Consider the following 56722-nt stretch of genomic DNA (forward strand, 5'->3'; position numbering starts at 1 on the left):
TGCGGAGCCGTCCACGGTTACCGTGTCGAAGGACGCGGCCGGACGCTGGTTCGTGTCCATCCTGGTGGAGGAGATGATCTCCCCGCTGCCCCCGGTCGCACAGGTGGTGGGAGTGGATGCGGGGATCACCGCTCTGGTCACGTTGTCGACCGGGGAGAAGATCGTCAACCCCCGCCATGAACGGGCCGACCGTCGCAGGCTGGCTCGCGCTCAGCGAGCGCTGGCCCGAAAGGAGAAGGGCTCGGCCAACCGGGCCAAGGCCCGGCTGCAGGTGGCCCGCGTGCACGCGCGGATCGCCGACCGCAGACGCGACTTCCTGCACAAGGTCACGACACGGCTTGTTCGCGAAACTCAAGTGATCGCCGTGGAAGACCTGACCGTCCGCAACATGGTCAAGAATCACCGGCTGGCGCGCGCCATCTCGGATGCGTCCTGGCGGGAGTTGCGCGGCATGCTGGAGTACAAGAGCCGCTGGTACGGGCGGCGGCTTGTCGTGGTGGATCGCTGGTTCCCGTCTTCCAGGCTGTGCTCTGTGTGCGGGACTCTCCAGCCGTCCATGCCGCTGAACGTCCGGACCTGGGTGTGCGCCTGCGGCGCACACCACGACCGCGACATCAACGCGGCCAGAAACATCCTCGCCGCCGGGCCGGCGGAGAGCCGAAACGCCTGCGGAGCCGGCGTAAGACCTCAAGGGAAGTCCTCCTTCCTGGCGGGCGACCGGCGGTGAAACAGGAACCCTCACGGGCGACCGTGGGAATCCCCCTCGTTCACGAGGGGGACGAGGTCAATGTGTTATGAGTTCGACTCCTTGTGGAAGCGTGCCTTCCTGACCCGCCTCGATGACGAAGGCCAGAAGTGTCGCCCGGAACGCCTGAGCGGCTCTGGTGGGCTCCACGTCGCGGCGATGGGCCAGCGCGATCGTCCGGGTGAGCCCGGGAGGCGCCAGCGGGACGCCCCTCAGCCCCGGCCGCCCGTCGAGCACCATCGACGGCACCACGGCCACGCCCAGCCCGGCCTCGACGAACCTGAGCACCGCGTCCATCTCACCGCCCTCCACGGCCAGCCTCGGCTCGAACCCGGCCTGGCGGCACGCGGCCAGTGTCGCCTCACGTAGGTCGTAGCCGCGCCTGAACATCACCATCGGCTTGCCCCGCAGGTCGGCGATGCGCTGATACGGCCTGCGGGTGGGCTCGTGCGAGGGCATGGCCACGACGAGATTCTCCCGCAGGACGTCCTCGGTCACCAGAGAGGGGTCGTCGCTCTGCAGCGGCATGATGATCAGTGACAGGTCGAGCTGGCCACGGGCCAGCGCCCTGACGAGGTCGCGCGAGCCGCTCTCCTCGACCAGCAGCTCGATGCCGGGATAGTCGCGGTGGAAGCGGGCCAGCGCGTCGGCCAGCAGCCCGGCGCACAGCGACGGCGTCGCGCCCAGCCGCACCCGGCCCCGGCGCAGCCCGGCCAGCTCGGCCACCTCCTGCCGGGCGGTGTCGGCGTCGGCCAGCATCCGGCGGGCGAGGGGGAGCAGCGCCTCGCCGGCCGGGGTCAGCGTGACGTTGCCGCGCGCCCGGGAGAACAGCGGCGCGCCGAGCTCGGCCTCAAGGGCCTTGATCTGCTTGCTGAGCGACGGCTGGGCGACCCGCATCCGCTCGGCCGCCTGGGTGAAGTGCCTGGTCTCCGTCACGGCCACGAAGTAGGCGAGCTGCTGCAACTGCATGTGATATTCCTCGCACCGGGGGTGCGGATTCGCGACCGCAATCGCCGTACAAACCAGACATCATAGCCGAAGGCTATGAAAACGAGGCCCGTGATGACTTGGACGGGCCATCGCGGGATACCTAGCGTCAGAAGACGTGACTGCCACGATAGAGCGCGGCGCCGCCACCGCGCCTGTGTCCTCCCCCAAGTCCGGCCGGCCCGCGAAGAGACCAACGGCTCGCAGGCCCGGAGGGTTCCTGGGCTCCTCGAACGGCAAGAAAGCCGTCATGGCCGTCACGGGCGCCGTGATGGTGATCTTCCTCCTCGCTCACATGCTGGGCAATGTCAAGATCTTCTTCGGCAGGGAGTCGTTCAACGCGTACGCGCACGGGCTGCGCACGCTGCTGGAGCCCATGGCGCCGTACCGGCTGCTGCTGACGGTCCTGGAGATCGTGCTCGTCGTCTCGGTGGTGGCGCACATGTGGGCCGCGATCTCGCTGGCGCGGCGCGCCCGCAAGGCCCGGCCGGTGAAGTACGTGGCGAAGAAGTCGCAGGCCGGGGGCTACACCACGCACATCATGCGGTTCGGTGGCGTCACGATCGTGCTGTTCGTCGTCTGGCACCTGCTCGACCTGACCTTCGGCGTGGTCAACCCCAAGGGCTTCGACTCCACGCCCGCCGACCGCATGATCGCCGGGTTCGACGCGTCGCGCTGGTGGGTGACGCTGCTCTACGTGGTGGCCGTCGTCATGATCGGGCTGCACCTGCGGCACGGCATCTGGAGCGCCTTCCAGACACTCGGCCTGGCCAACCGCGCCCGCTACCGGGCGCTGAAGGCGGTCGCCGCGCTGGTCTCGGCCGCCCTGGTCATCGGGTTCCTCGCCCCGCCGCTCGCCATCACGTTCGGAGTGATCAAGTGAACTACGTCGAAGGGGCGCCGATCCGCGACACGAAGGCTCCCGCCGGGCCCATCGAGGAGCGGTGGGAGAAGCGGAAGTTCGGCGCGAAGCTCGTCAACCCGGCCAACAAGCGCAAGCTCAACGTCATCGTGGTCGGCACCGGTCTGGCGGGCGGGTCGGCCGCCGCCACCCTGGGCGAGCTGGGCTACCGCGTCAAGTCGTTCTGCTACCAGGACACGCCGCGGCGCGCGCACTCCATCGCCGCGCAGGGCGGGATCAACGCCGCGAAGAACTACCGCGGCGACGGCGACTCCATCTACCGGCTGTTCTACGACACCGTGAAGGGCGGCGACTTCCGCGCCCGCGAGTCTAACGTCTACCGGCTGGCGCAGGTCTCGGTGAACATCATCGACCAGGCCGTGGCCCAGGGCGTGCCGTTCGCCCGCGAGTACGGCGGCCTGCTCGACACGCGCTCGTTCGGCGGCGCGCAGGTGTCGCGCACCTTCTACGCCCGCGGCCAGACGGGACAGCAGCTGCTGCTCGGCGCCTACCAGGCGCTGGAGCGGCAGATCGCGGCCGGGACCGTGGAGATGTTCACCCGGCACGAGATGCTCGACCTGATCGTCGCCGACGGCCGGGCCAGGGGCGTCATCGTCCGCGACATGGTGACCGGTGAGATCGAGCGGCACGTGGCCGACGCGGTCGTGCTGGCCACCGGTGGCTACGGCAACGTGTTCTTCCTGTCCACGAACGCCAAGGGCTGCAACACCACGGCCATCTGGCGGGCGCACGAGCGGGGCGCGTACTTCGCCAACCCCTGCTACACGCAGATCCACCCGACCTGCATCCCGGTGTCGGGCGAGTACCAGTCGAAGCTGACGCTGATGTCGGAGTCGCTGCGCAACGACGGCCGCGTGTGGGTGCCGCTGCGCAAGGGCGACGGCCGCGCGCCCGGGGACATTCCCGAGGACGAGCGCGACTACTACCTGGAGCGCATCTACCCGGCGTTCGGCAACCTCGTCCCCCGCGACATCGCCTCGCGCGCGGCGAAGAACGTCTGCGACGAGGGCCGCGGCGTCGGTCCCGGCGGTCTCGGCGTCTACCTCGACTTCCGCGACGCGATCGGCCGGCTCGGCCGGGACGCCGTGGAGAAGAAGTACGGCAACCTCTTCGAGATGTACGAGCGCATCACCGGCGAGAACCCCTACGACGTGCCGATGCGCATCTACCCGGCGGTCCACTACACGATGGGCGGCCTGTGGGTCGACTACGACCTGCAGTCCACGATCCCCGGGCTGTTCGTGATCGGCGAGGCCAACTTCTCCGACCACGGGGCCAACCGCCTCGGCGCGTCGGCCCTGATGCAGGGCCTGGCCGACGGCTACTTCGTGCTGCCGACCACCATCGGCGACTACCTGGCGGCCGGGCCGTTCGGCGAGGTCGACGAGGAGGCCGTGGCGGCCGCCGAGATCAAGGTGCGCTCCAGGATCGACCGGCTGCTCGCGGTCAACGGCACGCGCACGCCCGACTCCTTCCACCGCGAGCTGGGCAAGCTCATGTGGGAATACTGCGGCATGGAGCGTACCGAGCAGTCGTTGCGCAAGGCCCTGGAGCGCATCCCCGAGCTGCGCGAGGAGTTCTGGCGCGACGTCAAGGTCTCCGGCACCGCCGAGGAGCTGAACCAGGTGCTGGAGAAGGCCGGCCGTGTCGCCGACTTCTTCGACCTGGCCGAGCTCATGTGCCTGGACGCCCTCGTCCGCACCGAGTCGTGCGGCGGCCACTTCCGGGCCGAGTCGCAGGACGCCGACGGTGAGGCGCTGCGCGACGACGAGACCTTCGCTCACGTCTCGGCCTGGGAGTACTCGCCCGAGGGCGAGCCGGTGCTGCACAAGGAACCGCTCGAGTACGAGTACGTCAAGATGACCCAGCGGAGCTACAAGTGAACCTGACCCTGAAGGTCTGGCGGCAGAGCGGCCCCTCCGACGCCGGACGGATGGTGACCTACCGGGTCGAGGACGTCTCGCCGGACATGTCCTTCCTGGAGATGCTGGACGTGCTCAACGAGCGGCTCATCCTCGAAGGCGACGACCCGGTGGCCTTCGACCACGACTGCCGCGAAGGCATCTGCGGCATGTGCGGCATGGTCATCAACGGTGTCGCGCACGGCGAGCAGCGCGCCACCACCACCTGCCAGCTGCACATGCGCCACTTCGAGGACGGCGCCACCATCACCATCGAGCCCTGGCGGGCCGCGCCGTTCCCGGTGGTGAAGGACCTGGTCGTCGACCGCTCGGCGTTCGACCGCGTCATCCAGGCGGGCGGCTTCGTCTCGGTGCCGGCCGGCTCCGCTCCCGACGCGCACAGCATCCCGGTGCGCAAGGAGGACGCCGACGACGCCTTCGACGCCGCCACCTGCATCGGCTGCGGCGCCTGCGTGGCGGCCTGCCCCAACGGCTCGGCCTCCCTCTTCACCGCCGCCAAGATCACCCACCTGAGCCTGCTGCCCCAGGGGCAGCCGGAGCGGCTCTCACGCGCCAAGGCGATGGTGGACCAGATGGACGCCGAGGGCTTCGGCGGCTGCACCAACACCGGCGAGTGCACCGCGGTCTGCCCCAAGGGCATCCCGCTGGACACGATCGCCCAGATGAACAGCGACTACCTCAAGGCCAACGCCAAGTAGCGCGCGAAACGGGTCCGGCCTCCCGCCCAGGGGACGGGAGGCCGGGGTCAACGGGTCAGGAGTGCGGGCAGGTGTCGCGGTACTCCTCGATGTCGCTGCGCCGGGGCGCCGGGCAGAGGAACCGCTCGTAGCGGGTGTCGTCGTCCACGAACCTCTTCAGCCAGGCGACCATGTACTTGCCGGTCGGGGTGTTGGTCGTCTGCGGGAAGAAGTGGCTGGCGCCGTTGAGCTCCATGTACGCCTTCTCCGACGAGGCGGGGATGCTCTCGTAGAACGGCTGGGAGTGGGTGGTCACGGAGGCGACCGAGTCGTTCTCGCCACCGATGATCATGGTCGGGACCCGTACACCTGACCAGCTCTTGGTCAGGTTCCACGGGGCCAGCGGGACCGCGGCCTGCAGGCTGGGCCGATCGTTGGCGGCCTCCAGGGAGCCGCCGCCGCCCATGGAGTGGCCCGCCACGGCGAGCCGGGAGGCGTCGATGCGGCTGCGGACCGCCGTCGGGCTGTCCTCGACCAGGTAGTCCAGGGCGGCCAGGAGCTGGCGGCCGCGGCTGGCGGGCTGGTCGTAGCGGGTGTTGGTCTCGATGCCGATCACCACGAAGCCGTGCGAGGCGATGCGGGGGCCGAGCCAGGAGATGCTCGACCACGAGGCGGTGTAGCCGGGGGAGATGGCGATCGCCCCGAACGTGCCCTGACTGGTGTCGTTCGGGTAGTAGATCTGGCCGCCGCCGAACCCGCTCACGCTGAGCGAGGAGACGGACTGCTGGGAGGTGGCGAACGGGCCGCGGCTCGCCTCCAGGACGGAGTCGGTGGGGTCGGGACCGCGCTCGTACGGGCCGGCGGCGTGGGCGGCGGGGGTGAGGGCGAGGGTGCCGCACGCCAGGGTCACGGCCATGGCGAGCTTCGTGAGGGTTCGCGCGGTGGGGAGAGACACGTCGGGAACTCCATGTTCGCTGGGGGTTCGCTGGGGAACCTGGTGGGGGGAATCCGGGAACCGGTGTCCGCCGACATTGTTGAGCCCGCCTGTCAGCACCCGCATCGCGTGAATCGCCGGTCTCAGGAGAGGCGGCACGCCGGTTTCGCGGGACTTGCGTCGCCGGCCTCAGGAGACGTGGCACGCCGGTTTCGGAGGACGTGCGTCGCCGGTCTCAGGAGAGCAGCCGCGCCAGTTCCACCCGCGAGCGCACGCCCAGTCTGACGAAGACGTTCCTGAGGTGGTGGTCGATCGTGCGCGGGCTCAGGAAGAGCCGCTCGGCGACCTCCCTGTTGGTCGCGCCCTCCGCGACCAGCCGGGCGATCCGCAGTTGCTGCGCGGTGAGCAGCCGCTCCGGGTCTCCGGCGGGTGAGACGTGGACGACGGCCTCGCCGGAGGCACGCAGCTCCGCCCGGGCCCGCTCGCTCCACAGCACCGCGCCCAGCCGCTCGAACGTCTCCAGCGCGCCGTGCAGGTGCTCCCGCGCGGCGCCGGGCCGCCGCTCCCTGCGCAGGGCTCCGCCGTACAGCAGTTGGGTGCGGGCGGTCTCGAACCGGCAGGCGCCCTGGCGGTGCAGCTCCAGAGCCTCGCAGAACAGCTCGCCCGCCTCGCCCGGCGCGGCGAGCAGCGCCCGGCAGCGCGCCACGAGCGCGAGCCGGTCCGGGCTGCCGGTGCTGGCCGCCCAGCGCTCCAGCACCCGCAGGGCCGCCGCGGCCCGCCTCCTGTCACCGGTACGGGTCGCCGCCTCGATGAAGTGCGGGCTGGCCATGACCCGGATGACGACGTGGTCGTTGCCGTGCCGGCCGCGCAGCCGGGCGGCCGCCTCCGCCGGACGCCCGATGGACAGGTCGAGATGGGCCAGCGCCCAGTTGCCGAGCGTGGTGGCGATGCCCAGGCCATGGGACTCGGCCAGCTCGATCGCGGCGTGGGCCCGGTCGCGGCAGCTCTCCGCGTCGCCCTGGACGGCGGCGGCGTGCGCCAGCCAGGCCAGGTGCTGGGCCGCGGCGTTGAGCTGGCCCGACTCCTGGGCCAGCCGCAGCCCCTCGGTGGCGTGGGCCGCGACGGAGGAGTAGCGGCCCAGCCAGAACTGCGCCTGGATCATCGACTCCAGCAGCTGCGGCACGACGCTGACCGCGCCGCGCCGCCTCGCCGTGTCGACGGCCCGGGCCGACAGCTCGATCGCCGTGGCGTCCTCGCCGAGCAGCAGGCTCGCCACGCACGCCCAGACCAGCGTCACCGGGCTGCTCACCGCCGAGGCCAGCTCCACGACCCGGCGCAGCGGCCCGGCGGCGGCCCGGTGCCGGCCGCTGAACGTGGCCGCTATCCCCTCCAGGTACTCGAACATGAGCTGCGCGGTCACGCAGTCGTCGCCGCGGCGCAGCACCGCGGCCTGCCCGGCGATGGCGTGCAGGGCGCGGATGTCGCCGGCCAGATAGCTGGCCTCGGCCGCCTGCAGCAGCGCCTTCACCCCGACCAGCCGGTCGTGTTCGACCAGCCAGCCGGCCGCGGCCAGCAGCTTGTCGCGGGCACTGTCGGCGTTGCCGCTCAGCAGCTCCAGCCGGCCGTACATCAGCTCGGCCTGACCGCGCGAGGAGTCGGACGCCACGGGGCGGCGCAGCCAGGACAGCAGCGACCTGGCGCGCGGGAAGTCGCCGGACACCCACGCGTGGCGGGCGGCCGCGGCCAGCCATTCGGCCCTGCTGGCGTCGTGGCCGGTCAGCCGGGCGGCGCGTTCGTAGGCCAGGGAGGGGCCGGGATGGCCGTGACGCGTGGCGGTCGAGGCGGCGGCGGCCAACTCGGCGGCGAGCCGTTCGGGCGGGCCGTCCAGCGCGACCGCTCGGTGCCAGGCCCGGGCCAGCCGACGGCTCTGCCCGTCGAGGAGGTCGCCGAGCAGCCGGTGCGCGGCCCGCCGCCGGGCGAGCGGGGCCTCGGCGTAGGCGACGGCGCGGACCGTCTCGTCGGTGTAGACGTACCGCTCGCCCTCGGCGCGGATCACCCCGGCGTTCTCGGCGGGTGCCAGCAGGGACAGCGGGTCGGCCGGTTCGGCGGCCAGGATCAACGTCGCCGTGTCGAGACCCGGATCGGCCGCGAGGAGCAGCAGCAGGAACCGGGTGTCCTCGGGCAGGCCCGCCAGCCGGTCGGCGTGCGCGCGGTGCAGCCGCCCATGGACGGGCAGGCTGTCGGGCGCCGGCGCGAGCCCGGCCAGCTGCTCGGCGCTGAGCGACTCCACCAGCTCGCGCAGGGCGAGCGGGTTGCCCCGAGAGAGCCGCTCCAGGCTGCCGCGCAGGTCGTCGGAGAGGTTGCCCGGCAGCAGCTCCGCCGCCAGGGCGCGCGTCGCGGCCTGGTCCAGCGGCTCCAGCGTCCGCACCGGGACGTCGCCCGGCAGCTCGCCCGGCGGCCCGGCCGCGTCCCACGCCGTGAACAGCAGCGCGATCCGCTCCCCGGCCACCCTCCTGGCCGCGAACGTCAGCGCCTCCCGGCTGGCCGCGTCGAGCAGGTGCAGGTCGTCGACGCAGACCAGCACCGGTTCCGGGCCGGCCAGCTCGCGCAGGAACTCCAGCAGCGCGGCGGGCAGCGCGACCCCGCCGTCGCTGCGGCCCAGCCGGAGCGCCCAGGTCAGCACGTGTGACCGGATCAGGCCCGCCACCGGGTGCAGCAGCGCGTGCAGGCCGGACAGCGGCAGGTGCGTCTCCTGGCGGATCCCCCGGACGCGCAGCACGGCGAAATCGCCCGCCAGGGTGCCGGCGAGGTCGAGCACGGCGGTTTTGCCGATGCCCGGCGAACCCAGCAGGGCCAGCGCGCCGCCGGCTCCCTGACGTGCCCGGTCGAGCAGCAGCCGGACGGCGGCCTCCTCGGCGGCGCGTCCGTGCAGGACGCTCTGGCGCGTGACAGCGGCTGACGACATGACCAGAGTGTTACTCGCGGGTGTCAACCGATAAAGGGGGGCGGTGTAAAGACATCCGGGACCGGCGAAATCGCCGATGCGCGGTCAGCGGGCGGTCCAGGCGGCGGTGGTCTCCAGGTGGTGGCGCCACAGCTTCTCGCCCTCGCCGCCCGGCTCCCGGCGCGCCGCGAAGTCGAGCAGGTCGCGGCAGCGGGCGAGCATGGCCGCGTGCCGCCGCTCCCACGGCGGCACCGGGCCGTCGTAGGCGTCGAAGAAGGAGGCCAGAGACGGCACGTGCGCGGGATGGTGGGTGCGGACGATCCATTCGCACCAGGCGAGGTCCTCGAGCGGCACGCCCTGGTGCGCCCACTCCCAGTCGAGGATCGCGGCCGTCTCGAACGTCTCGGGGTCGAACAGCAGGTTCTGCGGGCCGAAGTCGCCGTGGACGATCCCCAGTCGGTGGATGCGGGTGAGCGTGCGCCCGCAGCCGGCCAGCACCTCGGCCGCCCGGCCGTCGTCCAGCAGGTCCTCGCCGTGGACGCCGTCGACGAACCGGATGGTCAGGCTCGTCGCGGTGATCTGGTGGACGGCGGGCACCGGCAGCCGCCCCTTCAGTCTGCGCAGGAACCTGCTCTCGGTGCGCAGCCGCGTGGCCGCGCCCGGCCCCTGGTAGCACTTGACCACCAGGGCGCCGTCGCCGACCGTGCTGTTGGTGTAGCCGTGCCTCACAGGCAACGATTCTGGCCTACCGGCGGCCCGGACATCACCCGGCGCGCCAGGCGCATTTGGCATACCCCGCATCACTACCGTATGTGACGACATGTTACAGATGGTGTATGGCAGAACTGCGCAGCGGTCAGACGCACAACCTGGTCCTCGCGACCTCGGCGTTCGCCCTCACGTTCTGGGCGTGGAACCTGATCGGGCCGCTGAGCAGCAGCTACACCAAGAGCCTGCACCTGGCGCCGACGCAGACCTCGCTGCTGGTCGCGATCCCGGTGCTGGTCGGCTCGCTGGGACGGATCCCCGTCGGCGTGCTGGCCGACCGGTTCGGCGGGCGGCGGATGTTCGCGGTCATCTGCTTCCTGTCGATCGTGCCCGTCCTGCTCGTCGGCTGGTCCGACTCGTACGGATGGCTGCTGTTCTGGGGGTTCCTGCTGGGGATTCCCGGCACCTCCTTCGCGGTCGGCATCCCCTTCGTGAACGCCTGGTACGAAGCTCCGCGGCGCGGCTTCGCCACCGGGGTGTTCGGGGCCGGGATGGGGGGCACGGCCCTGTCGGCGTTCTGCACGCCCCGGCTGGTCGAGGCGCTCGGGCGCGGGGCCACGCACGTGCTGATGGCGGTGGCGCTGGCGGCGATGGGCCTGATCATGCTGGCGTTCAGCCGCGACTCGCCCGCGTGGCGGCCCGCGACCCAGCCGGCGCTGCCCCGGATCCGCGAGGCGCTGAAGGTCAAGGCGACCTGGCAGTGCTCGTTCCTGTACGCGGTGACGTTCGGGGGGTTCGTCGCCTTCTCCACCTACCTGCCCACGCTGCTGGAGAACGTGTACGCGTACGTCCAGACCGACGCCGGGCTGCGCACCGCCGGATTCTCCATCGCGGCCGTGCTCGCCAGGCCGTTGGGCGGCATCCTCTCCGACCGGATCGGGCCGGTCCGGGTGCTGCTCATCTCGTTCGCCGGGGTCGTGGTCATGGCGGTCGTGCTGTGCTTCCGGCCGCCGCCGGAGCTACCCGCCGGGGTCACTTTCGTGTTGATGGCGCTCCTGCTCGGTCTCGGCACCGGAGGCGTGTTCGCGCTGGTCGCCAAGGTGGTCGAGGCGTCACGGGTGGGCACCGTCACCGGTCTGGTGGGGGCGGCCGGAGGGCTCGGCGGCTACTTCCCGCCCCTGGTCATGGGCGTCGTCTACAGTGCCACGGCGGCGTACACGCTGGGTTATCTGCTGCTGGCCCTGACCGCGCTGGTGGCGCTCGTCTACACGTTCAGGGCGTTCAGGGCGCTGCCCTCCTGACGCGAAAACCGTTTGCCTGGTCAACCCGCGCCTTGCCAATCTTGACAGGCTATGCGCTCCCTTCCTCAAGCCGATCCCGGCGTGCCCGACATCCGCGGTCCACTGCGCTACCTGTGGTGGAACGCACGCTCCCAGTTGCCCTCCCTCCTGGCCGGCATCGCGTTCGCGATCGTCTGGTGGCTGGTGCAGGCGCTGGTGCCCGCCGTGCTGGGCAAGGGCATCGACGCCGTCACGGCCAAGGACACCGGGGCGCTGCTGACCTGGTCGGCGATCATGCTCGGGCTCGGCCTGGTGCAGGCGGGCTCCGGCATCATGCGGCACCGGATGGCCGTCTACAACTGGCTGGCCGCCGCCTACCGCACCGTCCAGGTGACCGCCAGGCAGGCCGCCCGCCTCGGGGCCACGCTGCCCAAGCGGCTGTCGACCGGAGAGGTGGTCAGCGTCGGCAACTCCGACATCGCCCACATCGGCACCGCGATGGACATCCTGCTGCGCGGCACCGGCGCGGTCGTGGCGATCGTCACGGTCACCGTGATCCTGCTCTCCACCTCGCTGCCCCTGGGCCTCATGGTGCTCATCGGCGTGCCCGTCATGGCCGTCGCCGTCGGGCCGCTGCTCAAGCCGCTGCACCGGCGCCAGAACCTCCAGCGCGACCTGACCGGCGACCTGTCCACCCGCTCGGCCGACATCGTGGCCGGGCTGCGGGTGCTGCGCGGCATCGGCGGCGAGCAGGTGTTCGCCGAGCGCTACCGCGAGGAGTCGCAGCGGGTCCGTCACGCGGGAGTCGGCGTCGCCAGGGTCGATTCGCTGCTGGAGGGCGCGCAGATCCTGCTCCCCGGCATCCTCATCGCCACCGTCACCGGCGTCGGCGCGTCGTTCGCGGTCGGCGGTGAGATCACGGTCGGCCAGCTGGTCGCCTTCTACGGCTACGCCGTCTTCCTGATCGGCCCGATGCGCACCCTCACCGAAGCCGCCGACAAGCTGACCAAGGGCCACGTGGCCGCCCGCCGGGTGGTGCGGATCCTGTCCATCGAGCCCGAGGTGTCGGGCGGCACCGGCGCCAGCAAGGGCGGCGTGCTCCGCGACTCCTACAGCGGCGTGACCGTGCGGCCGGGCGTGCTGACCGCCGTCGCGGCCGCCACGCCCGAGGAGGCGATCACGATCGCCGACCGGCTGGGCCGCTACGCCGACGGCGACGTCACCTTCGGCGAGGCCGACCTCGCGACGCTGCCGATCGCCGAGATCCGCTCGCGCATCCTGGTCGCCGACAACGGCGCCCGGCTGTTCACGGGCAGGCTCCGCGACGAGCTCGACGTCCGTGGCGGCGCCTCCGACGAGCAGGTACGGCAGGCGCTGCACACGGCGTGCGCCGAGGACATCGTCGAAGCCCTGCCCGAAGGGCTCGACGCCGAGGTGGCCGAGGCCGGGCGGGAGTTCTCCGGTGGTCAGCAGCAGCGGCTCCGGCTGGCCAGGGCGCTGCTCTTCGACCCCGAGGTGCTCGTCCTGGTCGAGCCGACCAGCGCGGTCGACGCCCACAGCGAGGCGCGCATCGCCGACCGGCTGGCCAAGGCCCGCGCCGGCCGGACCACGCTGATCTGCACGACCAGCCCGCTGGTGCTCGATCGCACCGACCATGTGATCTACGTCGAGGACGGCAGGATGGTCGCCGAGGGCGCGCACCGCGACCTGCTGGTCTCCTCACCGAGATACGCCGCGACCGTGACCAGAGGGGAGGACTGACGATGGCCCGCGAGATCCTGCCCGTCGCCGACGAGAGACAGGTGCGCGCCTACGCCAGGCGGCTGACGCTGAGATATCCGCGTCAGCTCACCGTCGCCCTGGTCCTGCACGGGCTCGCGGCGGTCGCCGGGCTGGCCGTGCCCTGGCAGCTCGGCGCGCTGGTGCAGACCGTACGCGACGGCGGCGAGGTGAGCGTCGGCCTCGTGGTCCTCGGCATCGGCGGGTTCCTGCTGCTGCAGAGCGTTCTCATCCGCTACGCGGTGCTGGCCTCGGCCCGGCTCGGTGAGAAGGTCCTCGCCGAGCTGCGCGAGGAGTTCGTCGACCGGGTGCTCGGCCTGCCGCTGTCGACGGTCGAGCGGGCCGGGGCGGGCGACCTGATCACCAGGACGACGCGCGACGTCGACTCGCTGTCCAGGACCGTTCGCCACGCCGTGCCCGAGACACTGATCGCGGTGGTCACCTTCGCGATCACCATCGGGGCGATCGTGCTGGTCAGTCCGTTGCTCATGCTGCCGATGCTGATCGCGGGCCCCATCCTGTGGTGCGCGACGCGGTGGTACCTCAACCGGGCCCGCGACGGCTACCTGCGCGAGAACGCGGCCTACGCCGACATGACCGAGGGGCTGGCCGAGACCGTCGACGGCGCGCGGGCGATCGAGGCGCTCGGCCTGCACCGGCGGCGCGAGCAGCGCACCGACGACGACATCCGCGGGTCGTTCGGCGCCGAGCGCTACACCCTGCGTCTGCGCACGATCTGGTTTCCCGCCGTGGAGCTGGGCTACGTCCTCCCGGTCTGCGCCACGCTGTTCGTCGGCGGGCTCTTCTACACCAACGGCTGGGTGTCGCTGGCCCAGGTCACCGCGGCCACCCTCTACGCTCAGCAGCTGATCGACCCGCTCGACCGGTTCCTCATGTGGATCGACGAGCTGCAGGTCGGCGGCGCGGCCCTGGCGCGGCTGCTCGGCGTGGCCAACGTGCCCGACGACCGGGCGCCCTCCGCCACCCGCCCCACCGGCGAGCTGATGGAGGCCGACGATGTCCGCTACGCCTACCGCGAGGGCCGCGACGTGCTCCACGGTGTCTCCCTGACCGTCAGGCCGGGCGAACGGCTGGCCATGGTCGGCCCCTCGGGCGCGGGCAAGTCGACCCTCGGCAGGCTGTTGGCCGGCATCCACGGCCCCCGCACCGGCGCCGTGTCGGTCGGCGGGGTGCCCCTCGTCGACCTGCCGCTCGACGAGCTGCGCGGCCACGTCGCGCTGGTCACCCAGGAGCACCACGTGTTCAAGGGCACGCTCCGCGACAACCTGCTGATCGCCCGGCCGGGGGCCGACGACACGGCGGTCCGCGCGGCGCTCGACGCGGTCGACTCGCTCGACTGGGTGCTCGGCCTGCCCGACGGCCTCGACACGGTCGTCGGCTCGGGCGGCCTGGCCGTCTCGCCCGCCCAGGCCCAGCAGCTGGCACTGGCCCGTCTGGTGCTGGCCGACCCGCACACGCTGGTGCTGGACGAGGCGACCTCGCTGATCGACCCGCGCGTCGCCCGGCACCTGGAGCGGTCGCTGGCCGCGGTGCTGGAGGGGCGGACGGTCATCGCCATCGCGCACCGCCTCTACACGGCCCACGACGCCGACCGGGTCGCGGTGGTGGAGGACGGCCGGATCAGCGAGCTCGGGTCACACGACGAGCTGGTGGCGGCGGGCGGCTCGTACGCGGCGCTGTGGAGCAGCTGGCACGGCGCGCCCACCCGCCCCCCGCACGAACCGGTGCGCTGACGCCGCTCGCCCGGCCGGTCCAGGGCGGTCACGTTGCTCGGCCGGTCCGGCGGTCACGTTGCTCGGCCGGTCCAGGGCATCACGTTGCTCGCGTGACGCCCTGGACCGAGGCGACAGGTCAGCGGGACGTCACTCGCCCAGCGACTTCTTCAGGAAGTCGACCTGGAGCAGCAGCAGGTTCTCCGCCACGACCTCCTGCGGCGTCATGTGCGTGACACCCGACAGCGGGAGGACGTGGTGCTGGCGGCCGGCCGCGAGGAGCGCGGACGACAGGCGGAGCGTGTGGGCGGCCACCACGTTGTCGTCGGCCAGGCCGTGGATGAGCAGCAGGGGGCGGTCCAGCTTGGCGGCGTCCCCGAAAAGCGAGGAGTTGTCGTAGACCTCGGGCTGCTCGTCCGGGTGGCCCAGATAGCGCTCGGTGTAGCAGGTGTCGTACAACCGCCAGTCGGTCACCGGGGCCCCGGCCACCGCGGCGTGGAACACGTCGGGCCGGCGCAGCACCGCCAGCGCCGCCAGGAAGCCGCCGAACGACCAGCCGCGGATGGCCACCCTCGTCAGGTCGAGATCGTCGGGATACTGCTCGGCCACGCCCTGCAGGGCGTCGACCTGGTCCTCCAGCGCCGGAGTCGCCAGGTCGCCCAGCACCGCACGCTCGAACCCCGGGCCCCGGCCGGGAGTGCCCCGCCCGTCGGCCACGATGACGGCGAAGCCCTGCTCGGCGAACCACTGGCTCTCCAGGTAGCCGCCGCGCCGGTTGAGCACCCGCTGCGCGTGCGGCCCGCCGTACGGGTCCATGAGGACCGGCAGCCTGCGCGAGCCCTGCTCGTGCCAGGAGGGCAGCACCACGGCGGTGGCCAGCTCGCGACGGCCGGAACGGCCGAGCGAGACCCGCAGGTCGAGACCGGGACGCTCGGCCACGGACGGGATCGGGATCGCCACGCCGTCGCGGCGCACGACCGTGGTGGAGACGCCCTCGGCGTCGAGCGTCTGCTCGCTGAGCACACCGACGCCGCTCGCCATCCGGCCGGAGAACACGCCGGAACGGGTCGAGACCGGCAGCAGCGAGTGGCCGTCCCAGGTCCACAGCTGGATCTCGGTGGGGTCGCCGCTGGCGGTGAACAGCACGCTGTCGTGGTCGACGTCGAGCACCGCGCGCACCTGCAGCGTCGGCGGGGTGACCGCGCGGTCGCCGACGAACAGCCGGTTGCCGCCGTCGGCCTGGGCCACCCAGACCAGCGACCCGTCGTCGAGGTGGGCGGGCACACCGGTGAAGATGTCGACCCAGGCCGGGTCGGTGTCCTCGCGGACCAGCGTGGAGCGGCCGGTGGCCGGGTCGACCGCGAACAGCCGCAGTGCCTTCTGGTCGCGTGGCATCGTCACGATCGACAGCGCGTGGGAATCCCAGGCGGCTGTCGTAAGGTACTCGTCGTCGTACGGCACCGCCACGCGCGACCCGTCGAGGCCCAGCACGAACAGCTCGGTGACGGCGTTGGGCGTGCCGGCGGCCGGGTAGCGCTGGGTCACCGCCGGGCGGTCGGGATTGGCCGGGTCGGCGATGTACCAGCTGCGCACCGGCGCCTCGTCGGCCCGCTCGACCAGGAGCGCGTCGCTCGACGGAGACCACCAGTGGCCGCGCATCCGGTTCATCTCCTCGGCGGCGACGAACTCGGCCAGGCCGTAGGTGACCGTCGGCGACTCGGGCGTGGCCAGCGCCCGGTCGTCGCCGGAGGCCAGGTCCTGGACGCGCAGGGCGCCGCCGGTGACATAGGCGACCAGGCGGCCGTCAGGGGAGACGCGCGGGTCGATGGCCGAGCCGGGGATGTCGAGCCGCCGCGTCCCTCCGCTCGGCAGGTCGGTGACGTAGAGGCCGCCCGACAGGGCGAAGACGGCCGTGGTGACCGCGGTGTCGGTCGTGTAGGCGACCACTCCGCCCGCCTGCTCGCGGCTGCGCTCGCGCCTGGCCCGCTCCTCGGGCGGCAGGTCGTCGTCGGCGTCGAGCGTGCGCGGGTCGACGACCAGTCGCTCGATGTGCGTCTCGGTGTCGAGCTCCCACAGGCAGGTCACGGGGTCGGTGCCGGACCTGGTGCGCAGGAACACGACCCGGGCGCCGTCGGGGGAGATGGTGAAGCCCCTGGGCACCCCGAGGGTGAACCGGCGGGTCCTGGCCGAAAGTCGCGGGAAGCTCTCACTCATGGTGCCAATCCTGCCAGCAGAAGGGGTTGGTCAGGCTCGGACGGATGACGGATTCTGCCAGCAGCAGGGGTTGGTTAGGCTCTGACGCATGACGGAGAGCGAGGCGCCGGCCGGCGAGCGAGTCCACGGGCGTGATCGGCGGCTGCTGCTCGTGCACGCCCATCCCGACGACGAGTCGATCGGCACCGGCGCGACCATGGCCCGCTACGCCGCCGAGGGCGCCCACGTCACGCTGGTGACCTGCACGCTCGGTGAGGAGGGCGAGATCATCCCGGCCGACCTCGCCCATCTGGCCGCCGACCGCGACGACGTGCTCGGCCCCTACCGGGCCGGCGAGCTCGCCGGCGCGTGCCGGGCACTCGGCGTCGAGGACCACCGTTTCCTCGGCGGCGCGGGGCGCTGGCGCGACTCGGGCATGATGGGCCTCGCCTCCAACGAGCGGCCCGAGGCGTTCTGGCAGGCCGACCTCGACGAGGCCGCGGGCGAGCTGGTCAAGGTCATCCGCGAGGTGCGGCCGCAGGTCCTCGTCACCTACGACGCCAACGGCTTCTACGGCCATCCCGACCACATCCAGGCGCACCGTGTCTCCCTGCGCGCCGTCGAGCTCGCGGCCGACCCGGAGTTCGGCGAGGGCGAGCCGTGGCGCATCGCGAAGGTCTACCACACGGCCATGGCCGTCTCGGTCATGCGGCGCTCGGCCGACGCGCTGCGCGCGGCCACCGACGTGTCGTTCGTCGCCGAGGACGTCGACAAGGCGCCGTTCGGCAGTCCCGACGAGGTGATCACCACCGAGATCGACGCGCGGCCGTGGGTGGGCCGCAAGCTCGACGCGATGCGCGCCCACGCCACGCAGATCAGCGTGCGCGACCCGTGGTTCGCGCTGTCCAACGGCATCGGTCAGCTGGCGGTCGGCGTGGAGCACTTCATCCTGGCCGAGGGAACAGCCGGCCCCGACGTGCCCGGGCTGCCGGTCGAGGCGGGCGGGCTTGGCGAGCCGGGCCACCGCGAGAACGATCTGTTCGCCGGCATCCACTAACCTCGGTCGGCATGGAGCAACGCAGCCAGGCCGAGTCGGCGCTGGGCGGGGCGGCCTACGGCATGCTGTTCGTGCTTGGGCTCGTCATGGGGGTCGTGGGCGGGTTCACGCAGGACGCGTGGAATCTGGGGCCCTTCCCTGCCGCGGCGGTCGCGTGGGTGGTGGGGCTCTTCGGTGTCTGCGTGGGGGCGGGCAGGCTGATGCGCGCCCGGATGGGGGCGGCGGTGACGGCGGCCGGGTGGCTGCTGGTGTCGATGCCGTTCTCGCTGCAGTTGTCGCAGGGGGATCTGGTCATCGCGGGGGGCGCTGCCGGATATAGCTACCTATATGGGGGGATGTTGGCGTTGGTGGCGGCCTTCTTCCTGTCCCCTTCCACCTCCCCACCCGGCTCCTGGCTCCTCCGCGGCCACCCCTGACTTGTCGACCATTTTTATCCGCCCCTTTATTACGGCGAAGCACGGCAAGACCCACCCGCCGCTCGTGGCCGACCCCCGTCCAGGGGCACGCTCCTCCGGTTCCCCGGCTTGCCGCCGTGACGTGCGCCCCCTGGGCCCCGGCCGTGGTGCACGCCTGACCGGGGCCCAGATGACGCCTGCCTGGCCGGGACCCGGGTGAGCCGGGCTCACGGGATGCGCTTGGCCGGGGTCCTACGGGGTGCCTGCCGGGGTGGGGACCGCCTGGCCGGGTCCCGCGGGATGTGTGCGGGCCCGGCGGTCAGGGGTTCTACTGGGCCGGGGGTTCCGGGAGTGGGGGCTCCGTCGGCGCGTCGGTCGGCTCGTCCGTTGGTGTGTCCGTAGGCGCGTCGGTGGCCGTGGGGCAGATCGGGATCGGGTCCACCGGGGGCGGCGTGTCCGTCGGGACTCCGGTCGGTTCCTCGGTGATCGTGAGGGAGGGCGTCGGGGTCGGTTCCGGCACCGTCGGCAGCGATGGAGTCGGTTCGGGGGTGATCGGGAGTGATGGAGTCGGTTCCGGGGTGGTCGGGAGCGACGGGGGAACCGTGGGCGTCTCCGAGGGCGGGATCACCGGGATCTCCGGCCGGCAGGTCTGGGTGACCGTCGCCGTAACCGTCACCGGAGGCGCCGTGACCGTCTGGGTGACCGTGGTCGTGACCTCCTGCGTCGCCGTCTCCGTCACGGTCGCCGTGACCGTCTCGGCCGGCGCGGTCTCCGTGACCGTGGCCGTCGGCGTGGCCGTCACCGTGCGGGTCGGCCAGGGCAGTACCTTGACCTTGACCTTCGGCTTGCCTCTCAGCTTGTACGCGCCCTTGCCGAGCTTCTTGCTGGCCTTGCCCGCGCCCGTGGTCACGGGGAGTTCGGCGGCGGTCGTACGGCAGGACTTGCCCTTGCAGACGCGCTGGCGGATCGTGAACCTGGCGGCGCCGTCGTACTTGACGGCCACGTCCAGGTAGGAGGTGCCTTTTTTCTTGACGACCTTGGTCGTGGCGGTGTACTTACCGATCTTGGGGGTGGGCGTCGACGACGCGATCACGACGCGGAGCGGGGCCTCGGATGACCCCAGGGGGTCGCTTGCCGAGGTTTGAGTGATCGCGATTCCGCCGGCGCCGGCCAGAGCCATGGCGCCGACCAGCGCGCCCAGAGTGGAAAATCTCATGATCCTGCTCTTTAGGGAGATTTCAGGACGTCGATCATTATTCCGGGTTGTCAAGATTGGTCAAGACTGAGATGAGACGCATGAACAGGCGACACAGGTTCCGCCGGGTGGTGAACTATTTGAATCTGGCCACCCCGCTAGGTTTGCTGATCTCCGTCATCGGCGGCGCCACCCGGCAGCCCGGTCCCGACGGGCTCGTGCTCGCCTTCGGCTACCGCTACCGCTTCCCCATCGCGGGGGCGTTCACCGTGGGCAACGTCGTGCTGACCAGGCGAGACTCGCTCGACGACCGGCTCATCCTGCACGAGAGCAGGCACGCCACCCAGTGGGCGTGGTGCGTGGGCCTGCCCATGCTCCCGCTCTATCTGCTGTCCATGCTGTTCTCGGTGCTGCTCTGCGGCCACCAGGCGTCGTACAACGTGTTCGAGCGGCTGGCCGGCCTCGACGACGGCGGCTACCCGCGCGCGGCCCTGTGGTGGCGACGGCGCGCGGGAGAGCGGCAAGGCGGGTGAGTCCTGTGCGGATGAGTCCAGTGCGGATGAGTCAGTGTGAGTGAGTCCGGTTCGAGTGCGTCAGTGTGGGTGAATCAGAGCGATTGAGTCAGGGTGTGAGCCGCAGCGTGTGCACCGCCGCCTCGCGCACCGACTCCTTCCGCGAGTACATCGGCAGCAGCCCGCCCTCGGCCCAGAGCGTCGCCTGGTCCCAGTAGTTGTCGTGGAAGGCGTGGCCGGACGCGCCGGTCAGGTTGATCCAGCGTGACTTGTCCAGGTCGCCCAGGTCGACGACCATCCGCATCGACGGCACGGCGGTGACGGCGTAGCCCTTCTGCACGTTCCAGCCGGTCGCGTTGACCGCGTCCTTGTTGCCGGGCACCGGCAGCGGGCCCCGGTTGAACAGGGCCTCGATCGGCCCGATGCCCGACGTGCCGAGCGAGCCATGGGTCAGCGACAGCTGGTGCAGGTCGCCCCAGCGCCAGGAGCCGACGTCGTCGCCGAGCAGCCCGGACACCTCCTGGTAGGCGTCGGCCAGCGCCTGGCGGAGGATGTCGTCGCGGGTCTCGGTGACCTGCTCGGTCGTGGTGTCGTCCCAGAACAGGTCGTCGGGGGCGGCGAGCAGCCGTCTGACCACCTCGTACCAGCGGTCGCCGCCGCTCGGCCGGGCGGCTTCCGGCAGGTCGTCGTCGAAGGTCAGCTTGAGCAGGTGTCGCCAGACCGCGTTGAAGTAGGCGGCGGGGGCCGAGTCGAGGCCCTGCGAGCCGTCCCAGCCCTTCAGCAGCCCCCTGGCCCGCGCGCTCGGGCCGGCCAGCTCCACCTCCATGAGCGCGGGGACCAGCGTCGTGGCCAGGCCGTTGTTGCTGTCCTGCTGGATCCTGGACATGGTCGCCGCGTCGACCTGGCCCTTGTCGATCTCCTGCTTGAGCCGGTCGGTGATGCGCTGCGAGCGGTAGCCGTAGGACCAGTCCTTGGTCAGCAGCGGCTGGTAGCGGCGAGGGTCGATGACCGCGTTGTTGGCGGTGACGATGTAGCCCTCGGCGGGGTTCTCGACCGAGGGGAGCTGGTCGTAGGGGATCGGCGCGGTCTTCCAGTCGTACTCGCCGGTCCAGCCGGGCACCGGCCAGGTGCCGTCACCCTTCTCGCGCACCGGGATCCAGCCGGGCGCCTGGTAGCCGATGCCGCCCTCGGTGTCGGCGTAGACGAGGTTCTGGGCGGGCACGTCGAACAGCGCCGCCGCGGCCCTGAACTCGTGCCAGTCGGCGGCCTCGTTCAGCGCGAAGATCGCGTCGGCGGTCCGGCCGGGCATCAGCGCGGTCCACTGCAGGGCCACCGCGTTGGCCCCGTCGCCCGGCTTGACGTCGTCCATCACCTCGTTGATCAGCGGCCCGTGCCGGGTGCTTCTGACGTCGATCGTGACGGTGGCGCCACCCGCCACCTTGATCTCCTCACGCCTGGTCTCCAGCTTGACCTGCTCGCCCTTGTACAGGTACGTGTCGCCGGTGACCTGCTCCATGAACAGGTCGGCCACGTCGGGCGCCAGGTTGGTGAAGCCCCAGGCGATCTTGTCGGTGTGCCCGATGACGACGCCGGGCAGGCCGGCGAAGGTGAATCCGGTGACGTCGAAGCCGCACTGCTCCGTGATCTCCCTGCAGTGCAGCCCCGCCTGGTACCAGACCGACGGGAGCTGGGCCGACAGGTGGGGGTCGTTGGCGAGCAGCGGCTTGCCGCTGGCCGTGTGGCGGCCGGAGACCACCCACGAGTTGGAGCCGATGCCCTCGTGGTCGGGGCCGCCCATCGTTGCGGGCAGGGCGTCGAGCGTCTTCCTGGCCTGGGCCAGCGCCGCCGCGCCCCGCGCGTCGGTCGCCGGCTCCTCCTGCCGCGGCTTGGCCTGCTGGTCGAAGCGCTCCTCGACGATCGCCCCCTGGGTGACGATCGGCTCGTGCTCGTCGAACGGGTAGCCGGGGTAGAGCTGCTCGACCCGTTCCCGGGGGAGCTTGGTGAGGGCGAGCGCGCGGTCGATCTCGTCCTCCAGGTTGGAACGCAGGTCCCAGGCCATGGCCTTGAGCCAGGCGATCGAGTCGACCGCGGTCCACGGCTCGGGGGTGTAGCCGCCGTTCTGCACCTTGAGCACGGAGTATTCGAGGCTGCGGTCGGAGGCGTTCGGGTTCGCCTGGAGCCAGGCGTTCACGCCCTTGGAGTAGGAGTCGAGGTAGCGCCGGGTGCGCGCGCTCAGCTCGGGCAGCTCGCGTTCGGCCACCTGGCGCCAGCCCATGGTCCTGATCGCCTTGTCGGTCTCGACGGTGGCCGCGCCGAACAGCTCCGACAGCCGGCCGGCGGTCGTGTGCCGACGGAAGTCCATCTCCCAGAACCGGTCCTGCGCGTGCGCGAAGCCCTGCGCCATGAACAGGTCCTCGGAGGAGTCCGCGTAGATGTGCGGGATACCTGATTTATCGCGATAAATCTCTACATTCCCGCTTAACCCCGACAGCCGAAGCGTCCCCTCCACCTGGGGGAACGACTGCCGTACGGTGTACACGAGCACCCCCGCCAGCACCACGGCGAGTGCGAGGAAGATGGTCAACACCCGTGCCAACCAGCGCAACGGCCACGGCAGCCAGGCATAGGGCCTCAACCTCACCAAAACCTCCAAACTCCCCGCGATGCACCCTAAGTCTGGCAGTCCGCGGTCACTGCTCTCACCGCCACGGCGACCGGCCGTCAATGTCCGCCGAGCACCCAGACCTGCCCGTCGGGCGTGTCGGACACCAGCACGCCGACCTCGGCGAGCGAGTCGCGCAACCGGTCGGCGACGGGCCAGTCGTGGGAGTCACGGGCCCGCGCACGCTGGTCGAGGAGCTCGGCCGCGCCCGGCGGCAGCACCGGGGCCCTGCCGATCTCGGTCGAGAGGTCGAGCGCCAGCACGTGGTCGAGATGCAGGAACGACTCGAACTTGGAGCCCGGCGGCACCGACTCGTCGTGTTCGAGCTCGCGCAGGATCCGCAGCGCCGCGGGCGTGTCGAGGTCGTCGTCGAAGGCCGCCTCGGCGCGCTCGACGTGGTCGCGGGCCATCGGCGCGCTCGGTGACTCCGCCCACTCGGCCACCCGGCCCCGCCAGCGCCGCAGCGTGCGGTCGGCGGCCCGCAACGCGTCCCAGTCGAGGCTGACCTGGTGACGGTAGCGCTGCTCCATGAACGCCAGCCGGACGGCGAGCGGGTCGAGCCCGGCCTCCACGACGTCGGACAACAGCACCACGTTGCCGGTCGAGCCGGCCATCGGGCGGCCGTCGAACAGCAGCTGCTCGCCGTGCACCCAGTGCTTGACCACCTCGTGCCCGGCGGCCGAGTCGGACTGGGCGCGTTCGTTCTCGTGGTGCGGGAAGCGCAGGTCGATGCCCCCGGTGTGGATGTCGACGCGCTCGCCGAGGAAGCGCAGCGACATGGCCGAGCACTCGATGTGCCGGCTGGGAAGGCCGCGGCCCCACGGGGTGTCCCAGGTCGGCTCGCCGTCACCGGGCCTCCACAGCGCCCAGTCGGCGTGGAAGCGCTTGCGCGGGTCGACGTCGCCGTGCCGGTGACCGGGCTTGAGGGCGTCGAGCCGGTTGCCGGAGATCTCGCCGTAGGTCGGGAAGGACGCGGCGTCGAAGAAGACCGAGCCGTCCGAGACCGCGTAGGCGTGGCCCTGCTCGATGAGCTTGGCGATCAGCTCGACCATGGGCTCGATCGTCTCGCCGGCCCGGGGGGCGTGCTCCGGCGACCGGAGGTTCAGCGCGGCCGTGTCGCGTTGGAAGGACTCCTCGTGGTGGCGGGCGACCTCCGTCACCGGACGGCCCTCGGCCCATGCCGGGGCCCCGTCGGCACCGGCCTCCGCGTCGCCGGCGAGGAGACCCACGTCGGTGATGTTGCGGCAGACCACCAGGCGCACGCGCCGTCGCTCCAGAACCCGGCGGATCAGGTCGGACAGCAGGTGGGAACGCAGGTCGCCGATATGGGCGGGCCGGTGGACGGTCGGCCCGCAGGTGTACATGCGCAGCGCCCGCGCGGGAACGATCTCCTCGGTCCGCCTGGTCCTCGTGTCGTAGATCCGCGCCATCCTCCGAGCCTAGCCCTCGGCCCGGTCAGGAGGTCAGCCGCCCAGGAAGCCGACGATGTCGCGGTCGCCGCGCTCGCGCAGCCGGGCCAGCACCTCGTCGCGCGAGGTCGCGTCGGGCAGCCCGACGCGGGCGCCGATCAGTCGCAGCCCCTCCATCTCGGAGGTCACCGGAGCGGTGTAGCCGATCAGGTAGAGGGCGCGGTTCAGCGGCGGCATCCCCGCCGGAGCGGCCGGCAGGTAGCGCGTCAGCAGCTCGCCGCCGTCGGAGACGGTCAGGAACACGTGGTCGCCCTCACTGGCCTTGAAGTCGGCCAGCACGTTGCGGATCGAGCCCATCGTCGGCTGGTTGTGCCAGCTGATCACCACGTCGCCGGACGGCGTCGAGGCGGTGAGCTGGCCACCGGGCGCCATGCCCAGGTAGGCCGCGAACCCCGTGGGCAACGGCGAGCCCGAGCCGCGCAGGTGCTCGGCGTTGACGTCCACCCGGTGCCACCAGCGCCCGTCGCGGCTGCGGAAGCTGCGCCGGGTCTCCGACACGTCCTTACGCGGTTGGTACGGCTCCGCCTCCCCGGTGGGGGAGGTGCCCGCCACCCGGATCCATCCGCGCTGGGTCCGCTCGAACCCCGGCCCGCCCGAGTAGGCCCGGACCGAGCTCTCGCTCACGTCGTAGCGGGAGGTCAGGTTGGTGACGATGGTGCTGACCGAGGCCTCGCCGCCGGCCCGCTCGATCTCCCTGGCGATCATCTCCCTGATGCCCAGGTACTCGTCGCCACCCCACTTGGTCAGGCCGTACTTGTTGCGGTCGACCCGGTGGAAGCGCCCGTCGGCGGTGAGCTGGTTGCGGATGCCGACCAGGCTGTAGTCCTCGCCGATGCGCTCCTGGATCTCCTCGGGCGACAGCGGGCGTCCGGCCACCAGCAGCACCGCCTCGGCCTTCTCGTTGATGCTGCGCGGCCACGGCACCACGTGCTGGTCGAGCACCCGAAGCTGCGGCACCGACGCGATCCACCGCTCGGCCACGTCCTCGCGGATGCCGAGCTGCGTGACCATGGACACGGCCTCGCCGAGCGGCCGGGGCCCGTCGGCGAACAGCTGGCGCGTCTTCTCGCGCAGCTCCTCGGCCCCGCCCGCGATCAGCCAGCCGTCGGCCTGCTCGTAGCCGGTCAGCAGCGTGCGCACGAACCGCCAGGCCGGGATGCCCAGCGTGCGCAGCTCGGCGCGATGCCACGGCACCGCCGCGGCCAGATCGTCGGCGGGCACCGCCGAGCCGAGCCGGCCCCGCAGCCACGTGACGTGCGCGACCAGGGCGGTGGCCTCCGGTCCGCCCAGCCAGGCCTCCACATGGTCGCGCAGGTCGCGCTCGATCTGCCTGATCCGCTCCCGCGTCACGGAGAAGCGCTGCGCCAGCTCGTCGAGCGTGGCCCGCTGCACCGCGTAGAGCCGGTCGCGCGCGATCGCCCGCTGCCGCTCGTCCAGCGCCGCGAACAGCCCGTCGACCAGGTCGGGCAGCGGCTTGTCGGGGCGGGCCGGCGCGGGCTCGGGCACCGGCTCCAGCAGCCGCTCGAACACCCCGCCGAACAGCTTCTGCACCACGTCCTTGCCCAGGGTCTCGGGTGCCCGCTCGGCCTCGGCCGGGTTGGAGAAACGCAGCAGCGGCAGGATGTCGCCGAGCAGCAGATGGCCCCAGCAGGTGACCGCGAGATCGGCGAGACGGCCGGCCACGGCCTGGGCGCCCACGATGGCGCACGCGCGGTCGAGTGGGATCGCCTGCCACCAGGCCTCGGGCAGCTGGGGATCCTCCGCGATCGGCGCGATCTGCCCAGGGGAGGTCCAGCGCAGGGGTGGCGCGAGGTCACTCAGGCTGAGGTTCATTGAGGTCCAACCGGCGAAGGGAAGATATCCGCAGTTCAGAGTATGTGATCAGAGCTACAGAAAGGGGCTACCTCTTCCCGAATGGGATATGTAGAGCATCGAGCGGGCTCGCGTGCAGGCGACGTACAGCATGCCCCGCTCCCGCTGCAGGAGTCGCGCGCGGGCGCCGGGATCATCGGGTGGTGTCTCGGGCACGATACCCTCCGCCACGCCGATGAGGGCGACGCGCTCGAATTCGAGCCCCTTCAGATTCTGGAACGTCGACACCCGGACCTCGGCCTCCGCGAGCGCCCGCCTGGCCGCCCGCACCAGTTGCGGCGTGCGGGCTCCCACGGCGATCTGCCCGGCGGGCACGCCCTCCTCCAGCCAGGACGCGACCGTCTCGGCCAGCCCGGCCAGCTCCGCCTCGGGCGAGTCGTAGACCCGGATCAGCGGGTGCTCGCCGTTGCGCGTGGCGCGGAAGCCGTACAGGCCGGACACGCCCTTGACCAGACCGTCAGCCGGCCCGCCGCCACGCAGCCGGACGCCGAAGGAGAGGAGCTCCTGCGGCAGCCTGCGGGAGACCCACAGTGAGTGCAGGGCGGCGGGGATGCCCACGGCGCCGAGCGCCACGCGCGTGTCGGTGACCCGCTGGTGCGGATCGCCCACGATGAACAGGTCGTCGTGCGCGCGCGGCACCGCCGCGCGCAGCAGCCGCCACTGCGCCGGGCTGATGTCCTGCGCCTCGTCCACGATGATGTGACGGTACGGCTTGTGCCCCGGCTCCACATCGTCGAGCAGATCTCCCGTCGCCCTCGACAGCAGCCGCAGCGCCTCGTCGGTCAGCTCGGCCAGGGTCCGGGCGCCGGGGCCGACCAGCACGGGCCGCCGGCCCTCGGCCTGGCCCACGATCCGCATCGCCAGCCGCTCGGCGTTGTCCACCTCGACCCGCTTACGCGGCACCTCGTCGACGAGCAGCCTGTCGAGCCTGGTGGACAGCTCCTCGCCGAGGCTCTGCGAGTAGGTCACCAGCAGCACCGGCCCCTTGCCGTGCGTGGCCAGGTGGGCGGCCCGGTGCAGGGCCAGGAGCGTCTTGCCGGTGCCCGCTCCGCCGATGACCAGCACCGGATTGTCGTAGCGGGCGGCGCGGGCCAGCCGGTGCTGCTGCGGATACAGGAACGTGCACCACGCGGGCGACTCCAGGACCCGTTCCAGCTCCAGTTTGTCGGTGACGAAGACCGCCCGGTCCGGGCTGCGGCGCAGCGCCGCGTGGAAGTCCTCGCCGTCGATCGGCCCCGGGTCGCCGTCGTAGGGGCGGTGGCCGTCCAGCTCCCGCCAGGCGTCGGAGAGCGAGCCGCCGCGTGCCAGCACCGCCAGCGGAGCGTGTTGGGTGACCGGGAGAAGTGGTTCGAGCGCCTCCACGTCGGCCTCGGTGGTGATGAGCCGTACCAGCCGTAACGCCCGCACGTCGATGCCGAGGGCGAGCAGGTCGCCGTCACAGATCGGGTCGAACAGCCGCGAGGCGCCCGCCGACCTGCGCAGCGCGGGCTCCACCCGCTCCAGCGCCTCGGCGTCCCACTCCTCGACCACCCCGATCACCGGGTTGATCCCGTAGCGACGGCGCCGCGCGTACGACCAGGCGTCCGGGTCGGGCAGCAGTGTGAGCAGCCAGTAGACGTCCCGCTCGCGCACCACGACGCCACGGAGCCCCTCGGCGAGCCGCAGGGTCGCGATCCGGGCGTCCCGGGCGCCCCTGACCCGCTCGGGATGCGGACCTCCCGTGACGTTCAGCAGGAAGCGGCGCAGCGCGACCACGGCGTCCCTGCGCACCGGCGGGGCCAGTGCGCTGAGCTCCCGGGGGAACTCCGGGCCGATCGCGAGCCGCGGCACGGCTCAGTCCAGCAGAACGAGCAGGTCGCGGTCCCCGCGCTCGCGGAGCCTGGTGAACAGGTCGGGCAGGGCCACCGGGCCGGTCATGCCGATCCTGGTGGCGATCACTCTGGCGGCCTGGTCCTTGGTGCCGCCCGGCGCGGTGTAGCCGACCAGGCGGAGCGCCCTGGTGATCTTCTCGGCGCTCTGCGCGGCGACCGGCAGGTGCCTGGCCCGCAGCACCCCCTCGTCCGACAGCGTGAGGAACAGGTGACCGCCCTCCTTCGCGCCCACGTCCACGAGCAGCCGCTCGATCGACTCCAGCACCGGCCTGCCATGCCACGTCATGGTCAGCGCGCCCGCCGCGCTCCGGACCGACCGGGTCTCACCGGGCGACAGGCCCAGGTAGGCCGCGAACCCGGTGGGCAGCGCGCACTCGCCTCCGGCCAGTTGCTCGGCCGTGACGTCGATGCGCAGCCACCACCGCCCGTCCGGCTGGCGGAAGCAGCGCCGCGTCTGCGAGACGTCCTTCAACGGCTGGTACGGCTTCGCCGGCTGCTCGCCCGACCCTCCGTTGGCCTCCACGGGGTGGGCCTCCACGTGGGCCTCCACCGGGTGGGCCTCGGCGGGCGTGGCCGGCGCGAACGCCTGGAACAGCGGCGCAGGAGACGGAGCCCCGTTGGCCGGAGCCGGCCGGGCGAACGCGGACGGCACCTCGGGCCGCATCCCCGCCGCCTCAGACAGCGCCCCCGGCTTCTCGGGCCGGGCCCCTGGCTCGTCGTCCGGGTGCGTACGGGCCGGCAGGGTCGCCAGCACGAACTGCCAGGCGGGCACCTCCAGCGCGCGGATCTCCTTCGCGTGCCACGGCGCCGCTCCGATCAGCCGCTCCTTGGGCGCGGCCGGGCCGATCGACCTGCGCAGCTCGTCCAGGTGCGCCCGGTACGGCGCCGCCTCGTCGCTGGCCAGCCACTGGTCGAGCTGCGCTCTCAGCCGCGTCTCGGTCGCGGCGATCTCGGCGGGGGGCACGGCGAACAGCTTGGCCAGCTGGTCCACCGCCGACGGCTCATCGGTGAACACCCTGTTCTGCGCGACGGCCCAGCTCTTGTCGTCCAGACCGGCGAACGCCGTCTCGATCAGCTCGGCCAGGTCCCCTCCGTCACCGGATGGCCCGTCCTCACCGTCACGCCCGCTCCCAGCGCCGTCGACATCCTCGTCCCGGCCCAGCACCGCCGAACCGTCCGCGCCGACACCCCGCCCCTGCGGGTCACCGGCGTCCCGGTGGGCCTCGGCGATGTCCACTTCCGCCGGCCGGTGATCCGGGCCACCCTCGGCGAGGCCCGCCTCCGCCGACGGGTCATCCGCGTTGGCCTCAGCGATGGCCGCCTTCGCCGGTGAGTCAGCCGCGTCGGCACGGTCAGCGTCACCGGCGTCGGCGTCGGCGTCAGCCTGCGGGCCGGCCGCATTCGCCCGGTCCGAGTCGGCGGGGTTCGCGTCGGCTACCTCCGCGTGTTCGGCGTCAGCGGCGTACGCCTCCGAGCCGTCGTGGCCGTCGGCGGGCTCCGGTTCGCGGGACTGCGATTCGCCGCGACCCGCGCGGTGCGCTTCGACGGCCTCGTCCGCGGAGTCAGCCTGCCGGCGCGCCGCTGAGGCAGAGTTCGCCGCCTCCACGGAGTCGTCGAACCGGCCGTGTGCCTGGGCGGCTTCGTCGGCGACCCGCTGGTCCGGTTGGGCGTCGGCGGAGTCCGTACCGGACGGCGAGACGGCCTGGTCCGACGGCGAGTCGGACGGGTCGGACGGCGAGTCGGCTGTGGTGGAAGCCGGGGGTTCGGCCAGGGACAGGCCGGGGGAGTCGGCTGGTCCGGCCGCGTCCTCGGCGGGCTGGCCGTGTGGGTCGACGGCCCGGAAGCGGGGACGGAAGACGTCGGCGAGGCCGTCGGCCGGGGACGCACCGCCGGGGGAGGGGTCTCGGGGAGGGCCGTCGAGGACCCGGGGGCGCAGCGGGCCCGAGGAGTCGGCCGAGGGCACGTCCGCGTCGACCGCGAGCTGCGGCTCGGAGGCGTCCTCGGTCAGGGGTTCGGCGTCGGCGTCGAGCACCGGCTGGGAGTCGTCGGTGGCCGGTTCGAGAACCACGATCTCGGCGCCGGGCGCCTCGGCGGGCGTGGAGACGGCCGTGGGACGGGCGGGGGCGAGTCGTACCAGGACCGAGGAGAACAGCGTGGTGAGCACGGGGCGCGCCTGGATGAACGGCTGGTCGACCAGCTCCCTGCCCGTCAGGGCGAGCAGCCCGGCCCAGGAGCCCGCCCGGTCGAGGGCGATCGCGACCTGCGGCTCGTCGGCCTCATCCGGATCGAGCACGTGCAGCGCGGGCAGGACGTCACCCACGGAGGCGGCGGGCCAGTGCTCCAGCGTGATCTCCGTGAGGAGCTCGGCCAGCGACTCCGGGGCGATCGCCGCGAGGACCAGCGGGAGGGGCAGGCTGCGCCACCAGGCGTCCGGGAGGTCCGGCTGACCGGTGAGAAGCGTGATCGTGGACGCGTCGCTCCACCTCAACGGTGGTACGAGGTCGCTCAGGCAGAAATTCATCCCGTTCCGTTCACCAGCCCCTCACTCCGCCGAAGCGGTGCAGCCATACTCTCGCCGCCCACGGAACAGACCATAGTCCGGCAAAACGGCACTACGCATCATGGACGACGCATCAACGCCGTACGGCCGCGAAGCGCAGGCGTACATAGTCGGCCATCCAGCCGGTCTCCCTGCGCAGCGCCGGCGCCGCCAGCTCGTTGACCCGCCGGAGCAGGGGTTCGACGATATCCGGCGGCAGCCCTTCGAGTACCGAGGACGCGAACATGCGCACCCAGTCGGCGGCTCCGCCGGGGCACTCGTCGAGGGGCGTGGGGCGGTCGAAGTATTCGAGCAGCCGCACGACGAAGCCCTCGCGTTCCAGGCGCTGGGCGTAGTCGGCGGGCGTGGGGAAGTACCAGGGCAGGTCGGGTTCGCGCAGGCCGTACTCGCGCCAGGCCGTGAGCATGGCGGCGGTCAGCTCGGCGCAGTTGCCGGCCCCGCCCATCTCGGCGACGAATCTCCCGCCGGGCGTGAGCGCCTCGCGCACGCTGGCGATGACCGCGCCGGGTTCGCGGCTCATCCAGTGCAGCGCGGCGTTGGAGAAGACGGCGTCGTAGGCCTGCGCCACGGTGAAGTCGTGGCCGTCGCCGACGATGAAGTCGATGCCCGGATACTGGGCGAGGGCCTTCTCGATCATCGCGGAGGACCCGTCGATGCCGAGCACGCGGGCCCCGCGGGAGGCGATCTGGGCGGTCTGTACGCCGGTGCCGCAGCCGAGGTCCAGCACGCGCTCCCCCGGCTGCGGGTCGAGCAGGTCGACGAGGGGAGCGCCCTGGGTGGAGACGTAGCCGAAGCTGCCGTCGTAGGCGCGACTGCTCCACCGCTCCAAGCTCGGTGTGTCATAGCGCAAGACGATCAGCTCTCTTCGTCAGACATCGGGCCCCCGTGGCCGTGCTGTCCATTCACTTTAGAGGCTGAAAGTCTCTATGACATACCAAGTCACATCGGTCTCATCCGCCGCTCTTTGTCCATTCCTTCTTCAGATAGGACTTGCCGGCGTCCGTCTGCGGGATCGTGAGCAGGATGGGCGGTCCGGGGGCCGCGGGCAGCTGGGCCGCCTGATGGGTGTCGAGCGTGCCCCGCGTGAGCATGGCCTCGCCGCGAGCGGGCCGGGCGAACCCCTTCTGCAGGAGGTTCTGGCCTTCGTCGGAGAAGACGAACTCCTGCCAGAGCCGGGCGGCGGCGGGATGCGGCGCGTGCTTGCTGATCGCCTGGACGTGGTAGGCGCCGAGCGGCGCGTCCTTCGGGATCGTCACCTTCCACGCCTCGGGGTCATGGGCGCTGCGGATGGCGTTGAGGTGGTCCCAGCCGACGACGACGTTGGCCTTGGCCGGCTCGGTGAGCCGCCCCTCCCGCTTCAGCTTGCGGAACAGCTCCACCCCGCGCTGCGGGCGCGGCGCGCCGTGCAGCAGCGAGGCCGCCATCACGCCCTCGAAGGCGGCCATGGACCGCAGCGGGTCGCCGTCGAGCGCCACCACGTACCCGGGCTTGGCCAGGTCGGCGAAGGAGGCGGGCGCGGACACCGTGCGCGGGTCGTAGCCGATCGACATGTAGCTGCCGTAGGCGGCGTACCAGGCGCCGGACGTGTCCTTGACGTCGTCGGGCAGGTCCTGCCAGCCCTGCACCTTGTACGGGGCGAACTTGCCGGCGTTGGCCACCGCCACGTCCAGGGTCAGGTCGAACACGTCGGGCTTCAGCCGCCCGGCGGCGTCGATCTCGCGCTGGCTGCTGGCGTTCGGCTCGAACTCGTTCACCTTGATGCCGTACCTGTCGGCGAAGGTGTCGATGAGCTCGCCGTAGTTGACCCAGTCACGCGGCAGGGCGATGACGTTGAGCTCGCCCTCCTGCTTGGCGGCCTCGGCGAGCCGCTCCAGGCTGCCGAAGCCCGCCTTCATGGAGTCGGCGTTGGCGTTGACCGGAGGCAACGGCTTGGTCTCTGTGGTCGTCGACGCGCCGCATCCGGCGCTGACGAGGATGGCTGCGGCAGCGGCGCAGGTACGTACGGTCACAGAGTGAATACTTACGGTTACGAAGCTCCAGGTCGAGGAGGCGCGGCGGGAACGACTCGGGCCGCCACCAGCGACTCTTCGGGGATCTCCACCAGCGTGCCGTCTCTTTTACGAACCTTGAGCACTCCGTCGGCCCACGATTCGAGGACGCCCACCGTGTCGCGGAAACCCGCCGGATCGCGTCTGCGCGTGGTGATTCGCGTCCCCACGTCGGCTGCTGTGATGCTGATCACGAAGCGACCGGCCACGAGTTTGCCACCCTCCGTTCCGGCCAGTTGGCAAGCACGGCAATACTAGGGCGTAGCAAACCGCGGTCAGAGACATGCCATGGTGGCGGAGAAGAAGGAGCTCGAGGTGACCTACGTCATCGCGCAGCCTTGCGTGGACGTCCTGGACAAGGCGTGCATCGAGGAATGCCCCGTCGACTGCATCTACGAGGGCGAGCGCATGCTTTACATTCACCCCGACGAGTGCGTGGACTGCGGCGCGTGCGAGCCAGTGTGCCCCGTCGAGGCCATTTTCTACGAGGACGACCTTCCTGAGCAGTGGAAGGAGTACTACCGGGCCAACGTCGACTTCTTCGAGGACCTCGGCTCGCCCGGTGGCGCCTCCAAGGTCGGCAAGATCGAGAAGGACCACCCGGTCGTGGCCGCGCTGCCCCCGCAGGGCGAGGGCCACTAGCCTTCGCAGGGCGTGGGCCGCCCTTCGGGGCCGCCCACCCGCGGGTCTTCCCGGGCGCCGTCTCGGGAAGACGCGACCGGCCGAGTTCCGGCGCGCGTCGAGTCCCGCCGCACCACCGAGATCCTGGAGCCTCGTGAACACCCTGCCTGACTTCCCGTGGGACCGGCTGGAGCCGTACAAGGAGCGTGCCCGCGCGCATCCCGAGGGCATCGTCGACCTGTCGGTCGGCACGCCCGTCGATCCGGTGCCGGGCCTGGTCCAGAGCGCGCTGTGCGCGTCAGCGGACAGCCCCGGCTATCCGCTGACCCACGGCACCGCGGAGTTGCGGGAGGCCGCGGCGGGCTGGCTGCGCCGCAGGCACGGCGTCACGGTCGACGCGCGCGACGTGCTGCCGCTGCTCGGGTCCAAGGAGTTCGTCGCCTGGCTGCCGACCTATCTCGGCGCCAAGCGGGTCGTCTTCCCCGAGCTGGCCTATCCCACCTACGACGTGGGGGCCCGGCTGGCCGGAGCGGCGGCGACGGCGGCCGACGGCCTGCTGGCACTCGGTCCCCAGCACGTCGACCTGGTCTGGGTCAACTCCCCGGGCAACCCCACGGGCCGGGTGCTGCCGCCCGAGCACCTGCGCAAGGTGGTGGCCTGGGCGCGCGAGCGCGGCACGGTGGTCGCCTCCGACGAGTGCTACCTCGAGCTCGGCTGGGAAGAACAACCGGTCTCCATCCTGCATCCCGACGTCTGCGGCGGCTCCCACGAGGGGCTGCTCGCGGTGCACTCGCTGTCCAAACGGTCCAACCTGGCCGGATACCGGGCGGCGTTCGTCACGGGCGACCCCGCTCTGGTGGGCCGGTTGCTGCACGTGCGCAAGCACGCGGGCATGCTGATGCCCGGCCCCGTGCAGGCCGCGATGACGGCCGCGCTGGGCGACGACGAGCACGCCGACGCGCAGCGCGAGCTCTACGCCGCCCGTCGTGCCCGGCTGCGTCCGGCGCTCGAACAGGCGGGCTGGCGCGTCGATCACTCGACGGCCGGACTGTACTTCTGGGCGTCCAACGGAGAGAACGCCTGGGATCAGGTAGGCAAACTCTCCGAAATCGGCATTTTGGTCGCACCAGGCGATTTCTACGGACCAGCAGGTAAGCGACATGTCCGTATCGCCATGACGGCCACTGACGAAAGGATCAGTGCGGCGGTGCGCCGCCTCCAGTAGGATCCCGCGTCATAGTCAGCTCGCAATTGCGAGCAAGCATAAATTGATAAGGGCGTTTGCCGAGGCAGACCGCGAGTGGAGCGAGCTGATCGATGAGCATGACCTCCATGGTCGTACTCGGGCTGAGCATCGCCACCGTCCTCCTGCTGCTGGGAGCCTTCTTGGCCACCCTGCGCCAGGACAGGAAGGACCGCACAGCCGCGCCGCCGGTTGAGGTCGCTCCCGTTGAGACCCCGTTACCGGCGCCGGTGAGCGCGGCTGGGCATGCGGGGTCCGACTACACCGATCCCCGGACCATCCAGGTCGGAGACCGAATCCACGTCCACGGCTCGCCCGCGCGCGTGCTGGGCGCGATGTTCATGTCGTGGCAGGGCCAGCAGTGGACCGAATACCTGCTCCGCGACCGCACCCGCCGCTTCCAGTGGCTGTCGGTGGAGGTGCGCCAGGGTCTCGCCCAGGGCGATCCGCCGCACCTGGAGGTGCTCCTCTGGACCGAGGTGCCCACCCAGGGCATGGTCCCCGCCAAGAGCATGCTGATCATGGAGGGCGTCGAGTTCTTCCCGATCGAGCGGGGCACGGCGGCGTTCCGATGTGAGGGCGACACCGGCAACCCGGAGCGCGGGCTGCTCGACTTCGCCGACTACCGCGCCTCCGACGGGCGGCTGCTCTCCTTCGAACGCATCCAGGGCAGGGCGTGGACCGCCAGCTACGCCCGGCCGCTGCCGCCCGGCTCGATCGACATCGTCAGCCGCGCGTCCTAGGACAGCTCGACGCGGCGGTCGCCCGCCTTGCCGCCGGACCGCCAGTCGTCGGCCTCCAGGTCGTTGGACCAGGTGGCCCCGCTGAACCCGACCCGGCTCAGGCCGTATTCGCGCGCGTGGGCCACCGACCAGGCGGCGATCAGCCAGCCGCGCCGCTTGCTGGTGATGGTGGTGTCGCCGAGTGCCCGCGCGAGCTGGCGGCGGGCCTCACCGGTGCGGGCCACGGGCGTGGCGGTCTGCCCCTTGGCCGGTGGATACCAGCAGTGCACGGACCGGGGAACCCGGCCGGTGAACGCCGCGGCCAGGATCTTGGCGTCGGACTCGTGGGGCGCGTAGGCGTAGCCGCCGGCGGAGCGCTGCACCTCCTGCGCGGCCTCGGCGAGCGGGATGGTGCGGTAGTTCTTGACCTTGACCAGCGCGGCGAAGAACTTGTTGGTCGAGTAGACCGGGTCCATGATCTGTTTCTGCGTGCCCCATCCCTGCGACTCGCGCTGCTGGAACACCCCGACCGAGTCGCGGTCGCCGTGGTCGAGGTTGCGCAGCTTCGACTCCTGCAGCGCCGTCGCGTAGGCGATCACGACGGCTCGCTCGGGCAGCCTGCGCCGTGCCGCCACGGCCGCGATGGTGGCCGACACCTGCGCCTGCTCGATGTCGAGGCCGAGCGACCCCTGGGGAGTCCGTACGAGGCAGGAGGCATCGGGCACGGCCAGCGGCTTGGCCTTCTTGAGCAGCGCGTAGAGGCCCACGGAGATGCCCACCGCGAGCACGAGAACGATGACCGCGATGGTGAAGACTCCGCGGGAGAAGCGCAGGCGCACCCTGAAAAACCTACCCGGCCAGATAGGCTCCGTGGCCATGAGTCACCAGAGCACCTCGTCACCGCTCCCACGGGCCGTCGACGCCCTCTGGGAGCGGCGCGCGGAGCTGTCGCCGAACGACGCCGAGGCCCGCGCCGTGGTGGTCGGCGCGATCGACCTGCTCGACACCGGCAAGGCGCGGGTCGCCCAGGTGTCCGACGGCGAGGTGGTCGTCGACGAGCGGGCCAAACGCGCGATCCTGCTCGCGTTCAAGGTGCTCGGCCTGGCCAGGTCGCAGGTGGGCGACTTCCAGCACCATGACCGGCTGCCGCTCAAGACCACGTTCGACGGGGTCCGGGTGGTCCCGGGGGCCATCGCGCGATGGGGCTCCTACGCGGCGCCCGGCGTGGTGCTGATGCCGTCGTTCACCGACATCGGGGCCCACATCGGCGCCGGCACGATGGTCGGCACCTGGGCCACGGTCGGATCCTGCGCCCAGATCGGCGGCAACGTGCACCTGTCGGGCGGGGTGGGCATCGGCGGCGTGCTGGAACCACCCAACGCCATGCCGGTGGTCGTGGAGGACGACGCGCTGATCGGCAGCCGGGCGATGATCGTCGAGGGCGCCCGGGTCGGACGCGGCGCCGTGGTGGGCGCGGGCACCATCCTGTCGTCGACGATCCCGGTCATCGACGTGATGACGGGCGACGAACTGGCCCGCGGCCGGATCCCCGACTGGTGCGTGGCCGTCGGCGGCACCCGGCAGAAGGAGTTCCCCGGAGGCACGTTCGGGCTGCCCTGCGTACTGGTGATCAAGCGCCTGGACCCCGGGCAGCGGCACGACAAGGCGGCCCTCGACGAGGTGCTGCGCGAACATGGAGCCGATACCTGATGCTGGACCTGACACAGGACGTGCGCGCGCTGACGGCGGCGATCGTGGACCTCGAGTCGGTGAGCGGGGCCGAGAAGGCACTGGCCGACGAGATCGAGCGGGCGCTCGCCGCGCTGCCGCACCTCGAGCTCGACCGGTCGGGCGAGACCGTCGTCGCCCGCACCTCGCTGGGGCGCGGCGAGCGCGTGCTGATCGCCGGACACATCGACACGGTGCCCGTGGCCGCCAACCTGCCGAGCCGCGTCGAGGGCGACCTGCTCTACGGCTGCGGCACCTCCGACATGAAGGCGGGGGTGGCGGTCGCCCTCAGGCTGGCGGCCACCGTGCCGGCCCCCAACCGCGACGTCACGTTCGTCTTCTACGACTGCGAGGAGATCGAGGCGGAGCGCAACGGGCTCGCCCGGGTGAGCCGCGACCACCCCGGCTGGCTGGCGGCCGACTTCGCGGTGCTCATGGAGCCGACCGACGGAGTGATCGAGGGCGGCTGCCAGGGCACGCTGCGGGCCGAGATCACGGTGACGGGCAAGCGCGCGCACAGCGCCAGGTCGTGGTTCGGGGTCAACGCCATCCACGGCGCCGAGCCGGTGCTGGCCAGGCTCAACGCCTACCGGGCGCGGCGGCCGGTGGTCGACGGGCTCGAATACCACGAGGGACTCAACGCCGTACGCGTCGAGGGCGGGGTGGCGGGCAACGTGATCCCCGACGCCTGCGTGGTGACGGTCAACTACCGGTTCGCGCCCGACCTGTCGCTGGAGGAGGCGCAGACGCACGTGCGGGAGGTGTTCGACGGATACGAGGTCCGCTTCGTGGACGCGGCGCCCGCCGCCCGGCCGGGTCTCACGCATCCGGTGGCCGCCGCCTTCACCGCGGCCGTGGGCGGCACGCCCCGGGCGAAGCTGGGATGGACCGACGTGGCGAGGTTCTCCGCCCTGGGGGTTCCGGCCGTCAACTACGGGCCGGGCGATCCGAACCTGGCGCATCAGCAGGGGGAGTACGTGTCGCTGTCCAAGATCGTGGAGAGCGAGCGGGCGATGCTCGACTGGCTCACAACGTGAAAGTGGCTTTCCTCGCCGGCCATTTGGCGGGGAAAGCCACTTTCAGTCCCGAGCAGCACCCTCGGCAGTTAGACGCGAGGGGGTCGAAATTCGGTTCCCTGCTTCTTTCAAGATTTTTTACGAGCTTGACACGGGCCGTCCACCTGCGGTTATGCCATCCATGATGTCCTCTCGGTGACTCACAGCCGGATCCATCGCGCGGTGAGCCCACCGAGTGACAGGCGCCGGCCGCGACCCGAGAGCCGGGGAAGAGGACTAGCGTGATCCGCATGGAGAAGATACGTCGCGAACGCCGTCAGGGTCAGGCCGTGGTCCGTGGCGCGCTGGTTCCCGAGTCCACCCACGACCAGCGGTTGCTCGACCGGCAGGGGCCCGCCGACTGGGTGCACATGGACCCGTGGCGGGTGCTGCGCATCCAGGCGGAGTTCGTGGAGGGGTTCGGGCAGCTGGCGGAGCTGCCCAGGGCGGTCACCGTCTTCGGCTCCGCGCGCACGGACAAGGACGACGCCTACTACGCCATGGGCGTCGACCTCGGCCGGACACTGGCCGAGGCCGGCTACGCCGTCATCACCGGGGGCGGGCCGGGCACCATGGAGGCGGCCAACCGGGGCGCGACCGAGGTCGCGGGAGGCATCTCCGTGGGCCTCGGCATCGAGCTGCCGTTCGAGCAGCGCATGAACGACTACGTCGAGCTCGGCATCGAGTTCCGCTACTTCTTCGTACGCAAGACGATGTTCGTGAAGTACTCATGCGGCTTCATCGCGCTGCCCGGCGGTTTCGGCACCCTCGACGAGCTGTTCGAGGCGCTGACCCTGGTGCAGACCCGCAAGGTCACCTCGTTCCCCGTCGTGCTGCTGGGCACCGAGTTCTGGGGCGGGCTGATCGACTGGATCAGGAAGGCCCTGCTCGGCACCGGCAAGATCGCCACCCACGACCTCGACCTGATCACGGTCACCGACGACGTCGACGAGGCCGTGCGGGTCATCGTCGAGTCCGACCGGGCCCGGTCCCGGCAGAGCCTGGAGGAGCGGCAGGCCGCCGCCTCGCACATCGCCGAACCCCAATAGGCTGGCGCCTCGTGAACGTCTGCGTCTACTGCGCCTCCAGCCAGAAGATCGACCCCAAGTACGTGGCGCTCGCCACGGAGGTCGGCACCGAGCTCGCCCGGCGTGGCCACACCCTCGTGAGCGGCGGCGCCACCGTCTCGTGCATGGGCGCCGTCACCACCGCGGCCCGGGCGGCCGGCGGCCACACCGTCGGTGTCATCCCGCAGGTCCTGGTCGACATCGAAGTGGCCGACCGCGACTCCGACGAGCTGATCGTCACCGCCGACATGCGCGAGCGCAAGGGCGTCATGGACGCCCGCTCCGACGCCTTCCTCGTGCTGCCCGGCGGCATCGGCACGCTGGAGGAGCTCTTCGAGATCTGGACGGCCAGGGTGCTCGGCATCCACGACCGCCCCCTGGTCATCCTCGATCCCTGGGGCCTCTACACACCGCTGCGCCGGCTCGTCGAGGGCATGTACGACGAGGGCTTCACCAGGGCCAACGTGTTCGACGCCATCGCCTGGACGACCACGGTGGACGAGGCCTTCGCCCATGTGGAGGGCCGGCCGGCGCCGGTCCGCCCCTCGGTCGCGGAGCTCGGCGAGGCCGTCGGCTGACTTGTCAGGCGAGACCGCGACGGGTGAGGGCGGGCGGGCGGCGACCGGCCAGCGACTCGGTCATGTCCAGGGCGAGCCGTACCTGATCGGTATGTTCCGTGACGAAGACCTGCGCGCCGTGCCAGCAGTAGATCGCGGCCGCCGCGAGCGCCGCGTCGAGCTCGTCGGGCAGCGTGACCAGCACGGTCGCGCCCGTCCGCGCCAGCGCGGCGGCCTGCGCGGGCGAGGCCGCGGGAGTCCAGGTGGGGTCCAAAGGCTCACCGGGCGCGACAACTGCGGGACTCATGCCTCGATGGTATGAGTACGATGCCAATGTGCTGGTCATACTCGCCATCGCCGCGCTCGCCATCCTGGCCTGCGTCGTGCTGGTATCCCTTGGCAGGGGCGGTGAGCTGACCGAGTTCCCGCCGGACGTGCCGCCTCTCGACCTGCCCGAGCCGGGGCAGCTGACGGCGGTCGACTTCATGGCGTTGCATCTGCCGGTCAACATCGTCGGCTATCACACGCAGAGCGTCGACGAGACGCTGCGCCGGGCCGCCAACGCGATCAGCGCCCGCGACACCAGGATCGCGGTTCTGGAGCAGCGGGTCTCCGAGCTGCTGTCGAGCCGGTTGCACGCGCGGCAGGAGGTCTACGCCGCCCCCGGTGGCGGCCTGCGCACCGACCACGAGCCCGAGGCGCCCGCCGCGTCCATGGAGCTGCCTGAGGCGGGCGATCCCGTCCCGTCCCTCGACACCGCCGCCCTGGCGCCGTTCGCCACGGGCTCCGAGCTTCCGTTCGCCACGGGCTCCGAGCTTCCGGTCCCCAACGGCGTCGAGCGCCGCGGCCCCGAAGCCGTCCGGGCCGACGACCTCCCGGACACCCAGGCTGATATCCCGGCTTCCCAGGCGGACATCCCTGCTGCCCAGGCGGACACTCCGGCCGCTCGGGCCGACATTCCGGCCGACACGAAGGACGCGCCGGACGGCGAGGCGGGGCGCGACGGCGACGACTCCCATGGCAGCGGTCCCGGTGGAGGGACGCCTCGTGAGTGAGGTGGTGCGGTGCGCCTGGGCGGGCATCTCCGATCCGCTCTACCTCGCCTACCACGACGACGAGTGGGGCCGGCCGGTCCGGGGTGACGACAGAGTCTTCGAACGGGTGTCGCTGGAGGCGTTCCAGTCCGGGCTGTCGTGGCTCACGATCCTCCGCAAGCGTGACAACTTCCGCGCCGCCTTCGACGGGTTCTCGATCCCGAAGGTGGCCGCCTACACCGAGTACGACGTGGAGCGGCTGCTCCGCGACGCCGGGATCGTCCGCAACCGGGCCAAGGTGGAGGCGGCGATCAGCAACGCGCGGGCCGCGCTCGACCTGCCCGGCGGGCTGTCCGAGCTGGTGTGGCGGCACGCCGACCCGGACGCGCCCGTGCCGAGGGCGATGTCCGACGTCCCCGCCGTCACCCCCGGCTCCGTGGCGCTGGCCAAGGAGCTGAAGCGGCACGGGTTCAGGTTCGTCGGCCCCACCACGGCCTACGCGCTGATGCAGGCCATCGGCCTGGTCAACGACCACATCGAGGGGTGTGTGGCCCGCGCCGGGAGTGCCTGATCACTCCCGGCCGCCGGTGCCGCGGCCCGGCGGCGCACGGGCCGGTGTCCCGCGGCACGTCGCGCACGGTCCGGCGGCGCACGGTCCTCGGCACGCAGTCCGGCGGCGCACGGTCCGGCGGCGCACGGTCCTCGGCACGCGGCCCGGCGGCGAGGTCGCCCCTACGGGCCGGTCAGCGGCCGTGGAAGACCGGCCGCTCCTTGGCCAGGAAGGACTTGGTCGCGTCCTGGTGGTCGCGGGTGGCGACGCACTCGTCCTGCAGGTCGGCCTCCACGCGCAGGGTTTCGGACAGCGAGTGCGTGGCCGCGTGGGCCAGCGCCCGCTTGGTGGCCGCGTACGCCAGGGTGGGGCCCTGCGCCAGCCGTACGGCCAGCTCCTGGGCGGCCTTCGGCAGGTCGTCGGCGGGCACCACGCGCGAGACCAGGCCGAGTTCGAGGGCGCGGGCGGCGTCGACCGGCTCGCCGAGCAACAGCAGCTCGGCCGCCCGCCCCTGGCCGACGAGCCGTCGCAGCGTCCAGGAGGCGCCGGAGTCGGGCGCCAGGCCGATGCCCGTGAACGCCATCGCGAACTTCGCCTTGTCCGAGGCCACCCGCAGGTCGCAGGCGAAGGCCAGCGCGGCGCCCGCGCCCGCGGCGACGCCGTTGACCGCGGCCACGACCGGCTTGTCCATGGTGGTGATCAGCTCGACGATCGGGTTGTACTGCTCGCGCACGGTGTTGGCCAGGCCGCGGCCGGCCTCCAGGTTGGCGGCGTGCTCGCGCAGGTCCTGACCGGCGCAGAAGGCCCGGCCCGAGCCGGTCAGCAGCACCGCCCGCACCTCCGGGTCGCCGGCCGCCCGGCGCACCGCCTCCAGCAGCGCGGCCTTCACCTCGGACGTCAGCGAGTTCATCGCATCGGGGCGGTCGAGGGTGACGGTGGCGACGGCGTCGGTCACGTCATAGCGGATCACGATAACTCCCTGTCGACGAACGCGGCTGCTGCGGGCAGCAGGCGGGCTGCCTCCTGCTCGAAGTAGGATCTGGCCTTCTCCCCAGGCCAGGCGGGTGGCAACAGCTCGGGGGGCAGGCCGGGGTCGCGGAACAGGAAGTTGCGCCACCCGTGCACCAGTCTGCTCCTGGTCGCGAAGACCTGATCGGCGGGGGCCCCCTCGGGGAGCGCCCCGACCAGCGTGACAGCCTCCGACAGCCAGTGCTCGTACGCCTCGCCGATCGCCGTCAGGTCCCACGCCCGCGACACCAGCTCCTGCGAGACGCCCTCCAGGGCCGCGTCGAACCTGTCGGCCCGCACCCCCTCGCCGTCGAGGAGGTTGTCGAGCTCTGGGGAGGAGCGCGGGCCGATCCAGGCGGTCTCGGACAGCGAGGCGTAGCCGAGGAAGGTGAGATCGGCTCTCAGCCGCTCACGGCGCTGGCGATCCTTCACCGGTTCGAGCACGATCAGGTGCCAGCGTCCGTGCCAGCTCGGTGTTCCGGCTCGGTAAATTCTCAGTGCGGCCTCGTCCAGCCGCCTGACGCACTTGGTGGTGAGCCCGTAGCCGGGCCCCTGAGGCAGCCTGACCGGCCGCAGCCAGCCCTGCCTGACCATCCGTGAGACGGCGGTGCGCACCGCCGGAGCGGCGATTTCCAGGGGCTTCATCAGGCGTACGAGAGCGGCCACGGACGCCTGCCCGCCGCGCGTGCGCAGGTGGTCTCCGTAGAGGTCGAAGAGGGCGGCGCGAGCATGCACGAAGTCCAGTTTGAACGTCCTGGCCACCGCGGACAACGCATTCTGGGAGGAGATCGTTACCCATGAGGGCTCTCGATGCGGGAGAATAGGACATCACAGAAGACGTGAATGCGCCGCCCTCCCTAACGGGCGGTCGAAATCGCGGGCCGCGGGAGCCCAAGGCAGGAAGGGATGCACGCATGGCGGCGATGAAGCCGCGGACCGGCGATGGTCCGCTCGAGGTCACCAAGGAAGGGCGCGGCATAGTCATGCGGGTCCCCCTGGAGGGTGGCGGCCGGCTCGTCGTGGAGATTTCCGCCGACGAGGCAAAGGCGCTCGGTGAGGCGTTGAAGAACGTCGTCGGCTGAGAGCTCCCGAGACAACCTGACCCCACGGCCCTGGCGTTCGCGCCAGGGTCGCTGACGTTCGAGGAGAATGTTCCCGTGCCGATTGAGACCACTGCGTCGGTGGTCACCGACCTGCCCGCGGACGCCGAGCTGGTGGCCGTCCCCTATGCCCAGGACCTGATCCCGTCCCGCGCGCTCGACCTGCCGGTGCCGGTGGCCGACCTGCTGGCCCACTACGAGGCCAAGGGCGAGCCCGGCGAGATCGTGGACGTGCCCGTGGCGCGCGGGAGCGGGGTCGGCCGGGTGCTGCTCTACGGCGTCGGCGACGGCTCGCCGCGCGCGCTGCGCAAGGCCGCGGCGGCGCTGACCCGCCGGGTCAAGGGGCGCGCGGAGCTGGCCGTGGTGGTGCCCGACGGCGACGTGGCGGTGTTCGCCGAGGCCGCGCTGCTCGCCGCCTACGCCTATCGCATCGGCGCGCCGGGCAAGACGCCCGTCGGCGCGCTCAGGTTCGTCGGCGCCGACGAGGCGTCCGTACGCCGCGCCCAGGCCGTCGCCGAGGCCGTGGCGCTCGCCCGTGACCTGGCCAACACGCCCTCGTCCGTGAAGAATCCCGCCTGGCTCGCCGAGCGCGCCGCCGAGCAGGGCGTGCCCACGCGGATCTGGGACGAGGAGCAGTTGCAGGCGGGCGGCTTCGGCGGCATCGTGGCCGTCGGCCGGGGGTCGGTCAGCCCGCCCCGGCTCATCCAGCTCTCCTACACCCCGGCCGAGCCCGCCGATCGGCACGTGGTGCTGGTGGGCAAGGGCATCACGTTCGACTCGGGCGGCCTGTCGCTCAAGCCGACCGAGAACATGAAGACCCAGAAGACCGACATGGCGGGCGGCGCCGTGGTGATCGCCGTCCTGGGGGCCCTGGCCGCCCTGGGCGCGCCCGTACGCGTCACCGGCCTGATCGCCGCGGCCGAGAACATGCCGTCCGGCACCGCCCAGCGGCCCAGTGACGTGATCACGCACTACGGCGGCCGCACGGTCGAGGTGCTCAACACCGACGCCGAGGGCAGGCTGGTGCTGGCCGACGCGCTCGCCTACGCCGACGCCGAGCTCGACCCCGACGCGGTCGTCGACGTCGCCACGCTCACCGGGGCCATCACGGTCGCCCTCGGGCGCAACGTCGGAGCCGTCTACTCCACCGACGACACGCTGGCCCGCGAGCTGGTCGACGCCGGGCAGGCCACCGACGACCGGCTGTGGCGGATGCCACTGATCGACGACTACGCGCCCGCGCTGGAGTCGCCGATCGCCGACCTGTCCAACGTCGAGAGCGGCTCCACCTTCGGGGCGGGGTCCATCACGGCGGCGTTGTTCCTGCGGGAGTTCGCGGGCAAGCGGCCGTGGGCCCATCTCGACATCGCGGGCGTCGGCCGCAGCACCGTCGACGAGGGCACCCTCAGCAAGGGCGCGACGGGGTTCGGGGTGCGCGTGCTGCTGGAGTGGCTCACCCGGGGCTAGTCGGCGATCTTGACGGCGGCGAGCAGGCCGTCGCCGAGCGGCATCAGCAGTGAGCGGAGGCGGTCGTCGCCCTGCACGAGCTTGCCCAGCTCGCGGAGCGCGACCGTCTCCGGGTCGCGCTGGGACGGGTCGGCGACGCGGTTGTGCCACAGGGCGTTGTCGAAGGCGACGATGCCCCCGACGCGCAGCAGCCGCACGGCCTCGGCGAGGTAGTCGGAATACTCCTGCTTGGCCCCGTCGGCGAACACGAGGTCGTAGCCGCCGTCGGAGAGCCTGGGCAGAACGTCGAGCGCGCGGCCCGCGATGAGCCGCACCCGGCCGCCGGAGAAGCCCGCCTCGGCGAACGCCTGCCTGGCCAGCCGCTGGTGCTCGGGCTCCACGTCGACACTGGTCAGTGTGCCGTCGGGGCGCATGCCCCGGAGCAGCCAGAGGCCCGAGACGCCGCAGCCGGTGCCGATCTCGACGACCGACTTGGCGTTGACCGCCGTGGCCAGGAAGCAGAGCGCCGCCCCGCCTCCGGGAAGGATGGGGGTGGCGCCCATCTCCAGGCCGCGCTGCCGCGCCGCGTGCAGGATCTCATCCTCGTGATGGAACTGCTCCGCATAGGCCAGAGTGGCCTCTACCGGACTGGTCATCGGCCTCCTCCCCCCACTTTCATGCGATTGGTCACCGGTCGCAGCCTAGGGGAGACACGCCCGGACGGGAACTCAGGAGCGCCCTCCGGCGTTGCAGGTTTAAACGGGCTTTGCCGGTCCGGAAGGCAGGCAGTACGCACGAAGGGACAAAACCAGGCACTATGGCGGTAGCGGTGGTCCCAGAGAGAGGAGTGCTGGTGGACGATAGTGACCACCAGGCCGATACTCCCATGTCTGATTGGACGCCTCCCACCTGGGAGGAAGTGGTGCGGACTCACTCCGCCCGCGTATATCGACTGGCGTACCGGCTCACCGGCAATGTCCATGACGCCGAGGATCTCACGCAAGAGGTCTTCGTCCGGGTTTTCAGGTCGTTGTCGAGCTACACGCCCGGCACGTTCGAGGGCTGGCTGCACCGGATCACCACCAACCTGTTTCTCGACATGGCGCGGCGCAAGCAGCGCATCCGGTTCGAGGGGCTCGCCGACGACGCGGCCGAGCGGTTGCGCGGCCGTGAGCCGTCACCGGCCCAGGCCTTCGACGACGCCCACTTCGAGCCCGACGTCCAGGCCGCTCTCGACGCGCTCACTCCCGACTTCCGGGCGGCGATCGTGCTGTGCGACATCGAAGGGCTGTCGTACGAGGAGATCGCGGCCACGCTCGGCGTCAAGCTGGGCACTGTCCGGAGCCGTATCCACCGTGGCCGGGCGCAGTTGCGGGAGGCGCTCGACCACCGGGCACCCCGTAATTCACAACTCCCCCCGCCAGCATTCCCGTCGGGGACCCGTGGGGAGGAAGTCTGATATGTCACATCTTGGAGAACGCGTATCCGCGCTGGTGGACGGTGAGCTCAATCACACCGAACGCGAGCGTGCCCTGGCTCACCTGACCTTCTGCGCGGAGTGCAGGCGCGAGGTCGAGTCGATGCGGGCGCTGAAGTCGCGCCTGCGGTCGCTCGACGACATGGTCATGCCGGCCGATCTCACCATGTCGCTGTTGCGGATGTCGGAGCCGGGCGGCCCGCTGCCGCCCCGGGAGCGGCCTTTCCCTACCCGGACGTTCGGCGGGGTGCCCATCCCGGGCCCCTACAGCATCGCCCCGCTGGACAACCGCCCGCGCAGGGACGCGACCGGCGGCGCTTCCGGCCCTGGCCGTGGAGCTAGACGACGCTCGACCTACGTCGCCGTGGGCGTGGTCTCGGCGGCCGTCGCCCTCGGCACGTTCTTCGCCGCCTCGGGAGTGGGGCAGACCACCCCCAGCCCGCCGGTCGAGCTCTTCAACCAGCACCGGCCCGCGACCCCGCAGGTCACCACGCCGCCGATGCCCACACCCTGACCTTGGCCCGGTGAGCTGGGATACTCGGTTGGCGTAGTCGGCGGTGACGGGGGCATACGATCTGGGTTCGGGTTTTGTCAGGTGTGCCCATTTTCTGGGGGCATCCTTGACAATTGCTTTACGACCCTCGTATGCCGATCGCGCCAGGATTGCGGTGTCCGAGCAAGGAGTGGTGAGAGTTAGATGACCGACGAGACGCGCCCCAACGAAGGACGCACACCGTCGGACTTCCCCGGCTCACAGGGGCGACCGGAGTTCCTGCCCGCTGATGAGCATCCGGAACAGCCCGGTTGGGGATCCGAGACGAGCTCGTTCGGTCTCTGGAGCGATCCGTCAGGTCGTTCCACCGGCACGGAGATCTTCGGCCTGCCCGACCGGCCGTACATGACCGCCTCCCACGGTGAGCCGTCGGGCCCGCAGCCCGGTCCGCAGTCCGCGCAGGGGCCTCTCGGTGACCCGTCCGGCCCGCAGCCCGCTCAGGGCGGCTTCGGCGACCCGTCGGGCCCGCAGTCGACGCGCGCCTACGAGAGCCCCTTCTTCGGCACCTCGGCCGGCCCGCCTCCCTACGGCGGCGAGGCGCCCCCGCCGCCTCCGCGCGGCGCGCTCGGGATGGGGCAGGGGTGGGCGCCGCCGCCCGGGTCACCGGGCGCGGCCACGGCCAGGCGCGGGCCGAGCGTCAGTCTGATGGTCGTCCTGGCCGTCGTCATCGCCCTGCTGGCCTCCTTGCTCGGCAGCGTCGGCACCTACCTGCTGACCAGGAGCGGCGACGGCACCGACCCGTCCTACAGCCTCGGCCCAGCTCCCAGCGGCGCCGTCAACCGGCCTCCCGACTCGGTGGCCGGCGTGGCGTCGCGCGTGCTGCCCAGCGTCGTCTCGCTGGAGGTCGGCAACGGCAGCAACACCGAGGGCGCGACCGGCTCCGGCTTCCTGATCAAGAACGGCTACGTGGTCACCAACAACCACGTGGTCGCCATGGCCGCCAAGGGCGGCGAGATCCGGATCATGTTCAACAACCGCAAGACCACGACCGCCCGCATCGTGGGCCGTGACCCCGGCTCCGACCTGGCGGTGGTCAAGCCGGAGGAGACGTTCGGCACCCCCGAGATCACCCTGGGCAACTCCGACCAGGTGGTCGTCGGCGACCCGGTCATCGCGGTCGGCTCGCCGCTGGGCCTGTCCGGCACGGTCACCACGGGCATCGTCAGCTCCCTCAACCGCCCGGTCATCGCCGGAGACGAGAGCGGCACGTCCGCCGAGGAGCCCGCCTACATCAGCGCCATCCAGACCGACGCCGCCATCAACCCCGGCAACTCGGGCGGACCCCTGGTCAACGGCAAGGGCGAGGTCGTGGGGGTCAACTCCGCGATCGCCACGTTGAGCCGCTCACTCGGCAGCCAGAGCGGCAGCATCGGCCTCGGGTTCGCGATCCCGGTCAACCAGGCTCGCCGCGTCGCCGAGGAGCTCGTCAGCACCGGCAAGGCCAAGCGCCCCAAGATCGGCATCGTGCTGGACCGCGACTACAAGGGCGAGGGCGTCCGCATCACCACCGACCGGGTCGACGGCCGGCAGCCGGTCGACGCCAACGGGCCGGCGGCCAAGGCGGGCCTCAAGGAGGGCGACGTGCTGATGGAGATCGACGGGCTCCGCCTGCAGGACGGCAACGAGCTCATCGCGCTGATCCGCAGCAAGGCCCCCGGCTCCCAGATCACCGTCAAGTACCTGCGCAACGGCGAGGAGCGCACCGCCACTCTGACCGTGACGGCCGACGACGAACCCGTCGCCACACCGTCCTGATCCGGATGCGCGACGCGTCACCGCCCTGGACGGAGCTGTCCAGGTTTGGGATCGTCAGCGTGGGTGGGCGCCCGAGCTGTCCCGGCTAGCCCTTAGTCTGGGATTTGACCGGGGTCGTCCTCGGAGCTATTTCACTGCGGTAGGAGCTCACCGTGTTCGGACTCGGCTGGATGGAGATCGGAGCGCTGATCGTCATCGCGCTGCTCGTCTTCGGTCCGGATAAGCTGCCCCAGGTGGCGTCACAGGCGGGCGAGACGCTGCGCAACCTGCGCCGGATGGCCAACAACGCGCGCGAGGACCTGCGTGCCGGGCTGCCGCCGGAGCTCTCCAACTTCGACCCCGCCGACCTCAATCCGCGCACCTTCGTCCGCAAGCACCTCCTGGACGACGTGGAGAAGGACTGGAACGGCCGGCCTCGGGAGCTGGAGCCCGCCACGGCGGCCTACGTCGCGGAGGCGGAGCCGGTCGACCCGTTGGGCTACGGCGAGATCCCGCCGTACGACTCCGAGGCGACCTGACGCCCGCGGAACACGGCGGGCCCGCTCGCGGACGAGCGGGCCCGTAGCGAAAAGGCGTCAGCGGTTGGGCGACAGACCCAGCTGCAGCCCCTTGATGCTGGACGAGCGCTTGCTCAGAGCCGCCGCGATCGAGCGGAGCTCGGCGGCGGCGGGAGAGTCGGGATCGGTCAGCACGAGCGGCTTGCCCTCGTCGCCGCCCTCGCGCAGCCGCAGGTCGATCGGGACCTGACCGAGCAGCGGCACCCGGGTGCCGAGGGTGCGGGTGAGCGCGTCGGCGACCGTCTGGCCACCGCCCTCGCCGAAGACCGAGATGCGCTCGTCGCAGTGGGGGCAGGGCAGCCACGCCATGTTCTCGATGACGCCGGCGATCTGCTGGTGCGTCTGGGCCGCGATCGAACCCGCCCGCTCGGCCACCTCGGCGGCGGCCATCTGCGGCGTGGTCACGACGAGGATCTCGGCCGACGGAAGGCGCTGGGCCACCGAGATGGCGATGTCGCCGGTGCCCGGAGGCAGGTCGAGCAGGAGGACGTCGAGATCGCCCCAGTAGACGTCGGCGAGGAACTGGTGGAGCGCCCGGTCGAGCATCGGCCCGCGCCACACCACCGCGCTGTTGCCCTCGGGCTTGAACATGCCGACCGAGATGACCTTGATGTCATGCGCCACCGGCGGCATGATCATGTCCTCGACCTTGGTCGGCCGGTCGGAGGCGCCCAGCATGCGCGGGATGCTGTGGCCGTAGATGTCGGCGTCGACGATGCCGACCTTGAGGCCGCCCGCGGCCATGGCGGCGGCCAGGTTGACCGTCACGGACGACTTGCCGACGCCGCCCTTGCCGCTGGCCACCGCGAAGACCCGGGTCAGCGAGCCCGGCTGGTTGAAGGGGATCTCCTTCTCGGGCCCCCGGTCGCCGCGGAGCTTGGTCTGCAGGGTCTTGCGTTGCTCGGTGCTCATGACGTCGAGCTCGATCTCGACGCCTGTGACACCGTCGAGGGCGGTGATCGAGGCGGTGACGTCGCGGCGGATGGTGTCCTTCATCGGGCAGCCGGCGACGGTGAGGTAGACGCCGACGCGTACGACTCCGTCGGGGGCGATGTCGATGCTCTTGACCATGCCGAGATCGGTGATCGGGCGACGGATCTCGGGGTCGATGACGGTGGCGAGCGCTGCCGTCACCTGTTCCTGGGTTGGTGCCATCGAAGTCTCGGCACGAGGGAGTGCCGTCCCTCCTTTGTCGTCTATGTAGGACAGGCGCTGCACGCCAGTGAGGATGCCCCTCCATGGTATGAACCAGTGCCCCGGCACGGTTAATCCCCAACTGTTTAGGTGTCCGTGCAACGTTCTAAGGTTACTCCGTGACTCTTCTGCACGACGAGAGCCTCACCGCCGAGGAGCTGACGGTCTGGCGGATGCTGCAGCGAGCCCAGATGCGGGTCACCCGCCATCTTGAGGCGGAGCTGCTCGTCGCCCACGACCTCGCCCTGGCCTCCTACGACGTGCTGCTCCAGCTCGCGGAGGCGCCCGAGCGGCGGCTGCGGATGAACGACCTGGCGGGCAGGGTGCTGCTGTCCCGCAGCGGCCTGACGAGGCTGATCGACCGGCTGCAGCGTGACGGGCTGGTGGAACGCGAGGCGTGCGCGAGCGACGCGCGCGGTCTCTACGCCGTGCTCACCGACACCGGCGCCGCCCGGCTGGCCCAGGCCACTCCCACCTATCTGGGGGGCATCAGGAGCCAGTTCCTCGACCTGCTCGCCCCCGGCGAGATCGAGCAGGTGCGCGTGATGCTGGCCAAGCTGGCGGCGCTCGACCTCACCGGCGCTCCCTGAGCTCCTCCAGCAGCCGCTGCACCTCGGAGTGCAGATAGTCGCGGGTGGCCACCTCGCTCAGGGCCATCCGCAGCCCGGCGATCTCGCGGGTCAGATACTCGATCTCCGCCTGGTTGCGCTCGGCCGCCTCGCGGTCCTGCTCGTACTGGACGCGGTCCCTGTCGGCCTGGCGGTTCTGCGCCAGCAGGATGAGCGGTGCGGCGTACGAGGCCTGCAGCGACAGCATGAGCGTGAGGAAGATGAACGGATAGGGGTCGAACCGCAGAAGTTCTGGGGCGAAGACGTTCCAGAGCCCCCAGATCCCGACGAACACCGTCATGTAGACGAGGAACCTGGCGGTGCCGAGGAAGCGGGCGATCTCCTCGGACAGCCGGCCGAACGCCTCGCGGTCGTAGTGAGGGCGCAGCGTGCGGCGCAGCTCGCGGGGCTGGTCGAGACGGTCGGTGCTGGTCACGGGTGCAGCCTTTCGCGCCAGTCCTTCGGCAGCATGTGGTCGAGCACGTCGTCGACCGTCACCGCGCCGACCAGCCTGCCCAGCTCGTCGACGACCGGAGCCGCCACGAGGTTGTAGTTGGCCAGGTAGGCGGCCACGTCGGGCAGCCTGAGCTCCGGTCTGATGGGGTCGATCGAGGGGTCGAGCGCGGCCCCCAGAAGGGTGGAGGGCGGGTCGCGCAGCAGCCGCTGGAAGTGGCTCACGCCCAGGTAGGCCCCGGTCGGGGTCTCGGTGGGCGGCCGGGTCACGTAGACCTGGGCGGCGATGGCCGGCGTCAGGTCCTTGAGCCGGATGTTCGCGAGGGCCTCGGCCACCGTGGCGGTCGGGGGCAGGATCACGGGCTCGCTGGTCATCATGCCGCCGGCGGTGTCCTGGGGGTAGGTGAGCAGCCGCCGCACGGGGGCCGCCTCGCCCGGCTCCATCAGCGCGAGCAGCCGGGCCGCCTCCTCGGGAGGCAGGTCGTGCAGCAGGTCGGCGGCGTCGTCGGGGCCCATCTCCTCCAGGACGTCGGCCGCCCGCTCGGGCTCCAGCGTGCTGAGGATGCCGATCTGGTCGCGGGGCGGCATCTCCTCCAGCACGTCGGCGAGCCGGTCGTCGTCGAGCGCGCGGGCGACCTCGAGCCGCCGCTTGCCGGACAGCTCGTGCAGGGCGCTGGCCAGGTCGGCGGCGCGCATGGACTCGAAGGAGGCGATCAGCCCGGCGGTGCCCTGGTCCTTCTGCAGCACGTCGAAGCCGGCCACCTCGCCCCAGTCGACGACCCGGGCCTCGCGCCGCCGCCTGCCTCGGTAGACGGCCACGCTGGTGATCTCCCAGATCGAGGGCTTCGTCTCCTCCATCGCCACGTCGTAGACGGTCATCTGCTGGCCGCCGACGGTCACGGCGAGGTCGAGCATCTCGCCGACGACGAGCGTCTCGGTGGTCCGCTTCTCGAACCTGCGGACGTTGAGCTTGCCGGTGAAGATCACGGCGCCCGCCTCGATGCCGCGCACGCGGGTGATGGGCAGGAAGACGCGGCGGCGTGGCTGCACCTCGACGACCATGCCGTGGACACTTGGCGGACGGGAGCCGCGCAGGCCGACGACGACGTCCCGGATGCGGCCGATCTGGTCGCCCGCGGGGTCGAAGACCGAGGTCCCGGCCAGGCGGGCCGCGAAGATCTTCACGTGAGCAGGCTAACAGTGGCGCGGCGTTGCGCCTGGAACGCCCTACGTGTCAGGATCATACGTTGCTAACGGTACTTACTCTGGATGGTGCGGCATGCGGAATGCCGGTCTCGCCTTCGCGCTGGTCTCAGCGTCCTGTTTCGCCTTCTCCGGGCCGATGGGAAAATACCTCATCGAGGGCGGCCTGACCCCGATCGAGGCCGTGTGGTGCCGCATGGCGGGCGCCGGGTTGCTGTTGTTCGCCGTCCTCGCCGTGCTGCGACCCGCCGTGCTGCGGATCCCTCGCTCCCGGCTGCCGTTCTTCGCTCTGTACGCGATCGTGGCCGTGGCCGGAGTGCAGTCGCTGTACTTCGTGGCGATCACCCGGCTGCCGGTGGGAATCGTGCTGCTGCTGGAGTACATGTCGCCGGTGATGGTGGTCATCTGGGTGCGGTTCGTCCGGGGGATCAGGCTGGCCCGCGCCGCCTACCTCGGGGCCGTGGTGGCCGTGGCGGGGCTGGGCATCGTCGTGGAGGCGTGGGACGGGCTCCGGCTGGACGGGCTCGGCCTGCTGCTGGGCCTGGTGGCCGGGGCGTGCTGCGCCGGATATTTCCTGATGAGCGATAGCTTCGGGGACGATATCGACCCGCTGGGTCTGATCGCCTGGGGCATGATCGGAGCGGCTGTGGTGCTCGTCCCGTTCGCCCGGCCGTGGGGCATCCCGTGGGAGTCGTTCACCGTCTCGGTCGCGCCGCAGGGCGGGGTCACGCTGCCGGTGCTGGGGGCGTACCTGTGGATGGTGCTGATCGCCACCGTGACGGCGTACATCCTGGGCGTCAACGCGGTGCGGCGGCTGTCGGCGGCGGTGGGGGCCACGGTGGCGTCGCTGGAGGTCATCGGCGGCGCGCTGGTCGCCTGGGCGCTGGTGGGCGAGACGCTGGGCGTCTTCCAGATCATCGGCGGCCTGATCGTCCTGTCGGGCGCCCTGCTGGCGCAGACCGCCTCGGCCCGCCGCTCACCGGCGCCGGGGGTGGCCGAGCCGGTGCGCGTGACCTGAGACCCGTGGCCGCCCAGAGCCGGCGCCCAGAGCGGGTGCCCAGAGCGGGTGCTCAGGTTGCGGGCGCTTCAGGCTGTGGGCGTGAGGCGTAGCACCGTGGACTCCCGCGCCCACCGGTCGGTCAGGTGGACGCTGTCGGGAGCGTTGAGGCGCTCCTTGGCCAGCGCGGCGACGGCGTCGGGCTCGGCGGCCTGGTCGACCACCCGGACCGCGGCCTCGAACTCCACCAGCCGGGCGCCGTTGTCCTTGCTGCGCAGCGTCACGCGCACCCGGTCGAGGGCGTCGAGCCCCGGCAGGACCTGCTCGCCACCCCCGGTGACGAGGTAGATGCCGCCGTCGTGCCAGGCGTGCCAGGCCAGGCGCGGACGGTCGAGCGTGAGCCAGAGGATGCCCGACTTCTTGGCGCCCTCCTCGATGGCCACGGTGTTGTCGCTCACAGCAACGACTGTAACCCCGGCCCGAGAGCTTCGGAGCGTCCCCGTTAACGTGTGCGCATGCGCTCTCGTCGTTCTGTGCTCGCGGTGCCCGGCAGCAACCCCCGCTTCCTGGAGAAGGCCCAGGGCCTGCCCGTCGACGAGGTCTTCCTCGACCTGGAGGACTCCGTCGCGCCGATGGCCAAGGAGGAGGCGCGCAAGAACGTCGTGACCGCGCTGCGCGAGGGCGACTGGACCGGCAAGACCCGCGTGGTCCGGGTCAACGACCTGTCCACGCAGTGGACCTACCGCGACGTGATCGAGGTCGTGGAGGGCGCGGGCGCGCACCTCGACTGCCTGATCCTGCCCAAGGTCCAGGACTCCACCGAGATCGTCTGGCTCGACACCCTGCTCACCCAGATCGAGCGGACGATGGGCTTCGAGGTCGGTCGCATCGGCATCGAGGCGCAGATCGAGAACGCCCGCGGCCTGGTCAACGTCGACGCCATCGCCGGGGCGTCCCGCCGGATGGAGGCGTTGGTGTTCGGCCCCGCCGACTTCATGGCGTCGGTCAACATGCGGACCCTGGTCGTGGGGGAGCAGCCGCCCGGCTACACCGAGGGCGACGCCTACCACTACATCCTGATGCGGCTGCTCATGGCGGCCCGGATGCACGACCTCCAGGTCGTCGACGGGCCCTACCTGCAGATCAAGGACGTCGACGGGTTCAGGCGGGTGGCCCGGCGAGCCGCGGCGCTCGGCTTCGACGGCAAGTGGGTGCTCCACCCGCTGCAGGTGGACGCGGCCAACGAGGTGTTCTCACCCGGCCAGGAGGACTACGACCACGCCGAGCTCATCCTTGAGGCGTACGAGTACTACACGACGGTGGAGAAGCGCGGCGCGGTCATGCTGGGCGACGAGATGATCGACGAGGCCTCGCGCAAGATGGCGCTCGTCATCGCGGCCAAGGGGCGGGCCGCCGGGCTGGCCCGCACCAGGACGTTCAGCCCCGAGGGTTAGATCTTCAGCCCGATGGTGGTGAAGAACCAGAACGACGAGGTCAGCCAGAGCCCGACGAGCAGGGTGAACGTGAGCCCGCCCAGCACGGGCAGCGACCAGCCCGGCAGGCCGCGCTTGGGCAGGGCGAGCAGCTTGGCGGTCAGCACCCCGTAGAAGAAGCAGCCGAGCAGCGAGTGCGCGAGCACCCGGGGCACGTCGTACTGCAGGCCCAGGGCGTACAGACAGTGGAACGCGACGGGGATGGTGAGCAGGAAGGCCAGCCGGCCCGACCAGCGGTGTACGGCGGGCGGGATGGAGATCCCGAGCCTGCCCCACATCGACAGGGCGGAGACCACCTGGACGAACGCCAGCACGAAGGCGCCAGTGGTCAGCCAGGCCTTCATCGGGAGCGCGGCGGAGAAGCCCGCGGGGCCCACCGCGAACCCGGTGGGCGTGTGCACCCTCCCGTAGACGCCGAGCGCGATCATCACCAGGCCGCCGGCCAGCAACGGCACGACCAGCGGGGTGAGGCTGTGAGAGGGCTGCCGCGTGGTGGTGGTCATCGCATCTCCTGGATGAAGCCGTCGACGTCCTTGGGGTAGAGGGTGGCCTGGTCGACGGTCACGGGGGCGGTGGGCTGCTCGCTGTTCAGCTCGGGCACGTCCAGTTGCCTCTCGTCCACGAAGGCGGTGCCCACCTGCGTGAAGCCGCCCTGCGGCCGGGCCAGCATGATCCAGCCCGCGCGGATCCTGGCACCTCTGACCTGCGCGGTCGCGCGGTAGAGGCCGGAGGGCTTCTTGACCGTCGGGGCGTCGAAGCTCCACTTCTTGCCGCCGACCTTCAGCCAGCCCTTGGCCTTGCCGCCGCCGAGCGTCGCCCCGGCCTCGGCGCCGCCGAAGCCTTCGAGGCCGACCTTGCCGGCCCCGGCGGTGCCCTTGAACCAGGCCTCCGTCCTGCCGTCACAGAAGTAGCCGATGGCCTTGCCGCCGCGGATGGAGATCGCGATGAGGCCACCGTTGCCGGGGACGCGGCCCGCGTAGTCGATCTTCGTCGCGGTCGTCTCGGTGGGGGTGGGCTTGGCGCTCGCGGACGGCTCCCCGGCGGGCGGCGTCGCGTCGCCGCTGGTCGCGGGGTTCTCGGCGGGCTCGCCCGCGGTTTCGGGCGCGGTTTCGGGCGCGGTGCCGGTGGCGGCGGTGGGGTCCGCCGCGGGTGTCGCGGTGGTGCTGGCGACACCGAGCCCGGCGGCGAGCACGGCTCCGGCCGCCAGGGTGATGACAGGTCCCAGCCTTGACATTGGATTGCTCCCAGGGTCGAGATGTGTACCTCCCCGAGCATCCGCCCAAATGGCCGGGCCGTCTGTGAACTAATGCGCATCAGGTGGACACAATGTAAAGATGCAGGAGAACCCAGGACCCCAGTTTCCGTCCGGCCCTCGGCCGCCGGAAGGGCCCGCCTATCCCTATCCGCCGGCGCCGCGGCCCACGCCCTGGTTCCTGCCGATCCCGCGCGGCGCCAGGTACGACCAGCTCGCCCGGACTCCTGACACCCGCCTGTGGCGGCAGATCGTCGGCACGATCATCCTGGCCGGCGGGTTCCTGCTGATCGGTGTGTTCGTGGTGTTCGGGGGAGTGGTGGTCGCGACGCTCCTGGGCGTCTCCTCGCCGATGCGGCCCGGCAGCTACTTCGGCGATCCGGTCTTCGAGCTGGTGGTGTTGCTGCTGTCGATCGCGCTCGTCCTGCCGCTGGTCTTCGGTACGGTCGCGCTGGTGCAGCGGCGCCGGCCCGGGACTCTGTCCTCGGTCGCCGGGCGGCTGAGATGGGCGTGGGTGCTGCGCTTCGCCGCGCTGGGGGTGCTGGCCCTCGCGCTCGGGCAGACGGCGCAGGTGATCGCGCTCA

Annotated in this window: 53 protein-coding genes and 1 pseudogene (1 of these 54 only partly in view); 29 read left to right on the plus strand and 25 right to left on the minus strand. The window is 71.5% G+C overall.

All coding sequences use genetic code 11. The features are described 5' to 3' along the window. Window positions 1-798, plus strand: a pseudogene (locus tag IEY82_RS39080) (RNA-guided endonuclease InsQ/TnpB family protein); the annotation flags it as partial. Here IEY82_RS39080 and IEY82_RS12310 read toward each other — a convergent pair. Further along, window positions 785-1714: a LysR family transcriptional regulator gene (locus IEY82_RS12310; protein ID WP_189124192.1), complete on the minus strand. Its 930-nt coding sequence runs from the start codon at window positions 1712-1714 to the stop codon at window positions 785-787. The pseudogene IEY82_RS39080 and the gene IEY82_RS12310 overlap by 14 nt on opposite strands. A gap of 136 nt (window positions 1715-1850) precedes the next feature. Here IEY82_RS12310 and IEY82_RS12315 point away from each other — a divergent pair, with 136 nt between their 5' ends. From IEY82_RS12315 to IEY82_RS12325, 3 genes are read left to right on the plus strand one after another with little or no spacing between them, the layout of a single operon-like run. Next, window positions 1851-2615 (plus strand): succinate dehydrogenase cytochrome b subunit, encoded by a 765-nt coding sequence (locus IEY82_RS12315; RefSeq protein WP_189124193.1) that lies wholly within the window; start codon window positions 1851-1853, stop codon window positions 2613-2615. After that, window positions 2612-4537 carry a fumarate reductase/succinate dehydrogenase flavoprotein subunit gene (locus tag IEY82_RS12320; RefSeq protein WP_189124194.1) on the plus strand — a complete coding sequence of 642 codons (1926 nt, stop codon included), beginning with the start codon at window positions 2612-2614 and terminating at the stop codon, window positions 4535-4537. The genes IEY82_RS12315 and IEY82_RS12320 overlap by 4 nt, the downstream gene beginning before the upstream one ends. After that, window positions 4534-5274 (plus strand): succinate dehydrogenase/fumarate reductase iron-sulfur subunit, encoded by a 741-nt coding sequence (locus IEY82_RS12325; protein ID WP_189124195.1) that lies wholly within the window; start codon window positions 4534-4536, stop codon window positions 5272-5274. Before IEY82_RS12320 ends, IEY82_RS12325 begins: the two co-directional genes overlap by 4 nt. A 55-nt stretch (window positions 5275-5329) precedes the next feature. On the opposite strand, the gene IEY82_RS12330 is transcribed toward IEY82_RS12325, so the two are convergent. The 3 genes from IEY82_RS12330 to IEY82_RS12340 all read right to left on the minus strand — a co-directional run bounded on the left by IEY82_RS12330 (window position 5330) and on the right by IEY82_RS12340 (window position 9860). Continuing rightward, window positions 5330-6169 (minus strand): alpha/beta hydrolase family protein, encoded by an 840-nt coding sequence (locus IEY82_RS12330; RefSeq protein ID WP_189124269.1) that lies wholly within the window; start codon window positions 6167-6169, stop codon window positions 5330-5332. A 253-nt stretch (window positions 6170-6422) separates the two neighbouring features. Continuing rightward, a complete protein-coding gene (locus tag IEY82_RS12335; protein ID WP_189124196.1) occupies window positions 6423-9152 on the minus strand; it encodes a LuxR C-terminal-related transcriptional regulator in 2730 nt (909 codons plus the stop codon). Between the two features lie 84 nt (window positions 9153-9236). Then, window positions 9237-9860, minus strand: a complete 624-nt coding sequence (locus tag IEY82_RS12340; RefSeq protein ID WP_225263028.1) for a phosphotransferase — start codon at window positions 9858-9860, stop codon at window positions 9237-9239. 107 nt (window positions 9861-9967) lie between these two features. Here IEY82_RS12340 and IEY82_RS12345 point away from each other — a divergent pair, with 107 nt between their 5' ends. From IEY82_RS12345 to IEY82_RS12355, 3 genes are read left to right on the plus strand one after another with little or no spacing between them, the layout of a single operon-like run. Beyond that, window positions 9968-11140 carry an MFS transporter gene (locus IEY82_RS12345; RefSeq protein WP_189124198.1) on the plus strand — a complete coding sequence of 391 codons (1173 nt, stop codon included), beginning with the start codon at window positions 9968-9970 and terminating at the stop codon, window positions 11138-11140. Window positions 11141-11191: 51 nt separating this feature from the next. Beyond that, window positions 11192-12880, plus strand: a complete 1689-nt coding sequence (locus IEY82_RS12350) for an ABC transporter ATP-binding protein (protein ID WP_189124199.1) — start codon at window positions 11192-11194, stop codon at window positions 12878-12880. A 2-nt stretch (window positions 12881-12882) separates the two neighbouring features. Next, window positions 12883-14652 (plus strand): ABC transporter ATP-binding protein, encoded by a 1770-nt coding sequence (locus tag IEY82_RS12355; RefSeq protein ID WP_189124200.1) that lies wholly within the window; start codon window positions 12883-12885, stop codon window positions 14650-14652. A gap of 129 nt (window positions 14653-14781) precedes the next feature. Here IEY82_RS12355 and IEY82_RS12360 read toward each other — a convergent pair whose 3' ends face one another. Next, window positions 14782-16845: a S9 family peptidase gene (locus IEY82_RS12360; RefSeq protein ID WP_189124201.1), complete on the minus strand. Its 2064-nt coding sequence runs from the start codon at window positions 16843-16845 to the stop codon at window positions 14782-14784. A gap of 88 nt (window positions 16846-16933) precedes the next feature. Here IEY82_RS12360 and mshB point away from each other — a divergent pair, with 88 nt between their 5' ends. Next, complete coding sequence (gene mshB, locus IEY82_RS12365; RefSeq protein ID WP_189124202.1) at window positions 16934-17881, plus strand: N-acetyl-1-D-myo-inositol-2-amino-2-deoxy-alpha-D-glucopyranoside deacetylase; 948 nt, start codon at window positions 16934-16936, stop codon at window positions 17879-17881. A gap of 11 nt (window positions 17882-17892) precedes the next feature. After that, window positions 17893-18297 carry a DUF6113 family protein gene (locus tag IEY82_RS12370; RefSeq protein WP_189124203.1) on the plus strand — a complete coding sequence of 135 codons (405 nt, stop codon included), beginning with the start codon at window positions 17893-17895 and terminating at the stop codon, window positions 18295-18297. Between the two features lie 307 nt (window positions 18298-18604). Here IEY82_RS12370 and IEY82_RS39870 read toward each other — a convergent pair whose 3' ends face one another. Further along, window positions 18605-19492 (minus strand): hypothetical protein, encoded by an 888-nt coding sequence (locus IEY82_RS39870; RefSeq protein ID WP_189124204.1) that lies wholly within the window; start codon window positions 19490-19492, stop codon window positions 18605-18607. Between the two features lie 107 nt (window positions 19493-19599). Here IEY82_RS39870 and IEY82_RS12380 point away from each other — a divergent pair, with 107 nt between their 5' ends. Continuing rightward, on the plus strand, window positions 19600-20004 hold the full coding sequence (locus IEY82_RS12380; RefSeq protein ID WP_225263026.1) for a hypothetical protein: 405 nt from the start codon (window positions 19600-19602) through the stop codon (window positions 20002-20004). A gap of 88 nt (window positions 20005-20092) precedes the next feature. Here IEY82_RS12380 and IEY82_RS12385 read toward each other — a convergent pair whose 3' ends face one another. From IEY82_RS12385 to IEY82_RS12420, 8 genes are all read right to left on the minus strand, one after another. Beyond that, entirely contained in the window at window positions 20093-22624 is a 2532-nt protein-coding gene (locus IEY82_RS12385) for a penicillin acylase family protein (protein ID WP_189124206.1), read from the minus strand. Between the two features lie 80 nt (window positions 22625-22704). Then, window positions 22705-24075: a CysS/YqeB C-terminal domain-containing protein gene (locus IEY82_RS12390; protein WP_189124207.1), complete on the minus strand. Its 1371-nt coding sequence runs from the start codon at window positions 24073-24075 to the stop codon at window positions 22705-22707. 33 nt (window positions 24076-24108) lie between these two features. Then, on the minus strand, window positions 24109-25947 hold the full coding sequence (locus IEY82_RS12395; protein ID WP_189124208.1) for a sigma factor-like helix-turn-helix DNA-binding protein: 1839 nt from the start codon (window positions 25945-25947) through the stop codon (window positions 24109-24111). Window positions 25948-26001: 54 nt separating this feature from the next. After that, entirely contained in the window at window positions 26002-27816 is a 1815-nt protein-coding gene (locus IEY82_RS12400; RefSeq protein WP_189124209.1) for a UvrD-helicase domain-containing protein, read from the minus strand. Between the two features lie 3 nt (window positions 27817-27819). Continuing rightward, complete coding sequence (locus tag IEY82_RS12405) at window positions 27820-30345, minus strand: hypothetical protein (RefSeq protein ID WP_189124210.1); 2526 nt, start codon at window positions 30343-30345, stop codon at window positions 27820-27822. A gap of 145 nt (window positions 30346-30490) precedes the next feature. Next, a complete protein-coding gene (locus tag IEY82_RS12410) occupies window positions 30491-31267 on the minus strand; it encodes a class I SAM-dependent methyltransferase (RefSeq protein ID WP_189124211.1) in 777 nt (258 codons plus the stop codon). Window positions 31268-31367: 100 nt separating this feature from the next. Continuing rightward, the gene (locus tag IEY82_RS12415; RefSeq protein WP_225263024.1) at window positions 31368-32426 is read right to left on the minus strand and encodes an ABC transporter substrate-binding protein; all 1059 of its coding nucleotides are present in this window, start codon (window positions 32424-32426) and stop codon (window positions 31368-31370) included. A 17-nt stretch (window positions 32427-32443) separates the two neighbouring features. Then, window positions 32444-32674 carry a putative acetyltransferase gene (locus tag IEY82_RS12420; RefSeq protein ID WP_189124212.1) on the minus strand — a complete coding sequence of 77 codons (231 nt, stop codon included), beginning with the start codon at window positions 32672-32674 and terminating at the stop codon, window positions 32444-32446. 106 nt (window positions 32675-32780) lie between these two features. Here IEY82_RS12420 and fdxA point away from each other — a divergent pair, with 106 nt between their 5' ends. The 3 genes from fdxA (at window position 32781) to IEY82_RS12435 (ending at window position 35072) form a co-directional block, all read left to right on the plus strand. Further along, window positions 32781-33107 (plus strand): ferredoxin, encoded by a 327-nt coding sequence (gene fdxA, locus IEY82_RS12425; RefSeq protein ID WP_189124213.1) that lies wholly within the window; start codon window positions 32781-32783, stop codon window positions 33105-33107. Between the two features lie 133 nt (window positions 33108-33240). Further along, window positions 33241-34311, plus strand: a complete 1071-nt coding sequence (gene dapC, locus IEY82_RS12430) for a succinyldiaminopimelate transaminase (protein WP_189124214.1) — start codon at window positions 33241-33243, stop codon at window positions 34309-34311. Between the two features lie 92 nt (window positions 34312-34403). Further along, window positions 34404-35072, plus strand: coding sequence for a DUF4178 domain-containing protein (locus IEY82_RS12435; RefSeq protein WP_225263022.1), 669 nt, complete (start codon window positions 34404-34406; stop codon window positions 35070-35072). Here IEY82_RS12435 and IEY82_RS12440 read toward each other — a convergent pair. Next, window positions 35069-35890, minus strand: coding sequence for a hypothetical protein (locus tag IEY82_RS12440; RefSeq protein ID WP_225263021.1), 822 nt, complete (start codon window positions 35888-35890; stop codon window positions 35069-35071). The two genes, IEY82_RS12435 and IEY82_RS12440, sit on opposite strands and share 4 nt — an antisense overlap. Before the next feature lie 37 nt (window positions 35891-35927). Between IEY82_RS12440 and IEY82_RS12445 the strand changes: the two genes are divergently transcribed. From IEY82_RS12445 to IEY82_RS12460, 4 genes are all read left to right on the plus strand, one after another. Further along, window positions 35928-36761: a 2,3,4,5-tetrahydropyridine-2,6-dicarboxylate N-succinyltransferase gene (locus IEY82_RS12445; RefSeq protein WP_189124215.1), complete on the plus strand. Its 834-nt coding sequence runs from the start codon at window positions 35928-35930 to the stop codon at window positions 36759-36761. After that, window positions 36761-37816 (plus strand): succinyl-diaminopimelate desuccinylase, encoded by a 1056-nt coding sequence (gene dapE, locus IEY82_RS12450; protein ID WP_189124216.1) that lies wholly within the window; start codon window positions 36761-36763, stop codon window positions 37814-37816. Before IEY82_RS12445 ends, dapE begins: the two co-directional genes overlap by 1 nt. 269 nt (window positions 37817-38085) lie before the next feature. Then, on the plus strand, window positions 38086-38883 hold the full coding sequence (locus IEY82_RS12455; RefSeq protein ID WP_189124217.1) for an LOG family protein: 798 nt from the start codon (window positions 38086-38088) through the stop codon (window positions 38881-38883). An 11-nt stretch (window positions 38884-38894) separates the two neighbouring features. Next, window positions 38895-39479 carry an LOG family protein gene (locus IEY82_RS12460; RefSeq protein ID WP_189124218.1) on the plus strand — a complete coding sequence of 195 codons (585 nt, stop codon included), beginning with the start codon at window positions 38895-38897 and terminating at the stop codon, window positions 39477-39479. A 4-nt stretch (window positions 39480-39483) separates the two neighbouring features. Here IEY82_RS12460 and IEY82_RS12465 read toward each other — a convergent pair whose 3' ends face one another. Next, entirely contained in the window at window positions 39484-39765 is a 282-nt protein-coding gene (locus IEY82_RS12465) for a hypothetical protein (protein ID WP_189124219.1), read from the minus strand. 28 nt (window positions 39766-39793) lie between these two features. On the opposite strand from IEY82_RS12465, the gene IEY82_RS12470 reads away from it, so the two are divergent. Together IEY82_RS12470 and IEY82_RS12475 are read left to right on the plus strand one after the other, a co-directional pair. Next, a complete protein-coding gene (locus IEY82_RS12470) occupies window positions 39794-40513 on the plus strand; it encodes a hypothetical protein (protein WP_189124220.1) in 720 nt (239 codons plus the stop codon). Continuing rightward, the gene (locus IEY82_RS12475; RefSeq protein WP_189124221.1) at window positions 40476-41063 is read left to right on the plus strand and encodes a DNA-3-methyladenine glycosylase I; all 588 of its coding nucleotides are present in this window, start codon (window positions 40476-40478) and stop codon (window positions 41061-41063) included. The genes IEY82_RS12470 and IEY82_RS12475 overlap by 38 nt, the downstream gene beginning before the upstream one ends. A gap of 172 nt (window positions 41064-41235) precedes the next feature. Here IEY82_RS12475 and IEY82_RS12480 read toward each other — a convergent pair whose 3' ends face one another. Both IEY82_RS12480 and IEY82_RS12485 read right to left on the minus strand, forming a co-directional pair. Next, window positions 41236-42012 carry an enoyl-CoA hydratase-related protein gene (locus IEY82_RS12480; RefSeq protein ID WP_189124222.1) on the minus strand — a complete coding sequence of 259 codons (777 nt, stop codon included), beginning with the start codon at window positions 42010-42012 and terminating at the stop codon, window positions 41236-41238. Then, entirely contained in the window at window positions 42009-42785 is a 777-nt protein-coding gene (locus IEY82_RS12485; RefSeq protein WP_189124223.1) for a PaaX family transcriptional regulator, read from the minus strand. The genes IEY82_RS12480 and IEY82_RS12485 overlap by 4 nt, the downstream gene beginning before the upstream one ends. Window positions 42786-42964: 179 nt before the next feature. Here IEY82_RS12485 and IEY82_RS12490 point away from each other — a divergent pair, with 179 nt between their 5' ends. After that, complete coding sequence (locus IEY82_RS12490; RefSeq protein ID WP_020545024.1) at window positions 42965-43132, plus strand: DUF3117 domain-containing protein; 168 nt, start codon at window positions 42965-42967, stop codon at window positions 43130-43132. Window positions 43133-43207: 75 nt separating this feature from the next. Continuing rightward, window positions 43208-44617, plus strand: a complete 1410-nt coding sequence (locus IEY82_RS12495) for a leucyl aminopeptidase (RefSeq protein WP_189124224.1) — start codon at window positions 43208-43210, stop codon at window positions 44615-44617. Here IEY82_RS12495 and IEY82_RS12500 read toward each other — a convergent pair. Next, the gene (locus tag IEY82_RS12500) at window positions 44614-45252 is read right to left on the minus strand and encodes an O-methyltransferase (protein ID WP_189124225.1); all 639 of its coding nucleotides are present in this window, start codon (window positions 45250-45252) and stop codon (window positions 44614-44616) included. The two genes, IEY82_RS12495 and IEY82_RS12500, sit on opposite strands and share 4 nt — an antisense overlap. 161 nt (window positions 45253-45413) lie before the next feature. Here IEY82_RS12500 and sigE point away from each other — a divergent pair, with 161 nt between their 5' ends. From sigE to IEY82_RS12520, 4 genes are all read left to right on the plus strand, one after another. Further along, window positions 45414-46055 carry an RNA polymerase sigma factor SigE gene (gene sigE, locus IEY82_RS12505; RefSeq protein WP_189124226.1) on the plus strand — a complete coding sequence of 214 codons (642 nt, stop codon included), beginning with the start codon at window positions 45414-45416 and terminating at the stop codon, window positions 46053-46055. A gap of 1 nt (window position 46056) precedes the next feature. Continuing rightward, window positions 46057-46587, plus strand: coding sequence for an anti-sigma factor family protein (locus tag IEY82_RS12510; RefSeq protein ID WP_189124227.1), 531 nt, complete (start codon window positions 46057-46059; stop codon window positions 46585-46587). Window positions 46588-46770: 183 nt separating this feature from the next. Then, window positions 46771-48381, plus strand: a complete 1611-nt coding sequence (locus tag IEY82_RS12515; RefSeq protein WP_189124228.1) for a S1C family serine protease — start codon at window positions 46771-46773, stop codon at window positions 48379-48381. A 152-nt stretch (window positions 48382-48533) separates the two neighbouring features. Then, window positions 48534-48899, plus strand: a complete 366-nt coding sequence (locus IEY82_RS12520) for a sec-independent translocase (protein ID WP_189124229.1) — start codon at window positions 48534-48536, stop codon at window positions 48897-48899. A gap of 57 nt (window positions 48900-48956) precedes the next feature. Here IEY82_RS12520 and IEY82_RS12525 read toward each other — a convergent pair whose 3' ends face one another. Next, window positions 48957-50093, minus strand: a complete 1137-nt coding sequence (locus IEY82_RS12525; RefSeq protein ID WP_189124230.1) for an Mrp/NBP35 family ATP-binding protein — start codon at window positions 50091-50093, stop codon at window positions 48957-48959. 158 nt (window positions 50094-50251) lie between these two features. On the opposite strand from IEY82_RS12525, the gene IEY82_RS12530 reads away from it, so the two are divergent. Next, the gene (locus IEY82_RS12530; protein ID WP_225263017.1) at window positions 50252-50722 is read left to right on the plus strand and encodes a MarR family winged helix-turn-helix transcriptional regulator; all 471 of its coding nucleotides are present in this window, start codon (window positions 50252-50254) and stop codon (window positions 50720-50722) included. On the opposite strand, the gene IEY82_RS12535 is transcribed toward IEY82_RS12530, so the two are convergent. Further along, window positions 50706-51176: a DUF1003 domain-containing protein gene (locus IEY82_RS12535; protein ID WP_189124231.1), complete on the minus strand. Its 471-nt coding sequence runs from the start codon at window positions 51174-51176 to the stop codon at window positions 50706-50708. The genes IEY82_RS12530 and IEY82_RS12535 overlap by 17 nt on opposite strands. Further along, window positions 51173-52378, minus strand: a complete 1206-nt coding sequence (locus tag IEY82_RS12540; protein ID WP_225263015.1) for a magnesium transporter MgtE N-terminal domain-containing protein — start codon at window positions 52376-52378, stop codon at window positions 51173-51175. The genes IEY82_RS12535 and IEY82_RS12540 overlap by 4 nt, the downstream gene beginning before the upstream one ends. A gap of 94 nt (window positions 52379-52472) precedes the next feature. On the opposite strand from IEY82_RS12540, the gene IEY82_RS12545 reads away from it, so the two are divergent. Next, entirely contained in the window at window positions 52473-53414 is a 942-nt protein-coding gene (locus tag IEY82_RS12545; RefSeq protein ID WP_189124232.1) for an EamA family transporter, read from the plus strand. Window positions 53415-53482: 68 nt separating this feature from the next. Here the strand turns inward: IEY82_RS12545 and IEY82_RS12550 are convergent, their stop codons facing one another. Next, the gene (locus IEY82_RS12550) at window positions 53483-53851 is read right to left on the minus strand and encodes a hypothetical protein (protein WP_225263012.1); all 369 of its coding nucleotides are present in this window, start codon (window positions 53849-53851) and stop codon (window positions 53483-53485) included. A 57-nt stretch (window positions 53852-53908) separates the two neighbouring features. On the opposite strand from IEY82_RS12550, the gene IEY82_RS12555 reads away from it, so the two are divergent. Next, window positions 53909-54847 carry an HpcH/HpaI aldolase/citrate lyase family protein gene (locus IEY82_RS12555; RefSeq protein ID WP_189124233.1) on the plus strand — a complete coding sequence of 313 codons (939 nt, stop codon included), beginning with the start codon at window positions 53909-53911 and terminating at the stop codon, window positions 54845-54847. Here IEY82_RS12555 and IEY82_RS12560 read toward each other — a convergent pair. Further along, entirely contained in the window at window positions 54844-55389 is a 546-nt protein-coding gene (locus IEY82_RS12560; protein ID WP_189124234.1) for a DUF6529 family protein, read from the minus strand. The two genes, IEY82_RS12555 and IEY82_RS12560, sit on opposite strands and share 4 nt — an antisense overlap. After that, on the minus strand, window positions 55386-56120 hold the full coding sequence (locus IEY82_RS12565; RefSeq protein WP_189124235.1) for a hypothetical protein: 735 nt from the start codon (window positions 56118-56120) through the stop codon (window positions 55386-55388). Before IEY82_RS12565 ends, IEY82_RS12560 begins: the two co-directional genes overlap by 4 nt. Before the next feature lie 100 nt (window positions 56121-56220). Here IEY82_RS12565 and IEY82_RS12570 point away from each other — a divergent pair, with 100 nt between their 5' ends. After that, a protein-coding gene (locus IEY82_RS12570; RefSeq protein ID WP_189124236.1) for a CPBP family intramembrane glutamic endopeptidase crosses the window boundary here: on the plus strand, window positions 56221-56722 show its 5' portion. Its footprint extends 494 nt past the window's final position; the window shows 502 of its 996 coding nt (coding positions 1-502); it begins with the start codon at window positions 56221-56223; its stop codon lies beyond the right edge, outside the window.

The organism is Nonomuraea cavernae, assembly GCF_014646355.1.
GTDB classification, from domain to species: domain Bacteria; phylum Actinomycetota; class Actinomycetes; order Streptosporangiales; family Streptosporangiaceae; genus Nonomuraea; species Nonomuraea cavernae.

Bases quoted from the DNA above. Each gene is read 5' to 3' on its own strand.
- IEY82_RS12330 (WP_189124269.1), bottom strand. From the start codon at position 6,169: ATGGCCGTGACCCTGGCGTGCGGCACCCTCGCCCTCACCCCCGCCGCC.
- IEY82_RS12455 (WP_189124217.1), top strand. From the start codon at position 38,086: ATGGAGAAGATACGTCGCGAACGCCGTCAGGGTCAGGCCGTGGTCCGT.
- IEY82_RS12345 (WP_189124198.1), top strand. From the start codon at position 9,968: ATGGCAGAACTGCGCAGCGGTCAGACGCACAACCTGGTCCTCGCGACC.
- IEY82_RS12360 (WP_189124201.1), bottom strand. From the start codon at position 16,845: ATGAGTGAGAGCTTCCCGCGACTTTCGGCCAGGACCCGCCGGTTCACC.
- IEY82_RS12525 (WP_189124230.1), bottom strand. From the start codon at position 50,093: ATGGCACCAACCCAGGAACAGGTGACGGCAGCGCTCGCCACCGTCATC.
- sigE (WP_189124226.1), top strand. From the start codon at position 45,414: ATGGCGGTAGCGGTGGTCCCAGAGAGAGGAGTGCTGGTGGACGATAGT.
- IEY82_RS12500 (WP_189124225.1), bottom strand. From the start codon at position 45,252: ATGACCAGTCCGGTAGAGGCCACTCTGGCCTATGCGGAGCAGTTCCAT.
- IEY82_RS39870 (WP_189124204.1), bottom strand. From the start codon at position 19,492: ATGAGATTTTCCACTCTGGGCGCGCTGGTCGGCGCCATGGCTCTGGCC.
- IEY82_RS12510 (WP_189124227.1), top strand. From the start codon at position 46,057: ATGTCACATCTTGGAGAACGCGTATCCGCGCTGGTGGACGGTGAGCTC.
- IEY82_RS12370 (WP_189124203.1), top strand. From the start codon at position 17,893: ATGGAGCAACGCAGCCAGGCCGAGTCGGCGCTGGGCGGGGCGGCCTAC.
- IEY82_RS12545 (WP_189124232.1), top strand. From the start codon at position 52,473: ATGCGGAATGCCGGTCTCGCCTTCGCGCTGGTCTCAGCGTCCTGTTTC.
- mshB (WP_189124202.1), top strand. From the start codon at position 16,934: ATGACGGAGAGCGAGGCGCCGGCCGGCGAGCGAGTCCACGGGCGTGAT.
- IEY82_RS12565 (WP_189124235.1), bottom strand. From the start codon at position 56,120: ATGTCAAGGCTGGGACCTGTCATCACCCTGGCGGCCGGAGCCGTGCTC.
- IEY82_RS12515 (WP_189124228.1), top strand. From the start codon at position 46,771: ATGACCGACGAGACGCGCCCCAACGAAGGACGCACACCGTCGGACTTC.
- dapE (WP_189124216.1), top strand. From the start codon at position 36,761: ATGCTGGACCTGACACAGGACGTGCGCGCGCTGACGGCGGCGATCGTG.
- IEY82_RS12355 (WP_189124200.1), top strand. From the start codon at position 12,883: ATGGCCCGCGAGATCCTGCCCGTCGCCGACGAGAGACAGGTGCGCGCC.
- IEY82_RS12350 (WP_189124199.1), top strand. From the start codon at position 11,192: ATGCGCTCCCTTCCTCAAGCCGATCCCGGCGTGCCCGACATCCGCGGT.
- IEY82_RS12435 (WP_225263022.1), top strand. From the start codon at position 34,404: ATGAGCATGACCTCCATGGTCGTACTCGGGCTGAGCATCGCCACCGTC.
- IEY82_RS12475 (WP_189124221.1), top strand. From the start codon at position 40,476: ATGGCAGCGGTCCCGGTGGAGGGACGCCTCGTGAGTGAGGTGGTGCGG.
- IEY82_RS12310 (WP_189124192.1), bottom strand. From the start codon at position 1,714: ATGCAGTTGCAGCAGCTCGCCTACTTCGTGGCCGTGACGGAGACCAGG.
- IEY82_RS12465 (WP_189124219.1), bottom strand. From the start codon at position 39,765: ATGAGTCCCGCAGTTGTCGCGCCCGGTGAGCCTTTGGACCCCACCTGG.
- IEY82_RS12335 (WP_189124196.1), bottom strand. From the start codon at position 9,152: ATGTCGTCAGCCGCTGTCACGCGCCAGAGCGTCCTGCACGGACGCGCC.
- IEY82_RS12555 (WP_189124233.1), top strand. From the start codon at position 53,909: ATGCGCTCTCGTCGTTCTGTGCTCGCGGTGCCCGGCAGCAACCCCCGC.
- IEY82_RS12390 (WP_189124207.1), bottom strand. From the start codon at position 24,075: ATGGCGCGGATCTACGACACGAGGACCAGGCGGACCGAGGAGATCGTT.
- IEY82_RS12560 (WP_189124234.1), bottom strand. From the start codon at position 55,389: ATGACCACCACCACGCGGCAGCCCTCTCACAGCCTCACCCCGCTGGTC.
- IEY82_RS12445 (WP_189124215.1), top strand. From the start codon at position 35,928: ATGAGTCACCAGAGCACCTCGTCACCGCTCCCACGGGCCGTCGACGCC.
- IEY82_RS12490 (WP_020545024.1), top strand. From the start codon at position 42,965: ATGGCGGCGATGAAGCCGCGGACCGGCGATGGTCCGCTCGAGGTCACC.
- IEY82_RS12395 (WP_189124208.1), bottom strand. From the start codon at position 25,947: ATGAACCTCAGCCTGAGTGACCTCGCGCCACCCCTGCGCTGGACCTCC.